General features: G+C 41.2%; 42 protein-coding genes and 1 riboswitch. Of the genes, 26 read left to right on the forward strand and 16 right to left on the reverse strand.

Annotation, left to right across the window (positions count from 1 at the left end; all coding sequences use genetic code 11):
- Nucleotides 1-961: 961 nt before the first annotated feature.
- Complete coding sequence (locus HC179_RS14260) at nt 962-1318, reverse strand: DUF3889 domain-containing protein (protein ID WP_168864898.1); 357 nt, start codon at nt 1316-1318, stop codon at nt 962-964.
- Nucleotides 1319-1477: 159 nt separating this feature from the next.
- On the opposite strand from HC179_RS14260, the gene HC179_RS14265 reads away from it, so the two are divergent.
- Nucleotides 1478-2149: a hypothetical protein gene (locus tag HC179_RS14265; RefSeq protein ID WP_168864899.1), complete on the forward strand. Its 672-nt coding sequence runs from the start codon at nt 1478-1480 to the stop codon at nt 2147-2149.
- A 354-nt stretch (nt 2150-2503) separates the two neighbouring features.
- On the opposite strand, the gene HC179_RS14270 is transcribed toward HC179_RS14265, so the two are convergent.
- Complete coding sequence (locus HC179_RS14270) at nt 2504-3439, reverse strand: S66 peptidase family protein (RefSeq protein ID WP_168864900.1); 936 nt, start codon at nt 3437-3439, stop codon at nt 2504-2506.
- A 490-nt stretch (nt 3440-3929) separates the two neighbouring features.
- Here HC179_RS14270 and HC179_RS14275 point away from each other — a divergent pair, with 490 nt between their 5' ends.
- Entirely contained in the window at nt 3930-5381 is a 1452-nt protein-coding gene (locus HC179_RS14275) for a spore germination protein (RefSeq protein WP_168864901.1), read from the forward strand.
- A gap of 227 nt (nt 5382-5608) precedes the next feature.
- Nucleotides 5609-6370, forward strand: coding sequence for a TerC family protein (locus tag HC179_RS14280; RefSeq protein ID WP_168864944.1), 762 nt, complete (start codon nt 5609-5611; stop codon nt 6368-6370).
- A gap of 105 nt (nt 6371-6475) precedes the next feature.
- On the opposite strand, the gene HC179_RS14285 is transcribed toward HC179_RS14280, so the two are convergent.
- Nucleotides 6476-6880 carry an exosporium protein D gene (locus tag HC179_RS14285; protein WP_168864902.1) on the reverse strand — a complete coding sequence of 135 codons (405 nt, stop codon included), beginning with the start codon at nt 6878-6880 and terminating at the stop codon, nt 6476-6478.
- 69 nt (nt 6881-6949) lie between these two features.
- Nucleotides 6950-7435, reverse strand: a complete 486-nt coding sequence (locus HC179_RS14290) for an exosporium protein D (protein ID WP_168864903.1) — start codon at nt 7433-7435, stop codon at nt 6950-6952.
- A gap of 441 nt (nt 7436-7876) precedes the next feature.
- On the opposite strand from HC179_RS14290, the gene HC179_RS14295 reads away from it, so the two are divergent.
- Entirely contained in the window at nt 7877-8440 is a 564-nt protein-coding gene (locus tag HC179_RS14295) for a thioredoxin family protein (RefSeq protein WP_168864904.1), read from the forward strand.
- 359 nt (nt 8441-8799) lie between these two features.
- On the opposite strand, the gene HC179_RS14300 is transcribed toward HC179_RS14295, so the two are convergent.
- Entirely contained in the window at nt 8800-9510 is a 711-nt protein-coding gene (locus tag HC179_RS14300) for a MerR family transcriptional regulator (RefSeq protein ID WP_168864905.1), read from the reverse strand.
- A 175-nt stretch (nt 9511-9685) separates the two neighbouring features.
- Between HC179_RS14300 and rarD the strand changes: the two genes are divergently transcribed.
- The 4 genes from rarD (at nt 9686) to HC179_RS14320 (ending at nt 15415) form a co-directional block, all read left to right on the forward strand.
- On the forward strand, nt 9686-10621 hold the full coding sequence (gene rarD, locus HC179_RS14305) for an EamA family transporter RarD (RefSeq protein ID WP_168864906.1): 936 nt from the start codon (nt 9686-9688) through the stop codon (nt 10619-10621).
- 282 nt (nt 10622-10903) lie between these two features.
- On the forward strand, nt 10904-14338 hold the full coding sequence (locus tag HC179_RS14310; protein WP_168864907.1) for a S8 family serine peptidase: 3435 nt from the start codon (nt 10904-10906) through the stop codon (nt 14336-14338).
- A gap of 175 nt (nt 14339-14513) precedes the next feature.
- Nucleotides 14514-14891 carry a nuclear transport factor 2 family protein gene (locus tag HC179_RS14315; RefSeq protein ID WP_168864908.1) on the forward strand — a complete coding sequence of 126 codons (378 nt, stop codon included), beginning with the start codon at nt 14514-14516 and terminating at the stop codon, nt 14889-14891.
- Between the two features lie 68 nt (nt 14892-14959).
- Nucleotides 14960-15415 carry a hypothetical protein gene (locus HC179_RS14320; RefSeq protein WP_168864909.1) on the forward strand — a complete coding sequence of 152 codons (456 nt, stop codon included), beginning with the start codon at nt 14960-14962 and terminating at the stop codon, nt 15413-15415.
- Between the two features lie 766 nt (nt 15416-16181).
- Here HC179_RS14320 and HC179_RS14325 read toward each other — a convergent pair.
- Both HC179_RS14325 and HC179_RS14330 read right to left on the reverse strand, forming a co-directional pair.
- A complete protein-coding gene (locus HC179_RS14325) occupies nt 16182-17129 on the reverse strand; it encodes a hypothetical protein (protein WP_168864910.1) in 948 nt (315 codons plus the stop codon).
- Nucleotides 17122-17664 (reverse strand): sigma-70 family RNA polymerase sigma factor, encoded by a 543-nt coding sequence (locus HC179_RS14330; protein WP_168864911.1) that lies wholly within the window; start codon nt 17662-17664, stop codon nt 17122-17124. The genes HC179_RS14325 and HC179_RS14330 overlap by 8 nt, the downstream gene beginning before the upstream one ends.
- Nucleotides 17665-18330: 666 nt before the next feature.
- On the opposite strand from HC179_RS14330, the gene HC179_RS14335 reads away from it, so the two are divergent.
- Nucleotides 18331-18756: a DUF4064 domain-containing protein gene (locus tag HC179_RS14335; RefSeq protein WP_168864912.1), complete on the forward strand. Its 426-nt coding sequence runs from the start codon at nt 18331-18333 to the stop codon at nt 18754-18756.
- A 136-nt stretch (nt 18757-18892) separates the two neighbouring features.
- Here HC179_RS14335 and HC179_RS14340 read toward each other — a convergent pair whose 3' ends face one another.
- Nucleotides 18893-19069: a hypothetical protein gene (locus HC179_RS14340; protein ID WP_168864913.1), complete on the reverse strand. Its 177-nt coding sequence runs from the start codon at nt 19067-19069 to the stop codon at nt 18893-18895.
- Between the two features lie 41 nt (nt 19070-19110).
- Nucleotides 19111-19204: riboswitch (cyclic di-GMP riboswitch) on the reverse strand.
- A 247-nt stretch (nt 19205-19451) separates the two neighbouring features.
- Between HC179_RS14340 and HC179_RS21225 the strand changes: the two genes are divergently transcribed.
- The 3 genes from HC179_RS21225 (at nt 19452) to HC179_RS14350 (ending at nt 26393) form a co-directional block, all read left to right on the forward strand.
- Entirely contained in the window at nt 19452-19586 is a 135-nt protein-coding gene (locus HC179_RS21225) for a hypothetical protein (RefSeq protein ID WP_277351327.1), read from the forward strand.
- Nucleotides 19583-25342: a pullulanase gene (locus HC179_RS14345; protein WP_168864914.1), complete on the forward strand. Its 5760-nt coding sequence runs from the start codon at nt 19583-19585 to the stop codon at nt 25340-25342. The genes HC179_RS21225 and HC179_RS14345 overlap by 4 nt, the downstream gene beginning before the upstream one ends.
- A 127-nt stretch (nt 25343-25469) precedes the next feature.
- The gene (locus HC179_RS14350; RefSeq protein ID WP_168864915.1) at nt 25470-26393 is read left to right on the forward strand and encodes a DMT family transporter; all 924 of its coding nucleotides are present in this window, start codon (nt 25470-25472) and stop codon (nt 26391-26393) included.
- Nucleotides 26394-26476: 83 nt separating this feature from the next.
- On the opposite strand, the gene HC179_RS14355 is transcribed toward HC179_RS14350, so the two are convergent.
- From HC179_RS14355 to galE, 3 genes are all read right to left on the reverse strand, one after another.
- Nucleotides 26477-29272, reverse strand: coding sequence for a leucine-rich repeat domain-containing protein (locus HC179_RS14355; RefSeq protein ID WP_168864916.1), 2796 nt, complete (start codon nt 29270-29272; stop codon nt 26477-26479).
- Between the two features lie 296 nt (nt 29273-29568).
- A complete protein-coding gene (locus tag HC179_RS14360) occupies nt 29569-30102 on the reverse strand; it encodes a competence protein ComK (RefSeq protein ID WP_168864917.1) in 534 nt (177 codons plus the stop codon).
- A 168-nt stretch (nt 30103-30270) separates the two neighbouring features.
- Complete coding sequence (gene galE, locus HC179_RS14365; RefSeq protein WP_168864918.1) at nt 30271-31308, reverse strand: UDP-glucose 4-epimerase GalE; 1038 nt, start codon at nt 31306-31308, stop codon at nt 30271-30273.
- A gap of 218 nt (nt 31309-31526) precedes the next feature.
- On the opposite strand from galE, the gene HC179_RS14370 reads away from it, so the two are divergent.
- On the forward strand, nt 31527-32033 hold the full coding sequence (locus tag HC179_RS14370) for a VanZ family protein (protein ID WP_168864919.1): 507 nt from the start codon (nt 31527-31529) through the stop codon (nt 32031-32033).
- Between the two features lie 122 nt (nt 32034-32155).
- On the opposite strand, the gene HC179_RS14375 is transcribed toward HC179_RS14370, so the two are convergent.
- Both HC179_RS14375 and HC179_RS14380 read right to left on the reverse strand, forming a co-directional pair.
- On the reverse strand, nt 32156-33535 hold the full coding sequence (locus HC179_RS14375; RefSeq protein WP_168864920.1) for a Glu/Leu/Phe/Val family dehydrogenase: 1380 nt from the start codon (nt 33533-33535) through the stop codon (nt 32156-32158).
- 182 nt (nt 33536-33717) lie between these two features.
- A complete protein-coding gene (locus tag HC179_RS14380; protein ID WP_168864921.1) occupies nt 33718-35340 on the reverse strand; it encodes a diguanylate cyclase domain-containing protein in 1623 nt (540 codons plus the stop codon).
- Nucleotides 35341-35515: 175 nt separating this feature from the next.
- On the opposite strand from HC179_RS14380, the gene HC179_RS14385 reads away from it, so the two are divergent.
- The 7 genes from HC179_RS14385 to HC179_RS14415 all read left to right on the forward strand — a co-directional run bounded on the left by HC179_RS14385 (nt 35516) and on the right by HC179_RS14415 (nt 45985).
- On the forward strand, nt 35516-38458 hold the full coding sequence (locus tag HC179_RS14385; RefSeq protein ID WP_168864922.1) for an EAL domain-containing protein: 2943 nt from the start codon (nt 35516-35518) through the stop codon (nt 38456-38458).
- Nucleotides 38459-38681: 223 nt separating this feature from the next.
- Entirely contained in the window at nt 38682-39593 is a 912-nt protein-coding gene (locus tag HC179_RS14390; protein ID WP_148987511.1) for a carbohydrate ABC transporter permease, read from the forward strand.
- Nucleotides 39593-40420 carry a carbohydrate ABC transporter permease gene (locus HC179_RS14395; protein ID WP_168864923.1) on the forward strand — a complete coding sequence of 276 codons (828 nt, stop codon included), beginning with the start codon at nt 39593-39595 and terminating at the stop codon, nt 40418-40420. The genes HC179_RS14390 and HC179_RS14395 overlap by 1 nt, the downstream gene beginning before the upstream one ends.
- Before the next feature lie 81 nt (nt 40421-40501).
- The gene (locus tag HC179_RS14400; protein ID WP_168864924.1) at nt 40502-41779 is read left to right on the forward strand and encodes an ABC transporter substrate-binding protein; all 1278 of its coding nucleotides are present in this window, start codon (nt 40502-40504) and stop codon (nt 41777-41779) included.
- A 454-nt stretch (nt 41780-42233) separates the two neighbouring features.
- Nucleotides 42234-44030, forward strand: coding sequence for a sensor histidine kinase (locus HC179_RS14405; protein ID WP_168864925.1), 1797 nt, complete (start codon nt 42234-42236; stop codon nt 44028-44030).
- Nucleotides 44008-44778 carry a response regulator transcription factor gene (locus HC179_RS14410; RefSeq protein ID WP_168864926.1) on the forward strand — a complete coding sequence of 257 codons (771 nt, stop codon included), beginning with the start codon at nt 44008-44010 and terminating at the stop codon, nt 44776-44778. The genes HC179_RS14405 and HC179_RS14410 overlap by 23 nt, the downstream gene beginning before the upstream one ends.
- Before the next feature lie 169 nt (nt 44779-44947).
- On the forward strand, nt 44948-45985 hold the full coding sequence (locus HC179_RS14415) for a Gfo/Idh/MocA family protein (RefSeq protein WP_168864927.1): 1038 nt from the start codon (nt 44948-44950) through the stop codon (nt 45983-45985).
- A gap of 155 nt (nt 45986-46140) precedes the next feature.
- Here the strand turns inward: HC179_RS14415 and HC179_RS14420 are convergent, their stop codons facing one another.
- Nucleotides 46141-47508, reverse strand: a complete 1368-nt coding sequence (locus HC179_RS14420) for a general stress protein (protein WP_168864928.1) — start codon at nt 47506-47508, stop codon at nt 46141-46143.
- A 422-nt stretch (nt 47509-47930) separates the two neighbouring features.
- Here HC179_RS14420 and HC179_RS14425 point away from each other — a divergent pair, with 422 nt between their 5' ends.
- Nucleotides 47931-49004 carry a bifunctional glycosyltransferase family 2/GtrA family protein gene (locus tag HC179_RS14425; RefSeq protein ID WP_168864929.1) on the forward strand — a complete coding sequence of 358 codons (1074 nt, stop codon included), beginning with the start codon at nt 47931-47933 and terminating at the stop codon, nt 49002-49004.
- 318 nt (nt 49005-49322) lie between these two features.
- Here the strand turns inward: HC179_RS14425 and HC179_RS14430 are convergent, their stop codons facing one another.
- Nucleotides 49323-49853, reverse strand: a complete 531-nt coding sequence (locus tag HC179_RS14430; protein ID WP_168864930.1) for a hypothetical protein — start codon at nt 49851-49853, stop codon at nt 49323-49325.
- Between the two features lie 424 nt (nt 49854-50277).
- Here HC179_RS14430 and manA point away from each other — a divergent pair, with 424 nt between their 5' ends.
- A complete protein-coding gene (manA, locus tag HC179_RS14435) occupies nt 50278-51234 on the forward strand; it encodes a mannose-6-phosphate isomerase, class I (protein ID WP_168864931.1) in 957 nt (318 codons plus the stop codon).
- Between the two features lie 60 nt (nt 51235-51294).
- Here the strand turns inward: manA and HC179_RS14440 are convergent, their stop codons facing one another.
- Complete coding sequence (locus HC179_RS14440; RefSeq protein ID WP_168864932.1) at nt 51295-51729, reverse strand: hypothetical protein; 435 nt, start codon at nt 51727-51729, stop codon at nt 51295-51297.
- A gap of 212 nt (nt 51730-51941) precedes the next feature.
- Between HC179_RS14440 and HC179_RS14445 the strand changes: the two genes are divergently transcribed.
- The 4 genes from HC179_RS14445 (at nt 51942) to HC179_RS14460 (ending at nt 55048) form a co-directional block, all read left to right on the forward strand.
- On the forward strand, nt 51942-52088 hold the full coding sequence (locus HC179_RS14445) for a YwzD family small protein (protein ID WP_168864933.1): 147 nt from the start codon (nt 51942-51944) through the stop codon (nt 52086-52088).
- A gap of 190 nt (nt 52089-52278) precedes the next feature.
- Nucleotides 52279-53334, forward strand: a complete 1056-nt coding sequence (locus tag HC179_RS14450) for a YecA family protein (RefSeq protein ID WP_168864934.1) — start codon at nt 52279-52281, stop codon at nt 53332-53334.
- A gap of 142 nt (nt 53335-53476) precedes the next feature.
- Nucleotides 53477-54421 carry a processed acidic surface protein gene (locus HC179_RS14455; RefSeq protein WP_168864935.1) on the forward strand — a complete coding sequence of 315 codons (945 nt, stop codon included), beginning with the start codon at nt 53477-53479 and terminating at the stop codon, nt 54419-54421.
- A 3-nt stretch (nt 54422-54424) separates the two neighbouring features.
- The gene (locus tag HC179_RS14460; RefSeq protein ID WP_168864936.1) at nt 54425-55048 is read left to right on the forward strand and encodes a class D sortase; all 624 of its coding nucleotides are present in this window, start codon (nt 54425-54427) and stop codon (nt 55046-55048) included.
- Nucleotides 55049-55258 lie beyond the last annotated feature (210 nt).

Here is a 55258-nt window from a genome sequence, read left to right on the forward strand (position 1 = left end):
CGTGCAAAAACAGAGAAACGGTAACAGAGAGCGGCTCTCAAGGTCCGAAGCCCGAGTGTCAGAAGAGAAACGGTAACAGAGAGCGCCTCTCAGGGCCCGAAGCCCGAGCGTAAGAAGAGAAACGGTAACAGAGAGCGGCTCTCAAGGCCCGAAGCCCGAGTGTCAGAAGAGAAACGGTAACAGAGAGCGGCTCTCAAGGCCCGAAGCTCGAGTGTCAGAAGAGAAATGGTAACAGAGAGCGGCTCTCAAGGCCTGAAGCCCGAGTGTCAGCAGAGAAACGGTAACAGAGAGCGGCTCTCAAGGCCCGAAGCTCGAGTGTCAGCAGAAAAACGGTAACAGATAGCGCCGCTCAAGGCCCGAAGCCCGAGCTTCAGCAGAGAAACGGTAACAGATAGCGGCTCTCAAGGCCCGAAGCTCGAGTGTCAGCAGAGAAACGGTAACAGAGAGCGGTTCTCAAGGCCCGAAGCCCGAGTTTCAGCAGCTAAGCGGTAACAGATAGCGGCTCTCAAGGCCCGAAGCTCGAGTTGCAGCAGAAAAACGGTAACAGATAGCGCCTCTCAAGGCCCGAAGCCCGAGCTTCAGCAGAGAAACGGTAACAGATAGCGCCTCTCAAGGCCCGAAGCTCGAGTTTCAGCAGCTAAGCGGTAACAGAGAGCGGTTCTCAAGGCCCGAAGCCCGAGCTGCAGAAGAGAAACGGTAACAGATAGCGCCTCTCAAGGCCCGAACGCCGTGCAAAAACAGAGAAACGGTAACAGATAGCGGCTCTCAAGGCCCGAAGCTCGAGTGTCAGCAGAAAAACGGTAACAGAGAGCGCCGCTCAAGGCCCGAAGCCCGAGTCTCAACAAAGAAACAGTACTAGAGGTCACTCACCAAACCCCCGAAGCATCACCCCAGAATGAAAATAGGTAATAAAAACAAATCACTCAAAATAACTCCATCTCCCTGAATTGGTTATCTCCCACTACCTCCGCCTTTTCCCTTTCCGCTTTATCTCCTCCAACTTCACCTCTTTAACAGATTCCGTCTCCTTATAAAAACTAATCGTAACATTCACACCGAACTCTTTGTCCCCATCTTTTAGCCACAATCTGAATTTTTCTGTTGTTAATATTGGGCCTTCCTGTCTGCCCATATGTAAATAGTCGACAATCTCGGCTTTTGGATAAGCCTCTTTTGTCCGTTTCATCGCGAGCTGTCCCCACTTTGCGTAACTTGGAACTTGTTGAGCTGCAACATGTGCGGCCTCTGTCGATGGAACAGGTTGATAACCAACTAATAGAAAGCATGCTATACAAAAAAGTAAGGTAAACTTCTTCATCTTTAATCCCTCCAGTTAAGCTTATAGTGCCCCATGGAGAGTGATTTTACTTTGAATGTTGGAAAAAGAAGGGTATCACTTGCGACTTAACGAAGAATAGATAAGGAAAATAAAGGGTGGGTCGCGGTACCTGACCCTTTGAAACCAGGAGGAGAAACCATGAGGCATTTGTTTTTTATGTTTTTTAGTATTTTATTTCTTACCGCTTGTGGAAGCAATGCAGTTGGTGGTAAAGAGAACCCAAATTCACAATATGACGATGAAAAAATGATCGGTACGGTATGGGATGTTAGTGAAGACAGTGTGGAAGTGGACATTTCTGAATGGGAAAAACGAGATAGAAAAGGATCGAATGGAACAGACGAGGGTTACTCCTACTTAGCTAAAATTACGGACGAAACCACGATTAAGTACGAGAATGGGAAGGAAGCATCTCTTAACGACTTGAAGAAAGGTCAAAAAGTGTTAATAAATCCACCTAGGGGAGAAAGTTTTGAAGGAAAGCCTAAGGAACTCGTCTTATTAGATATGACCTTTGAGGAAAAGTATTCACGGTTCCTATCACATGTAGATGGCTATAAGCTAGTTGTTATGTATGAAGAAGGGGCTGTATTGCCTCTAGAATTGCAAGACCCTCTTTATGAAAAGGTTCTCGACGTCACGGAGGAGGAAGTGGTAGCCACTTGGATTGTAAATGATGATGAGTATGTGGTGGATTACCAAAAAGAGCTTGGAGTCGAGCAATTTCCTGTTATTTTGGTCTTTAATGAGGAGAAACTGGTCTTTAAGACGTATGAAGTAGAGGAATTATATGCTTTCTTTGAACAGTAACTCTGAGGATGTAAAAGCTGCTATTATTTTTGCATAATAAAATTTAAACAAACGTTTGAATAAGCTTATTTCTACTCGCTTTTAAATTTGGATATAGAAGAAGGATACAAATATCGACTATTATAGCAAGGTATATTGAGATAGTGTTGAAATTGCAAAGCTAATGAGCTGGGATTTCCTAAGCTAGGTAAGCAAAGTTGAATTAGTCAAAAAACGGGGCGAATTAGTCAAAAAACGACCTAAAGTATACAAAAAAACCGCCCAATTATTCAAAAAATCCATTCAAATGATCGACAAACCATATATTTACATAAACCTACTTGAATCACCAAGATAATGATTCTCCAAAATTGATCACGGTATCTGTCCCCACGATACCGCTGGCTCCATCACCGTTATAGTATTATTCGTAGCATTCATATTAACAGTAGCACCAATCGGAATGGCAGCCTTAAACCTCCCGTGACCGGTGGCGAAGTTCATAATCAAGGGCTTTCTCGTCGGCACGAGAACTGAATTAATAAGATCTGCATAGGACGTGTTATATGCAACCGGACAATTTGTGCATTCCCCCATGATGATACCGAGGCAATCCCTAAATTTACCTGCCATGGACAGTTGGGTAAAGTAGCGAAGAATCATGTTGGCAGGTGTATGCGTGTCCTCTAGAAAAAGAATTTTGTCCTTTGTATCAATTTCATAAGGTGTGCCAAGCGTATTGACGATGGAAGTGATATTCCCTCCAACAATTGGCCCGGTCACATTTCCGGGATTTATCCCCATACGCACCACTTCTGGTGGATTCATAATAGCTCGCGGGGAGACAAACGTAGAGGTCGCTGCAAAAAATTGATTGAAATTATAAGAGGGAGTTTCCGCTCGGAAATCAATAAGCATCAAGCTGTGAAACGTTATCAGATCACTAAACTGATTCAGACAGTTCAACAGCACGGTAATATCACTGTACCCGGAAATCAATTTTGGATTTTCCTTAATTACATCAAAATTAAGATAAGGCAGAATCTGTTGTACACCTGTCCCTCCGCGTGTCGCAAGTATCATTTTGACATTGGGGTTCTTAAACATATCCATAAGATCTTCAGCCCTTTTGTCAGGAGGGGCAGATACAATCCCATCAATCGAATACACGTATTTTCCAAACACAACGTTAAACCCCATATCCCGCAAATATTGTACCCTCGTATTTATTGTGGTCGCATCAAGAGGACTCCCCAAAGTAACCAACCCAATCGTATCTCCCCTTTGCAACACCGGTGGTTTAATTGCCATTCTCCTCGCTCCTCAAAAACCATTTTACTCCTATATATATGATTAAATATTTTTTTGAGAAGGGTGAAGAGGGTTAATCCCAAGGTAAAGTATATACGACTACTCCATTAGTTGCCTAATAGTTAACTTTTGTTTAAATATGTTGAATTTACATCAAGTATAGGAGGCCTTATAATGGTAATTTCTTTCAGTGGTTGTGAAGGACTTAAAATGGTACTTATCTTATATCAACGAAGGAGCTTCCATATTGATGCACTTTTTTCATAACAGTAGTGATTCAGATCAAGAATTCCTTCTCTTACAGGGGACATGAGAAAGGGAAGCAGATTTATTATCTGTTGTAGGTAGATGCAAATGCTAAAAGTAAAATAAGCTAAATCATCTTCATTCAAGCATATTAGTATAGTTTCATCACTACCGAGCATATTAGATAACGACCGTTGCTCTTCTATAATTTACATACAAATATATGTTAGGTGATTGGAACAACATGAATAAGTTCATTCAAACCGACCTGGAAGAAAATATCAACAATATTGAATATTGTTTTCACCATACGTCATCTTTTTCCATAAGAAAGCTAAAAGTTGGCAAGGAAAATACTCTAAATATGGCACTTGTGTTTATGGATGGAATGGTGGATACAGCTAAAATAGAGACTCATATCATTGACTCCCTTTTAGAAATTGGTGATGAACTACCAAGGGATAATTCCTGCTTAGAGGTTATCTCTCAGAAATACATTAAAACTGCAAGCATAAAAATAGCCAACACTTTGGAAGAAATGATAGACGCTGTTTTAGACGGAGATACTGTCATTCTTTTACAGGGGTATGATCAGGGAATTATCGCAAAGACAGCCCAGAGGAAAGAAAGAAGTTTAGAACAAGTAGTAAGCGAGCGTTCTCCTAAGGGTGGGTTGGTAGGTTTAACGGAAAACCTTGATACAAATATAAGTCTATTACGCGGATTGTTAAAGACTTCTAATTTTTGTACAGACTCCAGGAATCTAGGAAGCCTGTCTAAAACTTCTGTCTCCATCCTATACATTCAAGATGTTGTGGACCAAGATGTGTTGAATGAAGTAAAAAGGCGCATAGATAAACTAAAAGTTAATTATGTATTAGAAGGAAAACTATTGGAAGAAGCGATGGAGAACCCGTCAAAAGATTTTCTTTTTTCAATGTCGGAAACGACTGAGCGCCCTGATGTCATTATATCTTCATTATATGATGGAAAAGTAGCAGTATTGGTTGATGGGAACCCTTATGGAATTATCTTACCAGGTTTATTTGTATCTGCCTTTCAATCACCTGATGAATATAATCAAAAACTGGGGCGGTTTAGTATACGTTTAGTAAGGCTAGTAAGCTTTATTATGGCAATTTACATCCCAAGCATGTATGTTGTCGTGTCCAAATACCTAACAGACAAGTTACCCAAAAATGTAGCTGAAACGTTATTTAAAGGAGATGAGTTGCTGTCTCCTTTTTGGAGTATGATCGTTTTATTTTTCTTACTAATGGTTTTAGCCGATGCAATCTTTAGGATTCCTCCAAGTGCGATTGTTTTTGTTTCTTTGTTGGCTACAATTGCAATTGGAGAAACGGCTGTTTCAGCCAAAATAATACATCCGTTCAGTCTTATATTAGTGGCAATTACGTATTTAACAAGCCTCTTAATTGTTTCAAAGCAGATGGCAGCCCCTACAAATACACTGCGTTTTGCATTCTTATGGATTGGGAATCTTTTTGGAATTCCTGGCATGGTCATTGGGACAACTATTCTGATCCTCTATATGATTTCCCTGCGCTCTGTCGGAGTACCATACTTAGCCCCGATTATCCCCTTTCGCATAGAAGAATTTAATGATACTTTTTTTAGAAATAGGTTAGAAAAAATTAACAATAGTGAGCATAGCTATCCTAATGGTAGTAGGTAACAGGGACGATTAATTAAGGGGGTTCCTTACAGATAAGTACTGTTTGCCAAAAAGGTGGTTAAGTGGTAACAGAGCCGATTACAGCTTTCTTACAGGCGGGTTACAACAATCGGTGAGAAAAGAGCCTTATGTAAAAGTTAATCATCATATACCTAAATCATCCATCACTAAAAATTCCGATGTTGCAAACGCTATTAGTAAGCCAACAGCTTTTAGGAGGTTTAATGATGGATGTTTCCATATTATTAGAATATACATGGGTTTTGCTTCTACTTGTAGCACTTGAAGGACTTTTGGCAGCAGATAACGCCTTGGTATTAGCAATCATGGTAAAGCATTTACCAGAAAAAGAACGTAAAAAAGCTTTATTTTATGGACTTGCGGGTGCGTTTGTTTTCCGCTTCGGCTCTTTGTTTGTCATTTCGTTTTTAGTGGATGTTTGGCAAGTACAGGCAATTGGAGCCATTTATCTTCTTTTCATTTCACTGAACCATATCCTTAGAAAATATGTCTTTAAGAAACAAAAAGTAAGGAAAGAAAAAGAGAAGAAAGCGGGCTTCTGGGGTACCGTACTCAAAGTGGAGTTAGCAGATATCGCTTTTGCCGTGGACTCGATTCTAGCAGCGGTTGCACTTGCCGTAACATTGCCGGATACTCCGCTTCCAACAATTGGAGGATTAGACGGAGGGAAATTTCTTGTAATTTTTGCCGGAGGGTTAATTGGGCTGATTATTATGCGTTTTGCAGCTAATTTATTTGTTGCATTATTGAAATCCAGACCAGGTCTTGAGATTGCTGCCTTCCTCATTGTCGGATGGGTTGGGGTAAAGCTACTTGTGTATACATTAGCACATCCTCAATTAGGGATTTTACCGGAAGCTTTCCCAAAATCCACAGAGTGGAAAGTAACCTTCTACGTTGTTTTGCTTTTAATTGCTGCAGGAGGCTGGTTCTTCTCAAAGGCACAGGAAGAAGAAGTAATAAATTGATGAGGCCATCTATGGATGGTCCTCTTGCTTTGTATTAAGCCTAAAAAAAGGGGTACATAGGTATCCCCTTTTGTTTCCAAGCCATCCTATAGTTGGGTAAATCAATTATCTGTTCCGACAACCTATACAAAATGTCTTTTGAATAAATACTTCAGCTGCTGCTTCACGTTGGCCTACTTCGTCGTTGAACCGGATGGCGAGGAAATGAAAGTTTTCTACTTGAAATGCACGTGTGTTTCCTTCGTTAAAAAGCTCAGATCCTTGTACCTCTGCAACAATTGGATATAAGCAGTCTTTTGTGAAGATGAAGACTTGAAGTGGAAAAGGAGGAAAGGGACCGACACCGATCGATTTGATTTGAATAAGTGTTTGATTATGGTTGTTGGTTTCGTCAGAAAAAATAATTTCGGTCTCATTTGAGCGAAGAGGAAATAGAACAGGAATGTTTCCGGACTGATTTTGCCCACTTCCTTTTACAAAATGACTTTCAATATAACTTTGCTTTTTCATGGTTAATGGCCTCCATTTTCTCTGCAACAGATGCAGATGTTTTTTTGATATATACTCGTAATGTACTTGTTAGTGCCCCGTTTCTGAACAGGAAATACAAAATGTCTGTTCTAGATAAAAGCTAATTCTTCGTTGGAGTGATATTGGGAGATCATTGAGTTGGACTGTTACTCTGCGCACATTTTCCAATTGAAATGCCCTCGTTTGTGACAGTGGAATAGTATATTCAAGCGGAGTTTCAGAAGAATCGGTCGTTACTCGCACACGTAAACTATATGCAAGATCTTCTACGCCTAATGTAGGGCTGCCAATTAGAAAGTAAGTTTTGTTATGATTTTCCGTAAAATCCTCAAACAAAATATACTCCTCTGCGGCATTAATAATAAATGATAACGGAATATTACCTGTCTCGTTCTCTCCAACCCCCTGAAACTTATGCGTCTCCACAAAATCCTTCGTCTGACAATCTCTCATCCGACTTTTAGTACTGTAAACGATGGTTGATGCTCCTTGTAAATCTGTTAAATCACTCTTCCTCCAATATTTACGAATCAAAACTATTTCCTCCTATTTATATAGTTACTAGCAATATATTCTATGAAAGAGTTCTATGATTGGTGCGAAATTGGTAGAATGTGGTTGAGGGGACAGGCAAACTGTTTGGGTTCTCTTCTCTAGCAAGCTGCCGGCTTTCTTTTTCAAGTAATAAGAAAGTATGGGATAAATGAAGCGATTTATTCAATAATGACAATCCATATATTTACATAAAGCTACCAGATATGGAGTGTTTCCAAAAGGATTATTCCTCTTGCATTTCTCTTGAGCTTCCAATCATTCTCTGAAATAATGGTAATTAAAAAGAAATTACTAGAAAAGGGACCTAACCGATGCGAAAAATGCCCGTCGTTTCTGTCCGGAATATTAGAAATATCACTTAATATTGATATCTACTTACCATACGTATGGCGCATATTTAAAAACAAGGAGGATACCACCATGAAAACCGAAGAACAATTTTTCCAAGAAGGAAAGTCCATTCAAACATATATGGATGAAATGAGTATGTTAAAAGAGGAAAGCTTATCGGTCTATAAAAGATTTCAATTGCCTGCAGATGGATTGGTAGAAAAGCTGCGACAGCACTCCCTGCATTTTCTCACCATAACAGAAGATTGGTGCGGTGACGCTATGATGATCAACCCAGTGATCCGCAAAGTTGCTGAGGCTGCTGACATAGATTTCAGGGTTACTCTGAGAGATGCAGACACCAGTCTAATTGACCGTCATCTGACAAATGGGGGGCGGGCAATTCCCATGATTTTAATTTTGAGCGAACAAGGCGAACTTTTAGGGAAATGGGGACCACGTGCACCTGAAGTACAACAGATTGTAGATCAATTCCGCGGGGCACTGCCACCTAAGGAAGATCCTACTTTTGCAGAAAAGCAAAAGGAAGTCATTGCTACTTTAAGAGAGAGATATGTAGACGAGGAAACTCTATGGACATACGTGTATGATAGTTTTAAGAATACATTGATGAGTGTGATGGAAGAAGAATAGCGGAAACGGGTAGGCTGAGGTTAAATGAGATAACTGAGGTCTACTTTTTTTGAGGAAGCCACTAAAAGTGGGTCGCGGTTCTTGTCCCTAAAATCCACAAATTGTTGTCGACACACAGTCATTTTTGTAGATATTTCTCGGGAAATTGTTGAAATAAGTAAAGTAAGTACATCAAAAAGTGACTCAGAGAGCCAGCTTTAGTCAAAAAAACGCCTATGAATACACTATGGATGTATCATAGGCGATATTATATTTAAGATATTCCTTATTGCGGATCGGATATATGTAGTGATTTTATCAAAAAGATAGGAAATTGCTCCGTATCTATTGAATAGCGGTAATATCGCCAGACGATACGCTTACTTCTTAAACAACGATAACAACCAACCCCAATTACTATTATCCCGCTTCTGCATTTCTTCTTCTAATCGCTTATTAAAATCATTCTGAGAAACCCACTCTTTTTTCTGCTCGTCTCGCATTTTCTGAATTTCTTCCTGTAGCAATTCCGTTCTTTCTCTTTCTTGTTCTAAAAGAGTTTCGTAGTGTTCTCTTTGTTCTTCTGTTAATTTATCAATCTTGTTATTCGTTTTTTGTGCCGAATTACCGATACTTGAACTAATAAAATGATGGTCCTGCTGAAGCTGAGCTACCGTCGTTTTAATTTGTGACATATCTTGTTTTAGCTGAATGTTCATTTCACGTGCTGCAGCAAGTTCAGTCGCTAAGTATTTAAAAAACTCCTTCATCTGTTCCGGATCACTTGGTAACGTTTCGCTCGTATCGGGTAGCGATATGTCTGTTTGAGTCGTGTTCTCTAAGCGCTCTTTTTGTTGCTCTACTATATCGCGTGCTGTGCTGTCGAGAGGCTTGTCCGTATCGCGCAGCGCTACAAGTGCTTTAACATCCGATTCAACAAATATCCGCCTGTCCCCATCCTTTAAAAACTCGTACCCATTCCGTTCTAGTATCTGTCCATACTTCCGTACAGTAGGGGTGGCAATCCCCACTTCTTCCGCAACTTCCTTGGTCGAATATGCCCGTTCATTAGGTTGTATATCGTTTCGCATATCGCACCTCCTTACTTTAATATGAATGTTTTATAAGCTTTTTGCAAGGGGTATATCGCCTATCATTATAGAGTTTAAGGGAGGTTTTTTTTCGCTTCCCGAAACTTTTTCGTTGCTTTTCACTGTGAAGCCCCCTACACTAAATACAAATATTCTTAATAAAGAGGGTACAGCCATGAACCAAACAACAGAAAACAAAGAGTTTGCTATAGGGATTGTCTCTGCTGGTTTATCATATATCTTATGGGGGATTCTCCCTTTATTTTGGAAGCTTGTAGACGATGTGCCTGCCGGAGAGATACTGGCACATCGGATTGTTTGGTCTCTCGTCTTTATGCTGATTATTTTAGCTGTGTTGCGGAAAATTCCTTCCTTTAAATTGGAGCTTAAGTCTCTTATTACCAACCGGAAACGGCTGATTGGGATCAGCCTTGCTTCTATTTTTATCAGCATCAACTGGGGCCTTTATATCTGGGCGGTAAATGCCGACCGTATCATTGAAGCGAGCCTCGGCTACTATATCAATCCACTTGTAAGCATCTTACTCGCTGTCATTGTGTTAAAAGAAAAACTGTCTGGTCTTCAGACAGTGTCCATTATTCTAGCAGGGGCCGGTGTGCTCGTGCTGACTTTCAGTTTTGGTACTTTTCCATGGGTCGCCATCATGCTTGCCTTAAGTTTTGCCTTTTATGGGCTAATTAAGAAGATGGTTCAAGTGGGTGCTTTAATCGGGCTGGCAATTGAGACACTTCTGATTACACCGTTTGCGCTGCTTTTTCTAACTTATGTGCATGCTAAAACTGGTAGTGGAGCTTTTGGTGGAAACCTTAGTGTGACGTTGCTTCTTTTGCTTGCAGGTGTGGTTACTGCTGTTCCATTGCTCCTTTTTGCAAGTGGTGCAAAAAAAATCCCGCTATCAATGGTCGGTTTACTACAGTATTTTGCCCCAACCATCAAGCTGATTATGGGCGTTTATTTGTTTCATGAGCCGTTTACTGGCGCGCATCTTGTGGCGTTTATTTGCATATGGGCGGCACTTGGGATTTATACATTTACGTTGATGAGGGGTTGGCAGCTAAGACAAGCAGTTGTACGAACTAAAAGTTTATAAACAAAAAGGCTTCTCATCCTTCGATTCATGAGAAGCTTTTTTGCATTTAAACGTAGAGTTGGGGTAACGAAATGGTCCATGTTGAAGAAAATTAGGATGAATGTATCTTCTACCAAGTCTTTTGGTTTATTTAAGATAGTCTATTACTCTCGGATGATGGGTTAAAAAATCTGCGTATATTCGTTGAGATGCCCCAAAAAACCCCAATTTACATAAAAATTTCATCCCTCTAAGATTAAGGTTAGAACCATGAAAGCCTATAAACTATAAGAGGGTGAGAAGATGAAACGAACCAAACAACAAGCACTATCTGTCTTATTGATTCTTGTACTTTTGCTTAGTGGATTTGCAACGCAAGCGAGTGCTGGATTTGAGTACTCTAAGGAAACAGATCCTAAATGGGACATGCTGAAAAAAAGTCCAGCAGAGCAAAACATCTTCAACATGTTTGAACAAGAGGGCAACGATTCTCTATATGGAGAAAAGGTAGAGTCATCAGATCCAAATGAAAAAGTGAGATTGATAGTTGAAGTAGAGGATAAGGGAGATTCCTCCCAAACTGAGCAGCAACTAGAAAAAGTGAAATCAACTATTGAAAAAGCTAGAAATGTTTCGGGAAAAGTAAGACATACCTACACAGAAGGTTTTTATGGATTCAGTATGGAGTCCACTTTAGGTGAAGCAAAGAACATCCAGAGTATGAACGGTGTAAAGGATGTCCGTATCGCCAAGACCTATGAACATACTGTTGTTAACAGCAAGGACTTGGTCGAAGCGATGAATGTATGGACAAAATATAACTATCGGGGAGAGGGAATGGTTGTTGCCATCGTCGACTCCGGAATAGATTATCGTCATGAGGCGCTGAAGCTTTCAGAGAATGGAAAAGCACATGCAAAGCTTACACAGAATTCTATCCAGGGGAAGCTGGATGCTACAGAAATCGCTGATAAATGGTACACAGACAAGGTGCCTTCAGGCTATGACTGGGCAGACAAAGATGATGATGTGATTCCAGCAAAAAACTCTCATGGTACACATGTGGCAGGTATTGTTGGAGCATTTGAGGAGTCTCAGAAAAAAGCGGTAGGGGTAGCACCTGATGTACAGCTGCTTGCCGAAAAAGTTTTCTCTGATAGGAGAGGCTATGCGTATGATGATGATATCGCAGCAGGAATCTACCATGCCGTAGAGCTTGGTGCAGATGTTATCAACTTAAGCTTAGGATCGGATGCAGGCAGTGTGGATGCGAATGATCCGGTTCAACGTGCAATCCAGTATGCAACAGAGCAAGGGGTACTGGTTGTCGCATCAGCTGGAAATGCTGCATACAGTACCAAGCAAAGTCTGTTGGAACGTTCCATGCTACCACTGGCAAAAAACCCAGATATCGGACTTGTTGGAGACCCTGGTATAACGCCATATGCCCTTCAGGTGGCCTCATCTGAAAATGACTTAATGAAGGTAGATGGTTTTCGTTTAAATGATGGTAGTGTACTAGGTTACCAGATTCAGCCGAATATTAAGAAACCGATTGATCATCTGGATGCTACAAAGGAATATGAGGTTGTTTATGTGGGAGAGGGATTGTCGGCAGATTTCAAAAATTTGGGTTCATTAGAAGGGAAAATCGTACTTTCCAAACCGGCAAAGGCCTATGCTTTCTATACTACAGTTCAAGTAGAAGCAAATAAGAAGGGAGCGGCAGCTGCAATAGTCATTCCTCCACCAGGAGTTTCGGATTATTCTTATTTGTATTTTAGTCCTTATTCTATTCCTGCGGTCACAACTGAGCAGGAAAAAGGAAATAAGCTGGTTGAACTTTTACAAAGTGGGGAAAAGGTGACAGTCCAATTATCTGATGAAGGACTATGGGTACAGAATACTGCAACAGAGCCTATGTCTTCCTTTTCGTCCTTTGGTTCACCGACCGATTTAAGCTTCAAACCGGAAATTACAGCTCCAGGTGGGAAAATCAACTCCACGGTGATCAATAACCAATATGAAACAATGAGTGGAACCTCCATGTCGAGCCCGCATGTTGCTGCCGGCGGAGCTCTTTTACTTCAAAAGTACTACGGAGAGTGGGAACTTCCTAAAACGATGGAAACTGTCTTAAAAGCAAAGAATGCGTTAATGAACACCTCCATGCAGTTAACGAACCCTAAGCATGATAACACACTTTATTCACCACGCAGACAAGGGTCAGGCATGATGAAAATCGAGCAGGCCTTAACAACTCCATACTTGCTTGAGCATGTAGGTGTGCCACTTGAACAAGCTGCGTCTGTTGCCCTGAAAGAGATAGACCGTACTTTTGATTTTACATTGAATGTCGAAGCATTGAACAAGAATTTCGTTCACCCTAGACATCAGTATGAAATCTATGTAGATGTGCTGACAGATGAAACGGAAACAAGAACCTATGAGGGAGTGGAAAGAGAGTATTTAACTTTAAACTCTATTCCAGTAGAAAATACCTCTATTAAAATTAATGGGAAGCAACAAGAAGAAAGTAGTCATATTCAATACAAGCCACACCGAGATGACGAAGTGACCATCTCCATTACCCTGCCAGAAGATCTTAGTAAAGGCCGTTTTGTTGAAGGGTATGTCCGTTTTGTGCCAAAAGGAAGCTCTGTAAAGGAGTTAACCAATTTATCCATTCCTTTTATGGGCTATTACGGTGATTGGGGTGCTATCTCTAATGTGGATGAAAGCCCAGTAACAGGGGATGCCTATCTTGGCTACACAGTACTGTGGAATGATTTATTGGAACTGCCATTAGGATACGATGCATCTACAGGAACCTTTGATGCGGAAGCTATAGGGGTCTCCACACGATCCATCAGTTCGGGTGCTTACCCGTCCTTTACCGCTTTACGGAATTTGAAGGAAATGTCCCTGAGCATTCAAGATGAAAAGGGGAACACCGTATCTACCATTGGTAATTTTGAAGAGTTCACCGAAGATGGAAGTCCGTATCCATTCCGTAAAAATATAATGAGCTACCGAAATTACTATTATTCATTTGAGTATCCTTTCTGGAATTCACTAGATGACGAAGGAAACATCCTTCAAGATGGTCAGTATTACTATGTATATACTAGTACTCTCGACTATGAAGGTGCAGAGCCACAAGAAACGAAAATACCCATAAAAGTCGACACAGTCGCACCTGTAGTGAAGGACCTAAAAGTGACCGCACAGCAGGATGAGACTTATAAGATTACTTGGGATGTGGAAGAAGAGGAAACAGGTTATATTGGGAGCTTGATTTGGGTGAATGGATCCTATAAAAACCTTGGAGGCAGTAAATACGAATATATTTCTTCTGTTGAGCCTGATATTGTCATGGTATCCTCCATTGATGCTGCCAGAAATGTAGGGGTTGGTTATGTCGGCAAAGAAGAATTGAAACACGCAGATCCATTTATCAACTACCTTCAAGTATCGGGTACAAATATTAATGAAAACAAACCAGCAAGAATTACTGTCTTTGGCTATAAACGACTTGACTGGCACTTTGTTATTACAGATGCTGAAGGAAACTCCTTGGAAGAAGCAAACATCGACAATGAACATTCTATTTACGGCCTACGTTGGACTCCTGACGCAGATTATCCAGAAGGAGACTACTATGTAACCATAACAGGTACAGACGAAACTGGGCTATCCTTAACGTCCGCACCAAGAAAAATGACATTAAAGAGATAATTGGTATACCCAGGCTCCTTTGCTTATTGGCAAAGGAGTCTATTTTTTCTTTCAAATAGTAAAGGACTTACGCTAACAAAAGAAGAAGTTAAACATAAGCATTTATTCTCAAGCTTTAATAGAGATAGATGTTAGGGTAAAAGCAATTATTACATACATGAAAGGGCGAGTTGAAATGAATAGTAATATACACAAAGAGACATCCATCGTATTTCTCCAATTGGTCGTATCAGGAAAAATCCGTGAAGCATTTGAGCGCTATATTCACCACGATTTCCGTCATCACAATCCTTATTTTCGTGGGGACGCTGAATCACTAATGGCAGCAATGGAAGAGAACGCAGCTAATAGTCCTAACAAAACGTTTGTAGTGAAGCGTGCAATTGCAGATGGAAATACGGTTGCTGTCCACTCCCATATTCAACAGAATCCTGAGGACATCGGAGCCGCAGTTATACATATTTTCCGTTTTGAGGAAGAGAGGATTGTGGAACTATGGGATGTCGGCCAGGCAATTCCAGAAGAATCACCGAATGAGCACGGGATGTTTTAATACTTAAAGATGACGGATAAAGCACCATCTTAGGCAATGTCAATTCCATAAAAGTAGGTGAAAAACCCATGGATTTTTTCAATAAATTTAAAAGTGGAATGAACCGTATCAAAGACAGCAAAGGCATCCCGGTGCCTATTACTGCTTACATGCTGCAAGAGGTGCTTCAAAGAAACGAAAGGCTGCAGGAGGTTGCAGTGGAAATTACAGAAGGTGAGATTCTTGTCACTGGTAGAGCGGAAGCAGATCTTAAGGTGACCAAGAAGGACATCTCCTTCTCCATCACCCTCGAGCCTGTTCAGATGGAAGGAAGAGAGTTAATTTTTAAGATTGCGAAACTTAAACCGTTGAATCTTAGTATTCTTAATAAACGCATTTTTGACAAACCGCCGCACCTCGCCTACAAGAGTGGTCATATCAGGATTGATTTTAACGGCTGGGAGCTTGTCAGGAAAATTCCAGTTGGCAAAATTAAGAGCTATCAGATAGGAGATGGGAAAATTGTAGTGATGGTAGGGGTCTAGTTAAAACCACTATTGTTAAATTCTCTTTCTACCCTCCATTTCCAATTTTTCGCGTTCTTTTTTTTGTTGATGAAGCGCAAGGGGATTTGTGTAAATGCCCAATATATCCCCTTGTTTATATTCTTCAGGTATATGTTGAAGATGGTCCTCAGGTTTTACTGAAGTTTGCGCTCTCCGATTTAAACCAGGCAGTATTACTGCGGTGCACAAAATGACCACAATAATCGCCCACAAATTCCCCTTAATAACAAAAAATATATATATTAACCCCAATAGTATTAACCACATATGAGCCTCCAAGTAGAAAAAGTTTCACGACTACATATATGGTGTTTCTTAAAAAAATATGAGTGAATTTATACTCCATCTATCAGCGAACAATCTAGCATTCTCTATTAAAATCAACACCCCATCAGGACATAAGTCCATGCAACCTCATCTAACATACATAGAATAATAGAGAAAGTAGTGCGACGGGTCCCTATTACACCTGACAATCCGTCGCCTATCTTTAAAAGGAGGTGCAACAACATATGAAATGCTACTACTATCTTAGCTCGAAAAAAGATCACCATACACACTGCAAACCAAAACACAAAGATAAGCACGATTGCAAAAAATGCGCAAAAAATTTCCATATCAACATTTTTGGTATCAGCATTAATATTGGCGGAAAAGGTCATTGATGATTTGCTTCTTCATGCAAGAACTAATTAATATAGTAAAGCTGGCAGAAGGATTTTCCATTGCCAGCTTTTGCTATGAACTATTCCGTCTTTAAGAATTCCAGGAATTCTTCGAGGGTCATATCTTTAACTTCAAAATGTTTTCTTGCAAGTTCTTCAGTTCCGCCTGTTCCTTCACTTGTTGTATTTAATTTTAAATTATAATAAGGGTGTTCACTGCTACTATATTCTTTTTTTTCATAAAAGAATATCTGGTTTTCCTGATAAATATTTATATTACCTCTTAAATCTAGGATGACTCCAAAGGCAGAATCATTAAATGAATCTTCGAATACTGGTAGTACTTTATATTTTGTGTTTACAAATGCCACTACGGGATTTTCATCAAGAGTAAATATGATATACATCTCTTCAAGCTCCGGACTCGAATAATTAAATACTTCCCTACGATCATCCTCAGGAATGTAACGCTTATCCGGCTCACCAAGTGCAGCAATGACCTCTTCCATACTGTCGCCAATACCTATACCCTTTGCGTTATCGCTTGATACCTTCAGCTTGAAGTCTCCATTTTCGGCAATATAAAATAAAGGATTTTTTGTTGCAGACTCATCCTTGGTTTCTTCTTCTTCATTTGGAGGGACGGGTTCTTGTTCAATAGGAGGGTCTTCTTCCTCCGGTTCCACAAGGTTCTCATCTATCGTCTCGGAATTGTCCATTTCGGAATCCTCAAGCTTTTCATCCGGTATTTTCAATTCATTATCTTCTGATTCATCAATTTCCGTTATAACGGGTTGTTCATCCGACATGCTAGGTTTATTTTTTGATATGAAATCAAGCTGTGAAAGGGATAGGATACTGATAATCACAATAACTGCAACAAGAGAAGCGTAGTATCTTAATTTTGGTTTCTTCTTCTTTGTATGGATTCTTTTCAAGACATCATTAGATTCTTCTTCTGAAAAGGCTATATCTTTTAATAGCAGCTGGTTCATATCCTTCTTAAAGGTTTTTAGCTGTTTATCCATGGAATCCACTCCTTTCCAAGCTTGATTTAAGCTTTCCGCGTGCTCTGAAAAGTCTTGTTTTAATGGTGCTTTCACTTAATTGGAGCACCTCACACATTTCTTGGACACTTAATTCTTTATAATAAAATAAAATGATTACCTCACGAAGCTTGATGGGAAGCTTCATTACATTGCGGATTAACTCTTTTTTTTCCGCTACGCTGACTGCATTTGTTTCAGGAGTATCAATATCAAGCAGCGTTGGTTCGATATCATTCTTCGGTATAAGATTTCGGAAGCTCCATTTTCTTAACGTATCTTTTGACTTGTTTACTGTAATGCGAATCAACCAAGTTTTATAAGAACTTTCCTGCCGAAATGTATTAAGATGATGGTAACAACTGATGAAAACTTCCTGGATAATATCCTCGGCAAGTGAGTAATCTCTCACATAAAGATAAGCAATACGTTTCAATTCAGTTCCATGTTCTGTCATCAGGTTTTTTAGCAAGATTTCATTTGAATATATCATTTCATGTTCTGCCATTATTTCCATAATCCTCCTCCCTTTCACATTATAGACGACTGTGCAGAAGGGGAGGTTACTTTTTTGTGATAATAGCTTGAAAATGCCATTCTGTATAAATTAAAAAATACCGAATGGCCAATTGATGGCGTCCGGTATTTTTTATGTAGAACAGGCCCTGGGTTAATGGTGATGGAGTCTATAAAGGTAAGATAGATGGGAGTGTACTATGCCAAAAGAGGATGTAAGGTGGGAGAGGCCTGTACCAAAAATTTATTATAAACATTATGCACTTACTTTTGATTGGGATTGGCGGCTTACTGCTTTAAGAATGAACAGTTTATCCTGGGCAGTCAGCATTCTCCAGCTTTTCACTTTAATTTTCATTAGTGGTTTCCCCTCTTTCGTATTTTTCTGCTATGTTTCTATACTTTAAAAATACCTTTTTTTTACTTGATATAAACAACAAAAATTCCTACATTTTCCGCGCTAGATTGCACGATTCAAGGAGGTTTTTAGCGAATAATCGCACTGAGTGAAGATTAAGGAATATCTATTTTGGAAAAATAATATAATATTTTACTATTTTATCCTTCTTTCTAGCGTGATAAAATTAGTTGGTAAAGTTTGAAACCTTACGGAGTTAATCTACGTATAACTCATATAAGGTTACATAATAATGAGGAGGAAATAAGGATGAAACGTACAGCAGAGATAGTTATGACAGTCATTGCAGTGATTATTAGTGGATTGACGGCACTTTTTGGAGTTTTGATGAACTTGGGAATGTCCGATCCTGAATTTACAGAAGTAATGGAAGAGGAAATGGCGGCAGATCCGGCTATGGAAGGCATGGATATGGGTGGTTTCATGGATTTATTGTCTATGGCAGGTCCAACGTTACTAACAGTTGGAATCATCTCTTTAATCCTAGGGGTTATTGGGATCATTGCCCTTAAAGGAAACAAAAAACCTGTACTTGCAGGTATCATGTTAATTCTAGCAGCGCTAGTCATCGGTATAGGGACAATTGGTTTTGGAATCATACCAGCAGTCCTATACTTGATTGCGGGAATCATGGCATTTGTTAGAAAGCCTAAAGTAACGGAACAACATATTTAAAGAGCAGAAGGGAAAAGCACTTCAACCCATTTGGGTCATGGTGCCTGTCCCTTCACTACACTTCACAACAAAAAGGCCTCGTAACCCGAGGCCTTTTCTTTTTGTCTGTCTGTTTTTCTTAGCTGTGTATCAAGATTTAATAAGATAAATCTTGAATTTTCGTTCTGCATTGAATTGCTTCTAGCCTATGGGATTCCGCTTTTTCCACCAGCTGCTGCTTCATGACCTTGTCGAGACAATCTCCAGCAATGACAGTGTAATAGTGGGACCTCATATTGTGCCAGAAGTACTGTAAATTTCTTACCGTCTTCATAGAAGGACCTCCTTTTCACTCATAAATCAACGGAGGTTAGTGCGGGTAACTGGCTAACTGGCCTGCTTTAAAATACAGACTGAAGTCCCTATAGTTTTGCGTCACTAGCTTTCACTAGTTTTGCCTTTTTCCATGATTTATGAAAAGTACATTCCTATTGTAGTCTTTTAGGCGGTGTAATGACATAGGACTTTAGAAGTATTTAGGCATATTTTGTCGAAGGTGAGCTGGGGGGACAGGCACATCAACTCGCATGGATCACCGTGCCTGTCCCTAAAACCCAAAAAACCAATTGAAAACTTTCAGAATTCATAGTATGTTATAAGTAGATTATTGGTAGCGTTTGCATAAATTTGTAGGTTTATAGTTGTGGGGCTGCTTTTTGTGCAATTATGTGCAAACGGTTCCGCAATTCGGTGAACCCTATCTACAAGTGCAAACGCTTCCACAAATTAGCAAGTCAGTCATCACGATCAATGATGTTGAGATCAAGATAACGAAAGGGGCAGGGATATGAAAAGAAGGTTTCAAAGGGGTATGGCTGTACTACTTTCTGTTCTTCTGGTTGTTTCCATGTTTGCGGGCTATCTACCAACAAGAGCGGTGGCCGAGACGGGAAATAAGAGGATAGAACTTAGCTACGAGCGGCCAGATGGAAATTATGCGGGCTGGAATCTGTGGGTCTGGGGAACTGGTGTGAAGGACGACCAGATAGACTTTACAGAAGTAAAGGAAGGCATTGCCTATGCTAACATTGCAGTAAGTGAAAATGCAGATAAAGTTGGCTTCATTGTTCGTAAGGGCAACTGGGAAGAGAAGGACACTGAAAAAGATCGGTCGATAACGGTCAATAAAATCGACGACATCACCAAAGTACACGTTACAAGTCAGCAGGAACAATTTATGCAAATTCCTGACGGCAGTGCACCTGTTGTCGCGGACGGAAGCGCAGACTTCTTTTTCCGTGATAAAGACTTATACGCAACAGGTGAAATGGACAAGATCGAAAAAGTGGAGCTTTCCATACTTGGTGAAAAATATGTAATGAATGCAGAGCCGGAAAATGAGCGTTTTACTTATACGGTGAACGACCTCCCTACAGGCGAGCATGAATATACTTATTTTGTAACAGTGAATGGAGAAACAAAAGAAATTACTGATCCATATAACACAGTGGATGGCAAATCCGTTGTCGAGTACTTGGCGTCAGACTTAAAAGTGACCGGTTCTGTTACCCCGGCTATGGTTGATTATAACCAGAACGCCGTCGTGACAGTGGACATCGAATCTGAAACTGAAACCAAAATCCGTGAGATGTCTATTAATCTATCAGAAATCGGTGGCAAAGAGAAAGTAACGATTGATCCTGCACTGAATGAAGTGACTGTCGCGGTCAAGCAAAGTGTGACAGCGGGTGTGAAAACCTTGCCGGTCACAGCGATTGATGAATTCGGTAATCGCCACGAGGGAACTGTTCAGTTGGAAGTGAAGGCTCGAACAATTACTGGCGAAGAGGCGGATTTTGACTGGGATGAAGCAGTTGTTTATTTTATGCTAACAGATCGATTCTTTGACGGGGATACATCTAACAATGATCCGCATGGAATTGGTTATGACACAAGCAAGTCTGGTACATACCAGGGCGGGGATTTTAAAGGAATTACGCAAAAGCTTGATTACTTGGACGAGCTTGGAATCAATACAATCTGGATCAGCCCGGTTGTTGATAATATCAAATATGATGTTCGACACAACGACGGACCGGATACTCCATATTATGCATACCACGGCTATTGGGCAGATAACTTCGGGGAATTGAACCCGCATTTCGGCTCGATGGCGGACTTCCATGCCTTAATTGATGCGGCACATGAACGCGGTATTAAGATTATGGTGGATGTAGTGCTGAATCACACAGGATATGGATTGAAACCAGGCGACAGTAGCAGTGTGGCGAACTTCCCTACAAATGAGGACCGTGCACGTTTCGACGGGATGCTTCGTAATGGCGGGTCAGACACAGTTCGCGGCGAGCTTGCAGGCCTTCCGGATTTCCTTACCGAAAATAAGGAAGTACGCGAGCAGGTTGTAAAATGGCAGACAGACTGGATCGAAAAGTCCAGAACGGCTAAAGGAAACACTATCGATTATTTCCGTGTCGACACGGTTAAACATGTGGAAGACACTACTTGGATGGCATTCAAAAATGCTCTAACGAAAGAGATGCCAGAGCACAAGCTGATTGGGGAAGCATGGGGAGCAAATATCAATGATGACCAAGGCTACCTGAACAGCGGAATGATGGACTCTTTACTGGATTTTGATTTTAAAAACTATGCTCGTGACTTTGCAAACGGGCAGCTAGATGCGGTTCAGCAAAAGCTTGAGGCGCGTAACAGCAAATTGAACAATACAGCAACATTAGGTCAATTTTTAGGAAGCCATGATGAGGACCGTTTCTATGAGATGGTTGGAGGAGACCTAGGGAAGTATCAAGTGGCAGCATCCCTTCAGTTGACCTCAAAAGGGCAGCCGGTTATTTATTACGGAGAAGAGTTGGGCTTACCTGGTAAGAACGATTATCCGTATTATACCAACCGCCAAAACATGCCTTGGGATGACGTAGAAGGAAATGATGTTTTAGAGCACTATCAAAAGGTACTGGACTTCCGTAATGAAAATCCAAACACGTTTGCCAAAGGAGACCGCAAGAAGGTAGCGGGATCTGACAGTGACAAATACCTTATCTTCTCACGTACTTATGGGGAAAATGCAGTTTATGTAGGTTTAAATACTGCCACTACTGCAAAAGAAGTAACCCTGAACTTCGGTTCCTCCGAAGCAGTGGTAACGGACCACTATTCCGGTCAAGAGTATCAAGCAAATGAAGAAGGGCAAGTGAGTTTCACGATTCCAGCGATGGAAGACGGCGGAACGGTATTGCTTGAAGTGGTTGGCGGAGCTCCACCAGTGGAAGAAGAACCAACAGAACCAGGTGAAATCGGCGAAAACACGCTTCGCATTCACTATCAACGCACAGACAATAGCTACGAAAACCTTGGCCTATGGCTATGGGGAGACGTGGCAGCACCATCTCAAAACTGGCCATCAGGCGGTACTCCTTTTGAAGCTGAAAATGTGACAGAATATGGTGCGTATATTGATGTAGAGCTTGCAGAAGGAGCTCAAAATGTCGGTTTCCTTGTCCTTAATACCACGAATGGAGATAAGGATGGCGGAGATAAGGGCGTTGAACTTTTTAGTCCAGACCTAAATGAGGTATGGATCAAACAAGGCTCTGACGAAGTATTTTTATTTGAGCCGGTGGAGTTGCCTGCAAATACGGTCCGCATTCATTACGAAAGAACAAACGCCGACTATGACGGTTGGGGATTATGGAATTGGAAGGATGTAGAGTCGCCGTCTGACGGCTGGCCGAACGGTGCCACAGATGCTGCAGGCATTGGCAAATACGGTGCTTACTACGACATCAAACTAAAAGAAGATGCAAATGAAATCGGCTTCCTCTTTGTAAACAAGCAATCGGGGGCACAAACGGGAGATATTAATTTTGATATGCTGAAACAATACAACCAACTTTTTGTAAAAGAGGGCGAAGATAAGGCCTACACGAATCCTTATGGAACAGTGCCATTGGCGCTTGTGTCTGGAGAAGTATTATCCGATAAACTGATTACCCTAACTTTTACAAAAACAGATGGATTAGACATAACAGATTTGAAAGAGCAGTTGAAGATTGTCGATGTAGATGGAAAGGATGTATCCTTCACAGATATAACAATTGAAGGCGAAAAGACAGTCCATGTTCACGGTGAGTTTGACTTAGAGAAGCTTCCATTCAATGTTACTTATGGTGATGTGACGGTTTCTGCAAAATCAGGCTGGAAGCTAATTGACGAAATGTATGCTTATGAAGGCAAGCTAGGAGCGGAATTGCATGAAGACGGAACGGCTACGTTAAAAGTGTGGTCGCCAAAAGCGGACAATGTGTCTGTGGTGCTTTATGACAAGGATGACCAAAATGAGGTTGTCGATACCATTCAAATGGTCAAAGGGGACCGCGGTGTTTGGTCTGTAAAACTAGCAGAAGATAATACAGGCCTTGATAGTTTAAAAGGTTACTATTACCATTATGAAATTACACATGGTGATGTAACGAATCTTGCATTGGACCCTTATGCAAAATCCATGGCAGCATGGAACAATGAAGCAGGGGATAAAGTAGGAAAAGCGGCGATAGTTGATGTTACTTCTATCGGACCTGAGCTTGATTATGCCGACATTCCTGGTTTTGAAAAGAGAGAAGACACCATCATTTACGAGGTGCATGTACGTGACTTCACATCTGACCCGAACATTGCGGAAGACCTGAAAGCACAATTTGGTACATTTGCTTCTTTCGTAGAAAAATTGGATTATATTGAGGAACTTGGTGTGACACACATTCAGTTGCTTCCTGTAATGAGTTACTATTTTAGTAATGAATTCGAATCTGGTGAACGTATGCTTGAGTATGCTTCCACTGATACGAACTACAACTGGGGTTACGACCCTCACGGTTATTTCTCCCTATCCGGTATGTATTCGGAGAACCCAGAGGATCCGGAACTGAGAATTAAAGAATTTAAGAATCTAATTAAAGAGATTCATAAGCGCGACATGGGTGTGGTACTCGATGTGGTGTTCAACCATACGGCACAGGTTCACATTTTTGAGGATCTGGTACCTAATTACTACCACTTCATGGATGCAGACGGAACGCCTAGAACAAGCTTTGGTGGCGGACGTCTTGGTACGACACATGAAATGTCCCGTCGTGTACTGGTAGATTCCATCAAGCATTGGGTGGACGAGTACAAAGTGGACGGATTCCGCTTTGATATGATGGGAGACCATGATGCAGAAAGTATCCAAATGGCTTATGATGAAGCGAAAAAATTGAACCCGAATATCGTGATGATCGGTGAAGGCTGGGTAACATTCGCTGGTGACGAAGGCGAGCCGGTTCAAGCTGCGGACCAGCAATGGATGAAAGATACAGAAGCAGTCGGAAGCTTCTCTGATGAATTCCGTAACGAATTGAAATCTGGCTTTGGAAGCGAGGGTCAGCCTCGATTCATCACAGGCGGCGCGCGAAACGTACAGCAAATTTTCGACAACATTAAAGGACAGCCGTATAACTTTGAAGCAGATGACCCAGGTGATGTGGTTCAATACATTGCCGCACATGACAACTTAACATTACATGATGTTATTGCGCAATCTATCAAAAAAGACCCGGAAATTCCGGAAAACAGTTTAGAGATTCATAAACGTATTCGTATAGGAAATGCGATGGTATTGACGTCTCAAGGGACAGCATTCTTACATGCTGGCCAGGAGTTTGGTCGCACGAAGCAGTGGAGAGCGGAGGCAGCGGAGGCACCATATAAGTCTACTTATATGACAGATTCTGAAGGTAACCCGTTTACCTATCCGTACTTTATCCACGATTCCTATGATTCATCAGATATCATCAACCGAATTGATTGGGAAAAGGCAACAGATGCTGAGAAATATCCAGTAAATAACGTAACTCGTGAATACACAACAGGTTTAATAGAGTTACGTCGTTCTTCCGATGCATTCCGTTTAGGCGACCGTGCGCTGGTGGATTCGAATGTAACGATGATTGATGCACCTGAAATTAAGGAACAAGATCTAGTTGTTGCGTTCAAGAGTGTTTCCACGGCTGGTGTGGAGTATTACACATTCATTAATGCGGATACTTCTAGTAGAACACTGACGTTGGGGCAGGATTTGACGGCTGGTGTGGTTGTAGTGGATGCGGATGAAGCAGGAGTGGCTGAGGTTTCTGAGCAAAGCGGTTTTGAACTGACTGCAGAAGGCATCACACTTGAACCATTGACGACGGTTGTGGTGAGAGTTGGGGAGCAGGAAGGAACAGACCCTGGTGACGGGGACGGAAATCCTGGCGATGGCACACCGGGTGACGGGGATGGTAACACGCCTCCTGGCAACGGAAATGGTGATGGTGGCAACCCTGGTACCCCTCCTGGAAAAGGCGGGGAAAACCCTGGCAAAGACAATGGGAAAACACCTCCTGGAAAAGGTGGAGAGAGCCCTGGCAAAGGCAATAAGCTTCCTGTCACAGCAACATCTTCATTCAATTTCATCATGCTTGGAACGGTGATGGTAGTGTTTGGTGGCGTATTGTATCTGGGGAGAAGAAGGATGAAATTTAGTAAGTAATTTAGAAAGAGTGTGGGCTGGCGTGAAAGCGTTAGGTTCACACTCTTTTTTGATTGCAGAAATGTCTTCATTCCTGACATCCTGTTATGGTACGATATGGGAAAACATAAAGGGAGTTAGCCCCACCATGCAAAACACCAAATACTATTTAGCGCTTTTCCTCATCATGATTTTCTGGGGCATGAACGTTCCTCTAGTGAAAATACTTGTGGAGAACTTGAGTCCGATTACCATGACGGCTTTCCGTGTCATGACAGCAGGAATTACCGTTTTTATGATTCTAGCGATTTTCAAGCTTGTAAGGCTACCAACAAAAAGAGAAGCCAACTATATCTTACTGGCTACTTTTCTAAATGTGGTCTGCCATCATTATTTTTTATCCCTTGGACTGAAAGGGACTACAGGGACTAATGCAGGGATCATTTTGGGAGCGGGCCCAATCTTAACGGCCCTGATTGCGACTGTCCTCATTAAAAAGAAGACAAATATCCTAAGATGGACCGGTTTCATCCTTGGCGGAGCTGGTGTTACCATTACCATCTTAGTTGGAAGCAATGGCATATCTGAAGTTAACATAGGAGATGTCTATGTTTTCCTGTCCATATTAACCCAAGCCTTCAGCTTCATCCTTATAAGTAAACTTGCAAAAACATTGGATCCTCGTCTGTTGACGGGATACATGCTGGTCATAGGCGCAGGGATTTTACTAATTATAGGGGCGCTGACAGAACCGGGAGCGGTAAGGGAGTTTACGCTTTTACCGGGTAAGATATGGCTGGCATTCTTTATATCTGCCATTATTGCAACCGCACTTGGTCATATGTCTTATAACTTTATCATTGGAAAAATTGGTCCGGCAGAAGCATCCATTTTTCTAAACTTCACTCCATTTTTTGCCCTCATCGGATCTGTCTTTTTGCTCGGTGAAAAAGTAACCTATTTTCACATGATCGGTCTTGTGCTGATTGTGGTAGGTGTGTTATTGGGATCCGGGGCTTTGGAAGGGCGACATACTGGCTCAGTTAACCAATTTCGAGGAGTAGAAAGGTAATGGGTATTGGGTCTTCTAAATAAAAATCAAAAAAACCGGGCAAAAGGATCAAATCCTCTGTCCGGCTTTTTGATAAATATTACTTAAGCTACCACTCGACGTCTTGCAATCCAAACCCCAGCAGCACCAACAACCAACATAACTAATCCAATTAAGATAAAGTTTAATGTGTTCGTTGCTGTTACAGGAAGCTTATTGCCTTTTTTCGTGTCGGAAGTTGGTTGTTTAACCGTAGGGTCTTTACCTTCTACCGGCTTTACCACTACTGGTGGTGTGTTCTCTTCTTCCTCATTCTCATCCACCGGCTCTTCTTCAGATGGTAGTGTGGATACCTCAACTTCATTGTAATCCATTTCCCACCCATCAACATCCACCGGGATAACTGCAATGGTATATAAAGTGTCTGACATCAAATCAGTGAAAAGGAAAGAGGTATCATTCGTGATATCAACAATCTCTCCATCTAAAAGCACTTGATAATGATCGACTTCGTCTGCCCACTCGTAAGTCCATTCGATTTCAATTGTACTGTCAGTAACATCTACTACGTCAATGGTAAGCGCAGATGTGCCGTAGAATTCTTCCTCAGTCAGATAAACGTTCACACCAAGCTCTCTAAGTTGCTCCACAATCGCGAGTTCAGGAGAGCCTTCCTCAAATGTTAACCCTTCAATACCGAAAAGTGTTACTTCCCACAGGTATTCAAGTTCCAAAAGAACGCTGATATCTGTGATGTTTGTGTAATGCAGGTACAATATTTCTAGATCTTGCAACCCGCTTAAGCCGGAAATATTAGAAATAGGGTTGTAAGAAAGGTCCAAATAACTAATATATAAATCTTTTAAAGCGCTGATATCTGTTATAAGATTGTCCGATAATGTTAGTGCATATAAAGATTCCATTCCTTTTAAAGGAGAAAGGTCTTTAATTTCATTAGCACTAACATCCAAATCAAGCAAGTTCACTGCATGTTCGATTCCATTCAGCTTTTTAATACCCATCCAAGAAGCATATAAGTATTCAAGTCGTTCCATATCAGACTGATAAATGTCACGATTAAGTTCTTGGAGGCCAAGTTGATAACGGATGGCTTCGTTTAAGGCACTATCAGGAATTTTAACAATATCACCCGTTGGTAGTGCCAGGGTCTGTGCCATATCAGAATTCTCATGAAGTAGAGTAGTGCCATCCTCATCATACATTTCTACTTTTATGATGTAATCTTTTAACGGTTCAAGCCCCAAAATGGTCATTTCATTCATATAAGTTTCTGCGTAGAATTCACCATTTACGTACACTTTATAAAGATATTCTTTCTCATAATCTTCTTCGTTTTCTGTGTAGTACCACCAACCAAGAGAGATGCTTTGTTCGGTTGTGCTGTAGAATTCCAACTCTAAAGGCTCAAAGTATCCTTCTTCTAAAACATCCACATATACACCAGCTTCAGCCCATACATTTAGTACATCCCAAGCTGATGATTCAGGAGAGAAGTCAACGTTAGTATCTGCTAAGGTGATAAATGTTAGATGAATTAAATTTGCCAATCCTGAAATGTCTGAGATCTTTGTATTGTGTAAAAGTAGACCTTCAAGATTTGTTAAACCAACCAACGCATCAATTTTCGTAATAGGGTTGTTCCCTAGTCCGAGAATATAAAGATTGGTTAAATTGCTTAATGGATTAATATCCGTAACGTTATTCTCTTCGATGTCCAACATGAAAAGCTTTGTCAATCCTGCAAGAGGAGATAGATCTTGAATGCTATTGTCGTAAAGGAATAAAATTTCCAAATTGACTGCTTTCTCCAAGCCTTTTAGACTTGTAATACCAAGGGAACTTGCATCAAGCATGGTCAAGTGTTGCATATCGCTTTCGCGGATTTCCCTGTCTAGGTTCATCTGTGTTTGAATGGCAAGTTTAAGGTTTGCATCCTCAAATTTCACCACGTCACCTGATGGGGCAGGAAGTGTGTTTATTTCCAACGTTTCTTCTAATAACAAATTATTGTTTTTATCTAATGCCTTCACCTTAACTTTGTACAGAGTGTCAGGTGTTAAATTTGTAAATTCGTAATCCGATAGTCTAGGACCGCCTGAAGTGATGAGAGTATCATTAAGATAGAGCTCATATTTGGCAATTCTTCCAATGCTCCTGTCAATGTATCCAAACCACATGACGGCAAAAGAATGTTCATTGACGAACATTTTTTCGAGATATAGGAAGGATTCCTCTTTTTCCCCTATTATGCTGTTCATTAAGAGGTTCTCTTTTTCTGTAGGAACAAAGTTCACTTCTGCTCCGTCTACCTCTTCTATAGTAGATTCAGAGTTTTCCTCTTCCTCAGTGGATGGAGTAGAATCTACGGAAGGGACGGATTCATCCTCACTTGAGACAGTCTCGTTTTCAACGGTCTCCGTATTACTTTCTTCTGTAACTGTTTCTTCCGTATTATCTGTTGAAACAGTTTCTTCTGCACTTTCTACCAAATCCACTACCACTTTATTGCTTTCTAAAGCTTGGCCATTCAAGTTCCATACGACACCATACTCGATAGCTGTTGGGTTATCTACCTTGTCTGTATATGTATAGACTTTAGTGAATTCTGTAGCCTGGTCCACTAGTTCTTCAGGGGCCACTTCAACTGCATCACCATTTTTCACTACTATAAAGCTTTGTTCGTCACTGCCTGATAAAGGATCCTCGCTAGTAGTCTCCCAAACTAAAACATTTCCATCCTCCGATGGCACTGCTTCCCTTAATAATACCTTTGACGTTCCATCTTCGGTTTCTTCCGAATAGGCATGTGCAGCAGGACTTACTAATGAAAGTAGTAAGGTAAATACAACCATTACATTTAGCCAAAAACTCCTTTTCAACTAAAACAATCCCCCATTTCAAAAATATAGAAATTTACCCAACAGAAAGATTATACTACCAAAGTTCGTTTTAGAGAATTACTTTTTTATGTAATTTTGTAGAAAAATATGGATAATTGTAAAAGGAGGAATAGTGGGTGAAGCGAAAGGGGGATAATACGCCGGATATTCACTGCATCTCCATGAGGAAGGAATGCAGATTGAGCATCCGGCTCTCCTGTATATTAGCAACAGATTGGTGTAACCTTACTCCACGATTAGGTTGCAGCAAGATCTTACTAATTCATGATGAAATCTTAGTCTTTTAACTTACGAGTTTTTGATGAGCGCTTTACTTTAGGGTTTAACGAAAAATTGAACTGTTTGTTTGAACAGAAACGAGTTAATACGACAGAGGCTTTTTTTACCTGTTCATAAATTGTGATGGCAGATACATTGAGAATTAAACGATCATGATTGTTAAACACCACCACACATCTCGTGGAGGAAATGGCTTCAACATGTGACAAATGGTGAAGAAATAGCCAGCAACATGCTTCCTGATCAGGAGAATGTGTTGGAATGGCAATAATCCCTTCAGCCTGGTCAATTAGAATAGGCGTCTTTTGAATATAATTGGTAAAATGAATGGTTGCAATCCGACGTCCATCATAAGTACTACTGTCATCTAAACAGCCGGTATGTAAAATATCCCTTGCGGTGTCATCAGTCATATAGTCCCCCTCGATATCCTTAATGTAGGTTTGATATTGAGGATGCCTATGTGCCTGCAATGCCATTGTCGAAAGACCAATCTGATATTGATAAATCACTTGAAGCTCTTTCCCCATCGGTTTCTAACTCCCTCCCATACAATTAAAATAAAGCGCTTACAAATCCTATTATATATAAAGTGGTAAAAAATACCTAGTACTTTTAAAAGAAAATTGTGATTTTTTGTAAAAAATTGTAGTTTCCACACAAAAAAGAACGGAGCAAAAATATCCGCTCCGGTTATCTCATATCTTCGTTATTTGCCCTGTCAAAGATTCCACTGCTACACCATTATTGATTTGCCATTTCCATGCATCTAAGCACATTTCTTCTAAATTCCTTTCAGCTTGCCACCCGAGAACCTTCCTAGCTTTAGATGCGTCTGCATAACAAACCGCTACATCCCCATCCCTCCTTGCTATGATCCTATAGGGAATAGGTTTGCCTGAGACCTTCTCAAAGACGCGAACAATCTCAAGGACACTATATCCATTACCAGTCCCAAGGTTAAATGCTTCTAAACCACTTGAAACTGACCCATACTCTAATGCTTTGACATGCCCCAATGCTAAATCAACCACATGAATATAATCACGTACACCTGTACCATCACTGGTGTTATAATCCCCTCCAAAAACATGTAATTCTGGAAGCTTTCCAATAGCCACCTGAGAAATATAAGGAAGGAGGTTATTCGGAATACCTTGTGGATCTTCTCCGATGCGACCACTTTCATGCGCACCAATCGGATTAAAATACCTTAAAAGTGAGATGCTTAAATTTTTGTTGGAATAACTAAAGTCCCTTAACATCTCTTCTATTATTAATTTTGTACGTCCGTAAGGGTTTGTTGCATTTAATGGAGAGAGTTCCGTAAGGGGGAGTTGTTCTGGCATCCCATAGACAGTTGCAGATGAACTAAAAACTAAATTATTCACACCATAATATTCCATGAGTTTACAGAGATTGATTGTACCTGCTACATTATTTTGATAGTAAAGGAGAGGGGGTTGGACGGATTCCCCGACAGCTTTAAGTCCTGCAAGATGTATAATAGCTTCTATATTATGAGAGTTAAATACTCGTTCCATATCTCTCATATTGAGTATATCTACCATATAAAATGAAAAATGTTTTCCAGTAAGTTCACGTACCCGGTCTAATGTTTCCTTTCTACTGTTTGCTAAATTGTCTACAACAATTATCTCATGTCCAGCATTAAGTAGTTCCACACATACGTGACTCCCGATATAGCCTGCTCCACCTGTAACTAAAATGGGCAAAATAAATCCCTCCCTTTCTTTATATCTAACATAATATTCTTTATAAAGAACAAAATACCTTTATTTTTGTGTGTTATTTTCTTAATAAAAAACAAAATAAGCTATTTTTAAGGGGGGCCGAAAAAACATAAGAGTTTTAGACTGGTAGAGCAATGATATGCATTGTGCTATACTATCTAATGTCTAGTAAATTTTAACAGCTTTGAGGGAGAAGTAGGATGCAGTTGCAGTTGCCAAAAAATATGATTGCCGTAATATCTTGGACACTTGTTGTCAGTTGGATGGCATTGATTTTCTTTTTATCTGCTCAGCACGCAGAGCAGTCAGCTGACTTGAGCGGAGGAATTACAGAGTTAGTAAATGAGGTAGTGGAACAGGTCGCACCTGAAGCAGAATTTCACATAGATGAGATTAGTTTCTTCGTTAGAAAGAACGCGCACTTTTTTGCTTATATGCTGCTTGCGGTTCTCACATTGAATGCAGTCAGAAGAAGTGGGGGACGGGGCTGGTTGAGTATGGGAGTGGCATTTGTCATAACGGTCCTTTATGCCATTTCTGACGAAGTCCATCAGTTATTTGTTCCCGGCAGAAGCGGACAGATGAGTGATGTGCTGTTGGATAGCATCGGTGCTTTGGTGGGAATTACCCTGTATTTGGTGATAAGCCACAGGGCCGACAGAAACCACAAGGTCAAAAACAAAAAAGATAAAACTAATAATACCTAAAACCAAAAGCCTAAAAGAGGAAGGGAAAACCCTAACTCTTTTAGGCCTTATTTTTTTGGGAGTTCTTTAGTGCTTTAATTGACTGAGGGTCAGACCCCTCTTTACGTCTTTATCACTACACCTCAATAAAGCTTCCCCTGCCTGTATAGGACGGTGGAGAGTTTCATGACGGAGTGGATGTAGCAGTTTTGTCTTAGTGGGTGAGGGTCGCCAAAGAAGGCCGGCAGTATGGTGTCCATGGTGTTTTTCATTTTTTCGAGCAGGAGTTTGTAGACCTGTTCTTCGGTATAGAATTGGGTTTCGCGCCCTTGCATCCACTCAAAATAGGACACGATGACCCCACCTGCATTTGCTAGGATATCCGGTATGATAATGACCCCTTTGTCACTTAAGTATTCGTCCGCTTCGCTTGTTACGGGAGCATTGGCGCCTTCGACAATAATCCGGGCTTTAATCTTTTCTTTATTTGCATCATGTATTTGATCTTCAAGTGCAGCTAAAATCAACGCGTCCACATCAAAATATAAGATGTCCCCGCGGTCGCGAATGGTGGCTTTGATTTGAGCATCCTCCAATTGATTCTCAGTAGTTGGCAGATCTCCGCCGTTGAGTGCGACGAACTTTACCAATGATGGGATATCAAGACCGTCCGAATTATATAAAGTGACATTCCGGTCGCTTACTGCTACCACTTTATTTTGCAGATGCTGACATTGATAAGCTTCCAATGCTGCAACAGATCCAACATTTCCAAATCCCTGAACCGCTATTTTCAGCGGGCTTCCGTCATACTCCAAAGCCGTCTTCGCAAAAACGTTTTCGTTGTTGGTCAGGAATTTACGCTGTTCTTTTAGGAAATCATGTAACAAGTAACGGAAGGAAAAGTAAACGCCTTTCCCTGTTGCCTCTCGGCGGCCAAGGGATCCACCATTTATCACACTTTTACCAGTAAAACTACCTTTATATGGCTGGCCTGGGCGAATGCTTTTGTACTCTGCCATCATCCAGTCCATTTCTCGTTCACCGGAACCCATGTCCGGGGCCGGAATATCCTTGTCTGGTCCTAAGATATCGCTAAAATATTGAACATATTTTTTGCAGATTAGATGGAGTTCCTTCACAGAAAAGGAACGGGGATCCAGTACGATGCCGCCCTTACCACCACCATAAGGCACGTCGTGTAAGGCGTTTTTCAATGTCATCAAAGAGGCAAGATTAATGACCTCTTCCTCGTTGACGGTTTCATGGAAGCGTATCCCGCCTTTATAAGGACCTAGAGCATTGTTGTGCTGTACGCGGAACGCGGGAATTCTAACAACGCTTCCATTTTCGAGCGCAATTCGCAGAAATGATTTATGTAGATGGTTTGGTGTAGAAAGGATCGCACCCAGGGAGGTAAAAGCCTGCTTCCTGGAATCTCCATCAAGCTCTGGCAAAAAAGCAGAATCCTCCAGTAACGCATCCAAAGACTCTTGTACAATCTTCCTCGTCTGACTAGCCATAACTACCACTCCTCATTATCAGTATATTCAAAAAGTATAACATACAACAAAAACAAGTACCCCCGAGAAGGCTTCACTCGGGGGCACAAGAAAATAGAGGGGAACGGGCAAATCTTTATTGCGTTAGTGCTTTAATAGAGTGCGGGTCAGACCCCTCTTTACTCCTTCATCTCTCCACCGTACTAAACCACGCTTATCCGGTAGTTGTTGCGGCCGGCGTTTTTGACGGCGTAGAGGGCTTGGTCGGCTTTGCGGAAGAGTTGTTTGACGGTTGTTCCATTGGTTGGGTAAGTGGAGATGCCAATGGAGGATGTGGCATGTATATGGTGACCGTGAATGGCATAGGGGTTCCCTAATGTTGTCAGAATCCGGTCAGCCACTTTGTTTACCTGTGTCATGTCCTCGATGCCGTGAAGTAAGATGACAAATTCATCTCCACCTAATCGTGCGACGATGTCGCCTTCTCTTATAGACATCATCAATCTTTTCGAGAACGCAATGAGCAGTTCATCCCCTATTTCGTGACCAAAAGTGTCGTTCACTTCCTTTAAATGATCACAATCTAAGAAGAACAACGCGAGCATGCTTTGGCTTCTTTCCGCATTTATCAACGATTCTTCTATCTTTTCTTCTAGTAACCTTCTGTTGGGAAGCTCTGTCAGGCTATCATGATAGGCTTGAAAAGTAAGCTGTTCCTGCAGTTTTTCCCTTTCTTTTTCGATGAACCGTTTTTCCGTAATATCTTGGGCAATGATATATGTACCCTTTACAACGCCTTTTACAATGATAGGAACATTGGTGACGGACAAAAATAGGTCACGACCCTTTGAATCAGGGAATAACAACTCATAGTTTGTAACCTCGCCACGCTTAGTCTTGTTCAGGTCTAAATCCGGAACAACCTTTTTGGCGTACTTCACAATATTAAACCCAATGATGACTTCGCTAGGATAACCTGTAATGGTCATACAGGCATCATTGATATTTTCAATAATCCCATCTTCATTTACCATACATACGGCATTTTTATGATAGGAAAATAATGATTTATAGGCGTCATGGCTTTCTTCCAATTTTTCCTCTAGTTCTTTTAGATGCTGGATGTTGCGATAGATCATGGAAATGGCAACGACTTTGTTTTCCTCATTCAGGATGGGAGAATAGCTGACAGAAGTATGAATGGACCTTCCTTCTTTTGTTAGCCGGACAGTTTCTTGGGAAGGAACCGATTGCCCTTTCATTATAAGAGCCAACGTTTCCAATGTTTGCGTTTTCAATTCTTTTGGTGTAATGGAGAATGATTCCCAAGATTGTCCGATCAGTTCTGAAGGACTCCAGCCAAATTGTTGGACAAATGCTCCATTAATTTTCAGAACGGCACCGTCCATGTCGATGACAAGCATGGCATCCACGGTGTTTGCTACCAACGATTCGAGAAAAATATAATCCTCCGCTTTCTTTTTCATGGCACTTATATCTTTGGTGATTGCCAGCACAAATTTTTTCCCATCTTCCTCTATATAAGTGAGGCTTGTTTCAGAAGCGGGAAGATGACTTTCAAATAAATTCAAATCTGAGTAGGTTACAGGCTGCTTTGACTGTATGCACTTTGTGTAATTTTCGTCCAGTAAGGTAAAAACGGAAGGAGGAAGAACATCTACCAATCTTCTGCCCACCATATCTATCCCAAGCTTCTGTTGCGCAGAAGGGTTTACACTTGTGTACCATAATTCGTTATCTTTCCACTCAACCAAGAAAACCATGTCGGCCATCTGATTAAAAAACAATGAAAATTGTTGTTTCATATTCATGATACTCCTACTTTTCTCAAAAGATTTATCTATCAGTTTGGTATATTTATTCTAACTAATTAAAAGATTCGCAAATAAGTATATTATACCAATTGTAAAAGTATTAGAAAAATATTAATATGTTTATATTAATTGTAATATAAAAGAAACATTTTACTAGGGGTAGAGAATGAAAACTTTTAACATACGGGGTAGAAAGACCGAGAGCACTGTTCAAGAGAGATTACAGTATCAAGAGCTTTTTACAGCAATTTTTGATAACCATCCACATACTGTCCTTTTATTAAATGCAGCTGGTGAAATAGAGATGAGAAATAAGCAGTCTACCAAACAATTTGGCTATAAACCAAAAGAAATTGCTGGGGATTTTTCAAAATTTATACCTATAGATTACCAAAATGATGTAAGGGCTAAATTTGCTGAGGCTTTGCAAGGCTTGCCCCTTCATTACGATACAAAAGTAATACATAAAAATAAGAGTATTGTTGATGTGAGCATTACAAGTGTTCCGGTTTTTGAGGTTGAAAAAGTAGTTGGCATTTATGTAGTAGTTAAAAATATTGAAAAAGAAAAACGTGCCGAATCGGAATTGAAAAATATGAAAACATCGATGAAGCTTGTTCAAGATTCAGCCAAAATAGGCAGTTGGCAATACGAATTAGCAACAGGGGAAATATCTTGGTCGAAGCAAGCTCTTGCAATCTATGGAGTACTAGAAACACACCAGTGCTGTTTTACGTTGGAATCATTGTTAAATATGATTCATCCCGAAGATATCGAAAAATTTAAAAAAGTTTTCGATAAAGCTCTAGAAACACTTTCAAGTACGGCCGTTGAATATCGTGTAGTAAAACACGATGAATCTATAATTTATGTTCATGTTCACTCTGATATCGTTGTGAACGAAAAAGGAGTGCCAACGCGTTTCATCGGAACAGTAATGGACGTCACTGAAACAAGGGAATTGCAAAGACAATTAGAAACAAAGGAACAAGAATCTAAAGCAATTTACGATAGCTTGGAACTTGGGATATGGTCCTATAGCTTTGAAGAAGAAGCGTATATATACTTTTCAAAAGGTGTAGAAAAAATTACTGGATACACTTTGGACGAACTTTATAGTGAAGACTTTGTATTAACAGACCTTATATTAGAAGATGATTTAGATTGGTTCCATCATAACCATATTTTAATAAAAAAAGGACAAGAAGTAGAACAAGAATATCGTATTGTTTTACCTAGCGGGAAGTATAGATGGATAAGGGACCATGTTATACCGGTCAAGAATGATAATGGAGAGGTTACAAAAATCCATGGTATTATCTCAGATGTTACTGAACATAAACTCTTGTTGGATAAAGTCAACCATCTAGCGAACCATGATTATTTAACAGAATTGCCAAACAGACGTAAGTTGAAAGAAACCATGCAAGAGTTGGTTGAAAACTATGAGGAAACCCGAAGAGAATTTGCTGTATTTTATATTGACTTAGACAGGTTTAAATACATCAATGACACACTCGGTCACCCAATCGGAGATGAACTTTTACGGGCTGTAGCTGAAAGGTTACTTCGATATAAAAGCCAAGGCCATTTCGTTTCACGAGTTGGAGGCGATGAATTTATTCTTTTATATCATGAAGAGAACCTACTTGCAAAGTTGAAGGATATTGCATCGGGACTTATGAGAAATATTAAAGCACCATACAATATAGGGGAATATGAACTATATCTTACAGCCTGTGTAGGAGTTAGTGTTTTTCCAATAGATGGGAAAACGGAAGAGGTACTTTTGAAAAATGCCGATATCGCCCTTTATCGTGCCAAAGAACTTGGGAAAAATTACTTCGAAATCTACACACCTAGTATTAGTGTAAAAACCTATCAGCAGTTTACCCTTGAGCGCGACATGCATAAGGCGATTAAGGAAGAGCAGTTCGAAATATATTTTCAACCAAAAGTGAATGCAACGTCCTATGAAATTGTTGGAGCGGAGGCGCTCATCCGCTGGGATCACCCTATTTGGGGGATGTTGTCGCCGGGAGAATTTATCCCACTTGCTGAAGAGTCCGGAATCATTAATGAAATAGGCGATTATGTGATGCATAAGGTGTTAAAGCAAATTAGTTGTTGGAAACGCGAAAGGGTACCGGTAGTTCCGATCTCCATTAACGTAGCTCCACAACGTTTCTTGCGGAAAAATTACTATAATATGGTCAAGCAAGCGATAGAAACCTATCAGGTCAGCCCTTCGTATCTGGAGCTGGAAATTACCGAGACAAGCTTTCTTCATAATACTGAGGTAGTACTAAAGATGGTACAGGAACTACGGAAGCTCGGGGTGAAAGTTGCCCTTGATGATTTTGGTACCGGTTACTCCTCGATGACCAGATTGACAGAGCTTGATATTGATGTGTTAAAAGTGGACAGGTCGTTTGTGAAAGACGTAGAGACAAATAGAAAAAATGCCGTAATCCTAGAGTCATTAATCATTATTGCAAAAGAGCTAAATATGGAGGTTGTGGTGGAGGGGGTAGAAACAGAAGGCCAATTGAAATTTATGCAGGAGAAAAACTGCGACATCATTCAAGGGTATATCTTTAGCAAGCCAGTCCCGGCATCGATGTTTACGGATATGTTGGAAGTGGGGACCTTGAAGCCACTTCGAATAGAGGGCCGGAAACCTTTCGTAGACCGCAGAAACTACTTCAGAATTGAATTGCCAAAACCTATCAAAGGGGAGTTGACAGTTAAACAAATTCAAGGAAAAGACGTGCAATTAGGTCAAACAGCTGTCGTCATCGGAAACATTGGACCTGGTGGCCTTCGTCTGCTCTCCCACATGCAGTTCCCCGTAAGGGATGATTTAATTCTAGCGATTGAATTTATGTTACTAGGGGAAGTGAAGAACGTTTCAGGAAAAATTGTGTGGAAAGAAGAATCCAAATGCAACTACCAATACGGATTATCGTTTCTGCTTAATGATGAAGAAAGAATGGACATTACCAAACTGCTAAATCATACAGCCATTCAGCTAAGAAGCAGCAACTTATTGGAAAAAAGTAACGTTATCCAAACAACACCAGAAAAATTCCTAGAAGAAATCAGATGAAAATTACAAGAAAGCCCTCTCCCAATGCAAGCGGAGAAGGGCTTTCTTTCCATCTCTCCTCCATCTATCAATCCAGTACCCCTATGTTGTCAATTGAGTGACCCTGAAATGGAATGGAAGCGTTTTATAATGTAGGAAAGCGTTTACAAATAGGCGGTGAGTAACGATGGAGACTAAAATTGAACCGAAAGTGGATCCTGTTGTGCCGAATAGTTCAGGCAGGATGAAGTTGCATGATGTGAAGGGCGATCCGAAAAGGAAAGCCAAGCTTAAGAGCATATTAACGTACACGGCTTTTGTCGGACCTGCACTTATTTTTTTCTTTGTCATCCAGATCATCCCGTTTCTGATGGGAATCTATTATTCTTTTACTTCCTGGAATGGTGTCAGTTCGGCGATTGAGTGGGTGGGACTTGAAAACTATAAGAGGATCTTCACCAACGACGAAGTGTTTTTTAACTCTTTTATGTTCACGACGAAGTTCATGTTCGCAGCGGTTATCATCAGTAATTTAATTGGTTTTGGCCTCGCGCTGTTATTAAATGCAGCATTGAAAACGAAAAATATCCTAAGAACCGTCTTTTTCATCCCGAACGTCATTGGAGGACTATTGCTCGGATTCATCTGGCAGTTCATTTTCGTGAGAGGATTTGCATCTGTTGGAGAACTTACGGGACTTTCCTTTTTCAAGCTTCCTTGGCTTGGAGATGAAACAACAGCATTTTGGGGAATCGTCATCGTATTCGCGTGGCAAATCAGCGGTTACATGATGATTATCTACATCGCAGCTCTTCAAGGGGTGGACAATTCTTTGCTGGAAGCGGCTAGAATTGATGGAGCTAACAACTTCACCCTTATCACCAAAATTATCATTCCATTAATTTTACCGGCCTTCACGATCTGTTTCTTCCTGACAATCGCGATGGCATTCAAAATATTCGACCTGAACCTAAGTTTAACAGGCGGTGGGCCATTCAACTCTACCCAGTCAGTGGCCATCAATATCTATCAAGAAGCGTTCCAGAATAACCGTTATGGGCTTGGAACGGCAAAAGCAATCATCTTCTTTGTAGTCGTGGCAATCTTTACGACATTCCAAGTAATGGCAACAAAGAAACGGGAGGTTGAGGCATAATGGATCAAAAGTATACGAAAAGAACCTTTGTGCTTGAGATCATAGGAATCCTTCTGGCAATCCTATTCCTCATTCCCTTTTACTTTGTCATCATAAATTCAGTGAAAAGCTTTAGTGAAATACTGATTGATGCGGCAGCATTGCCAACAGAAATCCTATTTAGCAACTACGCAAAAGTTTGGGAAATCATCCAATTCCCGCGTGCTTTCTGGAACTCACTCATTATCACAGTTCTCAGTAACATCGGAATTGTTGTAATAAGTTCCATGGCTGCATGGAAAATGGTCCGCACTCCCGGAAAGTTTAGTAAAATATTATTTATCATCATCGTTTCTGCGATGGTCATTCCGTTCCAAACGGTCATGATTCCATTGATGAAACTGGGTGGTGCTTTAAACCTTATCAATAGCATCCCAGGAATCGTCGTCATGTACTTCGGTTTCGGCGTACCGCTTTCTCTTTTCCTTTACCACGGATTTGTGAAAACAGTGCCGGTGGAAATTGAGGAAGCAGCGCGAATTGATGGTTGCAGTCAGTTTGGGGTATTTTGGAGAATTGTATTCCCACTCCTCAAACCAATTACGGTCACAGTGGTTATCCTGAACACACTTTGGATTTGGAACGATTACCTATTGCCACTACTTGTTCTGCAAACTGCAGAGCTTAGAACCATTCCGCTTGCAACAAGCTCGTTCTTCGCGCAGTACACGAAGCAATGGGATATGGGGCTTGCAGCTTTAATGCTGGGGATCGCGCCGATCATCATTTTCTTCCTATTTTTACAAAGGCACATCATCAAGGGGATTGCCGCAGGTTCTGTTAAGTAGACTTAGCATGGGCCGCAACCTTACTGTGGCCTCTGTCAAGTTACTATAAAATTTTTCATTTAAAACAAGGGGGGCAATACAATGAAACGCTTAGTACTTCTTTTATTATCGTTGTCGTTAGTGGTTGGAATATTTGCTGGCTGTTCTAGCGATAATTCTTCAGGCAAGAGTGACAACAACTCCGGGGATGGAGATCAAGTTACACTGAATCTTTTCCAGTTTAAAGTAGAAATCGCTGACCAGTTAGCGGAAATGATTAAAGAATTTGAAGCAGAACATCCAAACATCAAAGTAAAATTAGAAACAGTTGGTGGAGGAGCAGATTACGGTGCAGCTTTAAAAGCAAAATTCGCATCTGGTGAACAGCCTGACATCTTCAACAACGGTGGATTCAAAGAGCTTGAGCTTTGGAAAGAGCACTTAGCAGACTTATCTGAAGAGCCATGGGCAGAGCACGTTCTACCAATCGGTAAAGTACCAATGACAGATCCTGCAGACGGTAAGCTTTACGGAATGCCTGTAAACCTTGAAGGGTACGGATTCATCTACAACAAAGACTTGTTTGAGGAAGCTGGTATCACAGAACCTCCTACTAATATTACAGAATTGAAAGCTGCTGCTGAAAAATTAGAAGCGGCAGGCATCACACCTTTCTCTGCTGGTTATGCAGAATGGTGGGTAATCGGGCAACATTTACTGAACATTCCATTTGCACAACAAGACGATCCAGAAGCATTCATCGCTGGTCTTTATGACGGATCTGAGAAAATTGTCGGCAACAAGCATTTTGAAGACTTCAAAGAAGTTCTTGACGCTGAAATCAACTTTGGTAACGACAATCCATTAACAACAGACTACAACACACAGGTTACGCAATTTGCGAGCGGCCAAACTGCAATGCTTCAGCAAGGTAACTGGACGGAAAACATGATCTATGAAGTAGATCCAGACATGAACATGGGCTTCCTTCCGATTCCAATCAATGATGATGCGAGTGCAGACAGCCTTCCTGTTGGGGTTCCAAACAACTGGGCTATCAACAAAAACTCTGAAAATATCGAAGAGGCAAAAACATTCTTAAACTGGATGGTATCCTCTGAAACTGGTAAACGCTACATCACAGAAGAGTTCGCCTTCATCCCAGCATTCGATAACATCGAGCCAGCTGGACTTGGTGACCTTGGTCAATCTATCCTTGAGTACTCTACTGCGGAAAAAACGGTTCCTTGGACTTGGTTCATGTGGCCGGATGGAGCAAACAAAGAGTTCGCAGCAACAATCCAAGAATACGCTGCTGGAAGAATCGACTATGACACAGTTCTTGAGCGCTTCCAAACTACATGGGATAACCTAAAATAATCACTATTTTCGAAAAGCATGTCTCATAGCAGGCATGCTTTTCTGGTATAATTAAAAGAAAGATTTAGTATGAAAAAGTAGTTTAGTAGTTACTCTGAACTGTTGATCTCCGTTCCAGGCGCTTCGCTTTTCTGCGGGCGGTCCGGGAGCCTCCTCGGCAAGCCTGCGGGGTCTCCCTTGTCCCTTCCTCCCGCGGAAGTCTGCGCGCCTTACACTGCGTCAACGTGGTTTTTGAATTAATATAGAAATTAATACCTTTTATTACCACGGTTTTCCCTTGTTGACTGAAGTGCAAGGTGTGAGACTCCAGCGGGGGAGTAACGGTAGATTGAGACCCCGCAGGCGAAGCCGAGGAGGCTCAAGCACCGTCCCGCGGAAAGCGAACACCTGGAACGAAAGGAAGCAAGGAGTTAAGTGTGAAAATAAATGTAAGCGCTTCGGAGGTGGTGGATCCATGTTTAAAAAAAGCATACGCAACAAACTGATCGCACTCCTTTTAATTATCACGATCCTCCCATTCGGAACGTCGATCATCATTACATACTACCAAACAAAAGAAGCATTCAAAGACCTTGTCGTCCAAGAAAACAGCAACCTTCTCTACCAAGGGAAAATAAACCTCGAAAACTATCTGGAGGAGCTCAACAATCTCACCCTATCACTCTACAACAATCCTGATTTCATCAACTACATGCGGACACCTGACAAAGAAGATAACTATTTGACGATAGGAATTGTGAGAAACGTACTGCAGACAATTCTATATGCGGAAGAAAACATCACGAGGGTGCAGATCTCTTTTGCAGAGGAAAATAGGGGAATCACCGCCTCCAAACGGTCCACCGTCGTTTTCTCTGACCGCATCTCCAATGCCTACGAAGACGCATATAAACGGGCTCAACTTAGTCCTTACAACTATAATATTGACACCACGCAGCTACAAGAGGGCCGAAATGTCCTGTATGTTCACCGTGCCTTGACGAATGTACCCTCTGATAAGGTGCTTGCTTATATTACCCTTGAAGTGGGCACGGAAAAAATACTGGAGTTAAGTGAGAACCTTTACAACAAGGAAAAGGAAGAATTATTCATCCTCTCTGCAACAGGAGAGTTGATTTATAGCTCCAATCCAATGGTCGCCTCCAAAAAGGAAGAGCAACGATGGATTCCAGAGATTATGAAATCAGAATCAACGCAGGGAACGATGGAGTGGGACAACGGGCAATTTCAAGGCGTCATGATGTATGACCAGACGGAGCTCGCGGTAGGTGGATGGATCTTGGTGAAGCGGGTCCCATACACCACCCTTTACGATAATGCCTTTGTTGTCACGAAAATTAATATCCTCTTTGGTGTCATTGGGTTGTGCTTGGTCATTTTAGCCTCGCTTATTGTTTCTTTTAAAATTACGTCTCCTATCAGGGTATTGCTCCAAAATATCCAGCAAGTAAAAGAGGGGAACATGAATGTGCAATTTCCATCACTCGGAAATGATGAGATTGGTATATTAGGATATCGTTTTAAGCAGATGATGGAACGAATTAATCTCTTAATTAACAGGGAATACAAGCTGGAGATTGAAAATAAAACAAATCAATTAAAGGTGCTTCAATCGCAGCTGAATCCGCACTTTTTATATAATGCCTTGCAATCAATTGGAACACTTGCCTTGAAGAATAATGTGCCCCAGATCTATACCCTGTTGACCCACCTCTCGAAAATCATGAGATATGGGATGAATATGGAGGAGGATATGGTACCGTTAAAAAAAGAAATCAATTATTTAAAGGCATTTCTTCTGCTTCAAAAGGAGCGTTTCGGGGAGCATTTTGAATATGAGATGGAAATAGAAGAGGAAGCGCTGGACATAGAGGTCCCAAAAATGATACTCCAACCTATTATCGAGAACTATTTTAAGCATGGATTCGATATTCGAGAAGGGGTTGGAAAGATTGACATTCATGGGAAGATAACAGATGAGTATCTTCATCTCGCCATTTGGGATAACGGTGCCGGTGTGAGTGACAGCAGATTGACAGAAATTTACCGCTTGTTGACAGAAGGGAAACCAGCTTCTGACGGAGAAGAAACTAATATAGGATTGAAAAATATTCATACACGCTTGCAGCTTTACTACAATAACTTAGCATCGCTTCATTTAGAAAATCATCATGATGGTGGTTTTATGGTGACATTGAAGCTTCCGCTAGAAGTTGGGGGTGAAAACAATGAAAGCAATTATCGTGGATGATGAAAAGCATGTGCGGGATGGACTGCAGCTGTTGGGAAATTGGAAGGAAAACGGGATTGATACTATCTATGAAGCAGAGGATGGGGACGAGGCGATCATGCTCATCAAGCAGCATCGCCCCGAAATTATCTTTACCGACATGGCCATGCCGAAAAAGGATGGAATCAGCCTGCTGAAATGGATTGCAGAATCGGATATACCGAGCGTGACCATTGTAGTTAGCGGGTATGATGATTACACATTCATGCGAAATGCCATTTATTATAAAAGTTTTGACTATATTTTAAAGCCGATTGACCCAGACCTGTTAAATGAAACGTTAGAACGGGCCGTGAAAAAGTGGAAAGAAGATGCTTTGGCGAAAAGGACTATGGGTTCTGCGAGCGATGTGGAAACGATTCCTGTACGTTCCTTTGAAGCTGCTTCCGTTTCAAGTATGGATAAGATTGAGGAATACCTTCGGGCCAACTATCAACAGGATATCACCCTTCAGGAAATTGCCGATCGTTTTTACTTGAGCCGTGAGCATATTTCCCGAAAGTTCAAGCAAGAATATCATGAAACCATTACGGATTATGTTACGCGGATCAGAATGGAGAAGGCGAAGGAATTGCTCTCAAATCCGCATTTGAAAATTTATGAGATTGCGTATCATATTGGTTATCAGAATGAGAAGTATTTTAGCAAGGTGTATAAGAAGTTTTTTGGTATGACGCCAAATGAGTATAGAGGTAGTTTAGTGAAATAGGTACCACCGCTGTTGCTTTCCGCAATGGGCTTCGCTTTCCTGCAGGGGGTCCGGGAGCCTCCTTGGCAAGCCTGCGGGAGTCTTCGTCCTGTGCTCCAAGCAACAGCAGAGTATCCTAATGCATTACTATTTTTGAAGAATACATATAAATGATAAATGAGGTGTAGGTATGAGTAAGTTACGTATGGGAATTATTGGGGTTGGGGGTATTGCGCAGAACCGCCATATCCCGACATTTTTGAAAATGGAAGAGAAAGTGGCGATTACGGCAATCAGTGATGTGAATGAAGAGACGGCAAAAATGGTAGGGCAGAAGTTCGGAATCAGCAATGTGTATGCCCACTATGCGGATATGTTTGAACATGTGGATGCAGTGACTATTTGTACACCAAACAAGTTTCATGCTGAAATTACGATTGCGGCTTTAGAAGCAGGTCTGCATGTGTTCTGTGAAAAACCAATGGCGATGCGCCCGGATGAATGTGAAGCAATGGTTGCTGCGGCTGATAAATCAGGAAAGCAGCTTGCGATTGCATATCATTACCGTTTTATGAAAGAATCGGTGGCAGCGAAACGTTTGGTGGATGCTGATGAAATTGGTAGACCTATTGTTGCAAGGGCTCGCGGTATGCGTCGCCGAAAAGTGCCTGGATGGGGTGTGTTTACAAACAAGGAATTACAGGGTGGAGGTAGCTTGATTGATTATGGTTGCCACTTGTTGGATTTATCTTTGTGGTTGCTTGGAAACCCGAAGCCTGTGGAAGTGATGGGATCTGCCTATAATGAGTTGAGTAAAATCCCAGGGCAGGTGAATCAATGGGGCAGCTTTGATCATGAAACGTTTGAAGTGGACGATCACGTGACAGCTTATATAAAATTTGAAGGGGGAGCTTCCTTGCTGTTTGAAACCTCTTGGTCTGCCAATGTAAAAGGGGACGAAGAGAGTGTAAGTATATCCGGAATTAGTGGAGGGGTGGACCTGTTTCCATTCCACGTTAACCAGATGAAGCACGGCATGCTCTTGAATACAGAAGCCGACTGGGTGCCAGGCGAAGACGACCCAAGTCTCCCGCAAGCCGAAAACTTTGTAAACAGCTGCCTCGGACTAGAAGAACTAATCGTCAAACCACAACAAGCCATGCAAGTCTCCCTCATCATCGACGCCATCTACCGCAGCAGCGAGACCGGCAAAAGTGTGAGTTTATAATTGGTGAATAAGGGGTTTCGACGTCGAAGAGGAAAATCCTTTGAGGGTCTGACCCCTTTTTTTTGACCCCTTTTTTGACCCCTTTTTCAAAAAAAGCAGTCCAGGAATTCTACCGAATTCCTGGACTGCTTTTGCATGTTATTTTTCTATTCTTATTATCTTCTAAAAAGATCGTTGTCTCGGTCGTCGTTGAAAAGGTTGTTGCGTTTTTGGGTCATTCTTTCTTTTTTGCGGTCAGAGAATGGGCCTGCTGAGCTGTCTTCTTCAAATAGTGAGCCTTCGTTTCCTTCATTGGTGCGTACATCTCCCTCTTGCATGTACGTTTCCTCGTCTATGTGGATGGACGTCTCCTCTTCTGGAGTATAAATGTCACCAGGTTGTTCTATTTCATGGCGTGTAGGCTTAAAGCTATCCATCAATGGATCGTCCTTCTCGATTTCCTTTAATGTATCTTCAAAGAGAATAGGGTCTTTATCCCCTGTCTCTGTTAAATGCTCATCACGACTAACTGCAGTCTTATAATCTACAGGCCTTGTGGAATCGTCACGTTTGTCCCTGGACCTAAAAAGAGGCTTTTCGTCCTGACTGCGGCTCATATCCCCGGCTGTTTCCTCCAACTCGGCACCCAGTGGGCCATCTGAAACAACGCGCTGGTCATAGACATCTTCCTCATATGGCCTTTCCATCGGGAATGGTTGTCCATGTTCATATAGTAGCGCTTTGTCCACCTCTTCCTCTGAACTATTTTCGGCATAGCGTTTTCCGTTATTTATTTTCTTATGCTGCATTCCATCTAAGTTTTTCTCTAAATCTAAGTCAGGACTTTCCCTGCGTTCCACTGTGGTTACTTCATTCGTCACACTTGCCTGGTTTTGAAGAGCAGTGACCTCTTCACGAGCGTAATCTTTCTCGATTTCAGCAGGATCCCCGCTCATGAGTTGCTCATCAAGTGGGATGTTTCCATCTATATTCGTATCAGGCATAGGTCGATTAATGGAGGTGCTTGATTCTGCCATTCTCTTATCCTCTGAAACTACAGGTTCCTCTGCTTTTAACGGTTCTGTATCATCGTCGAAATGCAAAACAGACTCCTCTGTCGCATATCTATCCATTCGGCTCTCTGTTAAAGCTTCTTGTTGCAATTTCTTACTGGAAATCGGTTCTGCAAGAACAAGCACCTTCCCAACTTTTACATCAAACTCATAACGGTAGGCTTCCTCTTTTGCAATGCCCATCTCCATCAATGTGACTGCAACGCTTTTATTTTCAGGTGTGAAAAGGCTCTTTGGTGTTACGATGGAGCTGCTTGGATTGATACTTGAATACTCATTAAGTTGAGCTTCTCCTTCATCGTGAGTAAGAGAGAATGCACCGTCACCAAATTGTTCTAGAATTCCACGGTTATCACGAATAATCCAAATTTCCTCTGGTTGATAGCCCTCCGACTGTAGCCAATCAATCTTAGCAAGTGCCTCCTCTTCCAGTAAATAAGAACCAATAACCTCTTTACGTTGCTCGATCATGCAACTTCCTCCTTAGAGTGCTGTAATAAGATTCCTATACCCAGAAGAGTAAAAATGGTAAACCAACCTAGAATATAATTCAAAAAGTGCAACATTTTATGTTAGAGAAACGTCCAAATAGGGAAAATAATTACAAATGACTTACTACTTAAGGCATATAGAACATATACTAGTTTCTAAAAAGCAATCTACATATATTTTAAAAGTAGGCTCTGTTAAACACCGCTGTTGATTTCCGCACTAGCCTTCGCTTTCCTAGGGGCGTTTTGGGAGCCTCCTCGGAAAAACGCCTGCGGGGTCTCCCCTAAACGCTATCTCCCTAAGGAGTCTTCGCCTATTGCTCCAATCAACAGCTAGGTTGCTGCAAAAATCAACAGTATGCTTTAACAGAGCCTAAAAGTAAAAGGAACTGGAGGTATAGTATGACAAGTCCAAACGGAGTTACCGTCCTGATTCCAGCCTATAATCCAGATGAACAACTGATCAATCTTATCCGTGACATTGTAAATGAAGGCTTCAAGCAAATTCTGGTGGTTAATGATGGGAGCAAACCTGAATGTGAGTCTATCTTCAAAAAAATAAAAGAATGGAAAGAATGCACCTTACTGGAGCATCAAGAGAACAAAGGGAAAGGGCAGGCGTTAAAGACTGCTTTTGCACACTTCTTAAACACTAGTCCCGAATCTGTGGGCCTTGTGACATTGGATGCAGATGGCCAGCATGCGGTGGAGGATATGAAAAAAGTGGCCATCAGACTTTGCGAGCGGCCAGAGAGTCTAGTGCTCGGAGTTCGAAATTTCTCAACAAATGATATTCCTTTAAGAAGTAAATTCGGAAATGTCTTGACGAAAAATATTGCCCGATTTGCATGTGGTATGCAAATCTCTGATACCCAAACTGGTCTCAGGGGAATACCGGTTAACTTTATCCAAAAATTAATTCATGTTGCTGGCCAACGCTATGAATTTGAGATGAACATGTTAATGGAATGCAAACCGAATAATATTAATATAGAAGAAGTGAAGATCCAAACCATCTATTTAGAAGACAATAAATCATCCCACTTCCAGCCCATAAGGGATTCCATTAAAATCTACGCCACATTTCTAAAATTCGCCCTATCTTCCGTACTTTCATTTGGCTTGGATATTCTATTGTTCGCACTATTTGTTATGACGCTAAACGGTGTTTTCGTAGAATCCTACATCATTTTAGCAACCGTTCTATCGAGGATTTTGTCTGCCTTGTTCAATTTTACTGTAAACAGGAAGGTAGTGTTCAAGTCTTCCAGCTCCTATGCTATAGTAAAATATTTTTCCCTCAGCATCGCTCAAATGTTGGCTTCCGCAGGCGGGGTGTATCTCATCTATGAACTGGTAGGCTTTGGAGAGGTTGGCATTAAAATTGTAGTCGATGGACTGCTCTTTTTAGCAAGTTATGTGATTCAACGAGAATGGGTTTTTAAGAAGAATTACCAAATACGTGCTGGACAATAACGAGACACAAAAAAGACCTATATCCTAGGTCTTTTTTGTTTTACAGAAATAGCTTTTTCAAAAGTTAATCCGAAACGAAGCGGCTATACCCCTTGGGAATCCTAAATTCCCATTTCCGCTTAAACCAACGTTTGTTTAAAAAAAGCTATTCTAAATCAGTGAATACGTAGAAACCAACAGAGATATTCCATATTCGACAACCTCAGTATAATTTTCCTTACATAACTTTTTCAAAAGTTAATCCAAAACACGAACTCTATACCCCTTGGGAATCCTGCAATCCCATTTCTGCTTAAACCAACGTTTGTTTAAAAATTACTATTCTCTTTTTTCTGGTTTTTGCTTGCCTGTAGGGAACGAAATGGCAGTAAGTGAACGGTCTTGAACCTCCACGCTTGCAATATGTTGGTTTGGGAGGGTGATGTGGTTCACCTCTATATAATACGTATAAGTTCCAGGAAGTGGAATGATGTCGGTCCAAGTAATCTTTGTTGTGTTAATAATTGTTTTTTCACAATCATTTTGGCCATATTGATTGATCAATGCAAAACTTTCGCTTGTTAACGGGGTCTTCTCACGCAGCAAAGAGAACTCCACAATAAAACTATAAGCAGGATTGTTTTCCGTCAGGATAAAAGCCTCGATCATCGCATCTAATTTTACCACTTCGTTCGTAGAATGGGTCTTCACCTTCAGCTCAAGGGCTTGTGTTGGCTTGTCTGCTTCTATCCCCAACATTTCATCGCTCTGATTAAAATAATACCTTGGTTCCATTCCCCTAGGTTGCCTGTCACAATTACACGGCATCCTGCAGCCACAACTCTTTCTCCATTCAAAATATAAGGACATTGAATAATGCCTCCTTTAGACATACTATCCACTCCATAACATATGCTTGTCATCGCTGTTTGGAGAGGGTAGGAGCCTTGAAAACATAATAAAATAAAAAAGCGATGAATGAACCGTTGCACGCTGCGGTAGATGAAGCCTTAATACAAGTTGAAGTGATATGGAATGCATGTGTCTACCACACAATGTTTCCGTATACAACATATTCTCGACAAAAGCAGGAACCTGACTTTTATTTGTTGAAAAAGTTAGTAAAAGAGCTATCTATTCCTGTGTTTAGGAATTTTACGTGAGTTTCAAGAAATGTTAATAAATGAGGGAATCGAATTAAGTTGGCCGGAAGTTGGTGCAATATAAGCTGAAAGAGTGTCGTCTGCTATCTGTTATCTATGGTGAACTTTCATAATATGATGAGGTGAACATAATGGTAAACAAGAAAGACGTTCTATTCCTCGAGCCTGTCTTCCAAGAACGCATATGGGGAGGGACCAAGCTTGCTGATCAATTTGGATATGAGATTGCGTCTGAATTGACGGGAGAATGCTGGGCGGTTTCCGGTCATCCGAACGGACAAAGTACGGTTAAAAACGGTTCTTTTGCAGGTAAGCTCTTAGGTGAACTATACATGGAAGACAAGGAGATATTCGGCAACCATCAGAGTGATAGATTTCCGCTGCTGACAAAAATTCTTGATGCAAACCAAAACCTATCCGTGCAAGTCCATCCGAATGACAAGTATGCTAGTGAGAACGAAAACGGAGAGTATGGAAAAACAGAGTGCTGGTATGTGATAGATTGTGAGGAGGATGCGGAAATTATATTTGGTCATACTGCCGAAACAAAGAAGGAATTTGTCGAAAGGGTTAAAAGTGGAGAGTGGGAGGAACTTTTAACACGTGTGAAGGTAAAACCTGGTGATTTCTTTTACGTGCCGAGTGGAACCATCCATGCTCTTTGTTCAGGTGTCTTAATTCTTGAAACACAACAGAATTCCGATACTACTTATCGTGTGTATGATTATGACCGAACGGACAAGAAGGGAAATACTCGTGAATTGCATCTTCAGAAGTCCATTGATGTCTCGACAATTCCACATGAACCTATTGATGTGGTCCATAAAATTTCTAAATTTAAGGGTGCTACCGTTACAAAATTTGTGGAAGCCGAGTATTTCACTGTCTACAAATGGGAAGTGGATGGAGCCTACTCTTCAAAACACAATAAGCATTTCCTAATTGGAAGCGTGATTGCTGGTTCTGGGGAGCTTAAGGTGGATGAACGCGTTCACCCGCTGAAAAAAGGTGACCACTTTATCATTCCTTCAGGTGTGGAAGAGTTTACTGTCGTAGGTAGAGTTGAACTAATTATTTCTCATCCATAAAAGAAAATCCGTGAGGTATCGTTATACTATATCTCACGGAATTTTTTATTTCTGTTTAAATCATTCATACAATTCCCTATACACAATCGCCTTCAATGCCAGCAGCTCTTCCTCTGACAATTTCCCCTCGAATGTTTCCATCAACTCCAGCACTTCCTGTTCCGTCATGCCGTTCGCTGCCTTTGACTGTATCTGCTGCATTTCTTGAAAACTGAGTTTTTGCATGACCAGCCTTGTTGCTTCTTCACGTGTTTGGACTGGCAGCTCTTCAAGGTTAGCGTCTGCTCCCTCTGCAATATAGCTCCTTAAGGCAGGAGACCTGTCTACATACTCCCGAGCCATAGCCACATCATTATTTTCCACCAGGTCTTTTTCCACATATTCAACTGCCTGATCTTCCAAGAATTTATTGATAAAATAATAGCCTGCATATCCAAGGATTCCTAGGATAAGGGCTGTAATGAATAATCCTTTGAAGAATTTCACTTTGGACACCTTCTTTCCCCTTAACTATATATAACTATGGATGTTGAAAGCAAATTTCAAAGAAAGAAGTTTGATTCTAGCTAGAAAGGGTAAATGATAAGAAACAAAAACCGACGAAAATCTAGTAATATAATAAAATTTAACAAAATACTTGTTTTTTTGGTAGAAAGTAGTAAAATTGTAGTATATTTTGTAATTAATTAGGCGGTGAAATTCGGTTGATGAACGATTATAAAAGTATTGAAAGCAAAGAAGAGATTATCAAAGTGCTTCAATATGCCTATCAACAAGGCACAGAGAGAGAAAATATCTCCATGATGGAACTTATAGATGAAATGAAAGAAAAGCTGCAGTTGCTTATAAAATGATAGATTACTAGATAACACCTTCCCGTAAACGTGTGGAGGTGTTTTTGTTTTGGAGAAAGATGATGATTGGATAAGTTATCCAGACCCTGGTCGGCTACACGTAAGGGAGAAATATGTTAGAATTAAACTCGTTGTCTGTAAATCTCAAATGAGAACAGCTTAGAAAAAACAAAAGGTTTAAGGTGATAGAATGATTGGAAGAAACGAACCGTGTCCTTGTGGCAGTGGAAAGAAATATAAAAAGTGTTGTGAAAAGAAGCAAGATGGCCTGGATAAAGTGCTAGAAACAGAAGTGATGGCCTTACAAATTGATATGATGCGCTTTGCATATGAAAAGTTCTCAAGTGAACTTGAAACGGTCAGCTCCAAGTATCTACATAAATTTTCAATGGATGAGATGAAGAGTGAGGCATTTAACGAGCTACTCCATCTATGGTATATGTTCACGGTAAAGCGCGATAATGGTTTGACGATTGTGGAAGAGTTTGCATCCGTTCAAGAGGGCAAGTTCTCACGTCCCCAAGTAAAAGAATGGGCAGAAAGCTGGCAAAAGGCATACCCTTCTATTTATAAGGTGGCAAATGTGCGTGGGGAGACTTACACCATGGAGGACTTTTTCACAAAAGAGAAAGAAAAAGTCACATATATTGGCAGAGAGGACAGCTTAAGTAAAAATGAGCTGGTTATTGGGATGTTTGTTCCTTTCAAGCAGGCGAAAGTTGTATTCATGTCCACCTTTGAACGTGGGGTACTAGAGGCAATTCGTCTGGAAGAGAAGTTTATGGAGGAATTTTCAGAGGTTACTATTGATTCAGCCTATATACGAGCGGAATTCCCGGATCTTGCCGGTAAAATGGTCGAGTTTGAATTAAGTGAAGAGGATGTTCAGCAGCTACCTGTCCAAGATAAGGCACAGGAACGTGTATTGGGATTGTTTGCAGACGGAGCTAAAAAGCGCGGATATCCGGAAAGGTTTTTAGAGTTTGCTTCTATGCTCTGGTCCATCTATTGCATGAAAGAGAGTCCAATGATCCGCAATGAGCAGAATTATGCTGCTGCATTGATTTACTTTTTAGACACACATTTTATGAAAGAACAGCAGGAAACACAGAAAGCGTTAGCGGAAGAGTTTGGTATATCAGCGGGAAGTGTTTCGTCGACGTTCCGTAAACTGGATGAGGTATTACAGCCAGTCATCCAAACATTTGAAGAAGATATCGAAGCGGCCTTGCAGGGCGCTTCTTAATCTAAAAGCATCTGATTTTCTCGACTTATTTCGAGGAGGTTGGGTGCTTTTTTCATTAGTTTGAATGACCATTTTCCTGCATAAATTTTCCGCGTATGTGCATGCTACTAAAAAAGTGTAACGAAAATAGGAGGCATGACAGATGCAGCGGTTTATGTTGGTTGTTTGCGCGTTTTTAATAGGCTCGACACTATTCTTTTCCCCACTTGATGCGACGGCGGCACCAAAAGAGGAAGAGGTGGATTCCTACTTGAAGGAAATCGGTTGGACAAGGAAGGATCTTGATAAGTATTTGGCGTTTTATGAGGTGAGCTTGGATGATTTCAAGGACATCGAACATCTGCGTGATGAGCTTGGGACTCCAATCAATGAGGAGAACCTTCTTGTTATGCTGGAAACCTATGATTTGACGAAAGAAGAGTTAGAGGTCCTTTTGTCTCGTTTTGGGGAAAAGGTGCAGGATTATACGTTCATTGAGGACTTGGAAATTGCGGTTGACTTCTATATGACCCACGAAGAAGAAGTGGCTCGCGCGGAGGATTTTCTAGTGTCCATGGGATTTGAAGCTGAAGAAGCACGGCAAATTTTCCAGCATATTTTGAGTCTACCGAAAGATGTGTTAGCGGAAGAGCTTGAAAGATTGCAAGGGATGTTGAATGAAGAGCCAAATTCCGTTGAAAAGGTGTTTTCCCTTTGGACAGAGTTCATGGAAGTATTCCAGGTGGAGGCGGACCTTCATGTAGAGGACGGTAGTAGGGTTAAGGTGTCACAGGAAGCGCTTATGCAGCCTGGATGGTTGGAAGGAAAGGAAGTTCATTTAGACATTTTTGATGGAGAGGGTTCGCTTCTTGCTTCAGCAGTGATGGATGAGCAAATTGTATCGCCTTCCTATGTGCAGTCTACAGGAAAGGAGCTCATTCATTTAGGTCAGGTTGGAGTGAAAATGAGTGATGAGCTTTATAACAATAGAATGCCTGATACTGCTTCTATTTATGGGTTGGGGATGTTGGTAGGATTGTGCTTGTTAGGATTGGCTGGTTTGATGTTAATGTTAAATGGTGCGAGAAAGGTCCGCAGGGGATATTAGGGAATGCGGGAACGTTATTTGGTGGTTGTACTTTGGATGGTGATGGTGATTGGGGCTGCTTTGTTTGTTGGAAGCGGCCTTTTGTATTGGCAGGGAGTTTCGGCAGTGGAGGATAGGGTGGATCTTTCTGAGCGGCTGGAAAAAAAAGAGAGGCAAGTATCTGGTGGTGAACCTGATATGACAAAGACTCAGGCTGTAAGTTTAGCAGCAGGAGAGGAAATCGGAGAAGTCTATTTTCCTGATTTAGAAGCAAGTATTCCGGTGTTTCACGGTGTATCGGAGGCAGAGCTCGTAAAGGGAGTGGGACATGTTCCGGGTACGCTTTTACCTGGGAACGGGGGAAACATAGTCCTATCCGGGCATAGGGATACTGTATTTCGTCGGCTTGGGGAGCTTGAGGTTGGCGATAAGGTTATGTTTGGTTTTGATGGTGGTTGGTACACATATAAGATCGGCAGGATTAGGGTGGTAGACAAAAATGATACTTCGGTAGTGGTCGCGCGGCCTCGTGAGGTATTGACGATAACAACTTGCTATCCTTTTACGTTTATTGGGAGAGCACCTGAGCGGTATGTGTTGGAAGCGGAGTTTATTGGTAGGGTAGATGAGGAGGCAGTTGGAGAGTAAGCATCATTTATATGAGTTGAGAGGTCGCGGCGGCGTTTTTTTTGTGAAACTACGCCTAAAGTAGTGGTATTTGAATGATTTTCGGGTGTGTCAAATAAACTGTGTAAGTTTTCTTAATCGAGGTACTTAACAGCTCTTCCCTTAAGATTATCATTGATTAATAATTGGTTCATCACTTGTGGCCAATTTTGGACGAAGCCCTTTTCCCAT

The organism is Bacillus sp. RO1, from assembly GCF_012524115.1.
Lineage (GTDB): Bacteria > Bacillota > Bacilli > Bacillales > Bacillaceae_I > Sutcliffiella_A.

Bases quoted from the DNA above. Each gene is read 5' to 3' on its own strand.
- HC179_RS14260 (WP_168864898.1), bottom strand. From the start codon at position 1,318: ATGAAGAAGTTTACCTTACTTTTTTGTATAGCATGCTTTCTATTAGTT.
- HC179_RS14265 (WP_168864899.1), top strand. From the start codon at position 1,478: ATGAGGCATTTGTTTTTTATGTTTTTTAGTATTTTATTTCTTACCGCT.
- HC179_RS14270 (WP_168864900.1), bottom strand. From the start codon at position 3,439: ATGGCAATTAAACCACCGGTGTTGCAAAGGGGAGATACGATTGGGTTG.
- HC179_RS14275 (WP_168864901.1), top strand. From the start codon at position 3,930: ATGAATAAGTTCATTCAAACCGACCTGGAAGAAAATATCAACAATATT.
- HC179_RS14280 (WP_168864944.1), top strand. From the start codon at position 5,609: ATGGATGTTTCCATATTATTAGAATATACATGGGTTTTGCTTCTACTT.
- HC179_RS14285 (WP_168864902.1), bottom strand. From the start codon at position 6,880: ATGAAAAAGCAAAGTTATATTGAAAGTCATTTTGTAAAAGGAAGTGGG.
- HC179_RS14295 (WP_168864904.1), top strand. From the start codon at position 7,877: ATGAAAACCGAAGAACAATTTTTCCAAGAAGGAAAGTCCATTCAAACA.
- HC179_RS14300 (WP_168864905.1), bottom strand. From the start codon at position 9,510: ATGCGAAACGATATACAACCTAATGAACGGGCATATTCGACCAAGGAA.
- rarD (WP_168864906.1), top strand. From the start codon at position 9,686: ATGAACCAAACAACAGAAAACAAAGAGTTTGCTATAGGGATTGTCTCT.
- HC179_RS14310 (WP_168864907.1), top strand. From the start codon at position 10,904: ATGAAACGAACCAAACAACAAGCACTATCTGTCTTATTGATTCTTGTA.
- HC179_RS14315 (WP_168864908.1), top strand. From the start codon at position 14,514: ATGAATAGTAATATACACAAAGAGACATCCATCGTATTTCTCCAATTG.
- HC179_RS14320 (WP_168864909.1), top strand. From the start codon at position 14,960: ATGGATTTTTTCAATAAATTTAAAAGTGGAATGAACCGTATCAAAGAC.
- HC179_RS14325 (WP_168864910.1), bottom strand. From the start codon at position 17,129: ATGGATAAACAGCTAAAAACCTTTAAGAAGGATATGAACCAGCTGCTA.
- HC179_RS14330 (WP_168864911.1), bottom strand. From the start codon at position 17,664: ATGGAAATAATGGCAGAACATGAAATGATATATTCAAATGAAATCTTG.
- HC179_RS14335 (WP_168864912.1), top strand. From the start codon at position 18,331: ATGAAACGTACAGCAGAGATAGTTATGACAGTCATTGCAGTGATTATT.
- HC179_RS14340 (WP_168864913.1), bottom strand. From the start codon at position 19,069: ATGAAGACGGTAAGAAATTTACAGTACTTCTGGCACAATATGAGGTCC.
- HC179_RS14345 (WP_168864914.1), top strand. From the start codon at position 19,583: ATGAAAAGAAGGTTTCAAAGGGGTATGGCTGTACTACTTTCTGTTCTT.
- HC179_RS14350 (WP_168864915.1), top strand. From the start codon at position 25,470: ATGCAAAACACCAAATACTATTTAGCGCTTTTCCTCATCATGATTTTC.
- HC179_RS14360 (WP_168864917.1), bottom strand. From the start codon at position 30,102: ATGGGGAAAGAGCTTCAAGTGATTTATCAATATCAGATTGGTCTTTCG.
- HC179_RS14370 (WP_168864919.1), top strand. From the start codon at position 31,527: ATGCAGTTGCAGTTGCCAAAAAATATGATTGCCGTAATATCTTGGACA.
- HC179_RS14375 (WP_168864920.1), bottom strand. From the start codon at position 33,535: ATGGCTAGTCAGACGAGGAAGATTGTACAAGAGTCTTTGGATGCGTTA.
- HC179_RS14380 (WP_168864921.1), bottom strand. From the start codon at position 35,340: ATGAAACAACAATTTTCATTGTTTTTTAATCAGATGGCCGACATGGTT.
- HC179_RS14385 (WP_168864922.1), top strand. From the start codon at position 35,516: ATGAAAACTTTTAACATACGGGGTAGAAAGACCGAGAGCACTGTTCAA.
- HC179_RS14390 (WP_148987511.1), top strand. From the start codon at position 38,682: ATGAAGTTGCATGATGTGAAGGGCGATCCGAAAAGGAAAGCCAAGCTT.
- HC179_RS14395 (WP_168864923.1), top strand. From the start codon at position 39,593: ATGGATCAAAAGTATACGAAAAGAACCTTTGTGCTTGAGATCATAGGA.
- HC179_RS14400 (WP_168864924.1), top strand. From the start codon at position 40,502: ATGAAACGCTTAGTACTTCTTTTATTATCGTTGTCGTTAGTGGTTGGA.
- HC179_RS14405 (WP_168864925.1), top strand. From the start codon at position 42,234: ATGTTTAAAAAAAGCATACGCAACAAACTGATCGCACTCCTTTTAATT.
- HC179_RS14410 (WP_168864926.1), top strand. From the start codon at position 44,008: ATGAAAGCAATTATCGTGGATGATGAAAAGCATGTGCGGGATGGACTG.
- HC179_RS14415 (WP_168864927.1), top strand. From the start codon at position 44,948: ATGAGTAAGTTACGTATGGGAATTATTGGGGTTGGGGGTATTGCGCAG.
- HC179_RS14420 (WP_168864928.1), bottom strand. From the start codon at position 47,508: ATGATCGAGCAACGTAAAGAGGTTATTGGTTCTTATTTACTGGAAGAG.
- HC179_RS14425 (WP_168864929.1), top strand. From the start codon at position 47,931: ATGACAAGTCCAAACGGAGTTACCGTCCTGATTCCAGCCTATAATCCA.
- HC179_RS14430 (WP_168864930.1), bottom strand. From the start codon at position 49,853: ATGTCCTTATATTTTGAATGGAGAAAGAGTTGTGGCTGCAGGATGCCG.
- manA (WP_168864931.1), top strand. From the start codon at position 50,278: ATGGTAAACAAGAAAGACGTTCTATTCCTCGAGCCTGTCTTCCAAGAA.
- HC179_RS14445 (WP_168864933.1), top strand. From the start codon at position 51,942: ATGAACGATTATAAAAGTATTGAAAGCAAAGAAGAGATTATCAAAGTG.
- HC179_RS14450 (WP_168864934.1), top strand. From the start codon at position 52,279: ATGATTGGAAGAAACGAACCGTGTCCTTGTGGCAGTGGAAAGAAATAT.
- HC179_RS14455 (WP_168864935.1), top strand. From the start codon at position 53,477: ATGCAGCGGTTTATGTTGGTTGTTTGCGCGTTTTTAATAGGCTCGACA.
- HC179_RS14460 (WP_168864936.1), top strand. From the start codon at position 54,425: ATGCGGGAACGTTATTTGGTGGTTGTACTTTGGATGGTGATGGTGATT.